General features: G+C 40.8%; 49 protein-coding genes and 1 tRNA gene (2 of these 50 cut by a window edge). 30 read left to right on the forward strand and 20 right to left on the reverse strand.

Annotated elements, in window-relative coordinates:
- From F2B13_RS01820 to F2B13_RS01835, 4 genes are all read right to left on the reverse strand, one after another.
- On the reverse strand, positions 1–531 hold the 5' portion of the coding sequence (locus tag F2B13_RS01820; RefSeq protein ID WP_149275534.1) for a septum formation inhibitor Maf. The gene continues 417 nt to the left of window position 1, outside the view; only the first 531 of its 948 coding nucleotides appear in the window; the start codon lies at positions 529–531; its stop codon lies off the left edge, out of view.
- A gap of 123 nt (positions 532–654) precedes the next feature.
- Positions 655–1,242 (reverse strand): Maf family nucleotide pyrophosphatase, encoded by a 588-nt coding sequence (locus F2B13_RS01825; RefSeq protein ID WP_149275535.1) that lies wholly within the window; start codon positions 1,240–1,242, stop codon positions 655–657.
- A gap of 3 nt (positions 1,243–1,245) precedes the next feature.
- On the reverse strand, positions 1,246–1,773 hold the full coding sequence (locus F2B13_RS01830) for a KdsC family phosphatase (RefSeq protein WP_149275536.1): 528 nt from the start codon (positions 1,771–1,773) through the stop codon (positions 1,246–1,248).
- On the reverse strand, positions 1,757–2,521 hold the full coding sequence (locus tag F2B13_RS01835; protein WP_149302918.1) for a Rossmann-like and DUF2520 domain-containing protein: 765 nt from the start codon (positions 2,519–2,521) through the stop codon (positions 1,757–1,759). The genes F2B13_RS01830 and F2B13_RS01835 overlap by 17 nt, the downstream gene beginning before the upstream one ends.
- A 287-nt stretch (positions 2,522–2,808) precedes the next feature.
- Here F2B13_RS01835 and F2B13_RS01840 point away from each other — a divergent pair, with 287 nt between their 5' ends.
- From F2B13_RS01840 to F2B13_RS01850, 3 genes are all read left to right on the forward strand, one after another.
- Positions 2,809–3,981 (forward strand): alpha/beta hydrolase family protein, encoded by a 1,173-nt coding sequence (locus tag F2B13_RS01840; protein WP_198440067.1) that lies wholly within the window; start codon positions 2,809–2,811, stop codon positions 3,979–3,981.
- A gap of 141 nt (positions 3,982–4,122) precedes the next feature.
- Positions 4,123–7,302, forward strand: coding sequence for a cytochrome c biogenesis protein CcsA (gene ccsA, locus F2B13_RS01845; protein ID WP_149302920.1), 3,180 nt, complete (start codon positions 4,123–4,125; stop codon positions 7,300–7,302).
- A gap of 70 nt (positions 7,303–7,372) precedes the next feature.
- Positions 7,373–9,898 (forward strand): alkaline phosphatase D family protein, encoded by a 2,526-nt coding sequence (locus tag F2B13_RS01850; RefSeq protein WP_149275539.1) that lies wholly within the window; start codon positions 7,373–7,375, stop codon positions 9,896–9,898.
- Positions 9,899–9,999: 101 nt separating this feature from the next.
- On the opposite strand, the gene F2B13_RS01855 is transcribed toward F2B13_RS01850, so the two are convergent.
- Complete coding sequence (locus tag F2B13_RS01855) at positions 10,000–10,290, reverse strand: hypothetical protein (RefSeq protein WP_149275540.1); 291 nt, start codon at positions 10,288–10,290, stop codon at positions 10,000–10,002.
- A 225-nt stretch (positions 10,291–10,515) separates the two neighbouring features.
- Between F2B13_RS01855 and F2B13_RS01860 the strand changes: the two genes are divergently transcribed.
- Together F2B13_RS01860 and bshB1 are read left to right on the forward strand one after the other, a co-directional pair.
- Positions 10,516–11,925, forward strand: coding sequence for an MATE family efflux transporter (locus F2B13_RS01860; protein WP_149275541.1), 1,410 nt, complete (start codon positions 10,516–10,518; stop codon positions 11,923–11,925).
- A 77-nt stretch (positions 11,926–12,002) separates the two neighbouring features.
- Positions 12,003–12,725 carry a bacillithiol biosynthesis deacetylase BshB1 gene (gene bshB1 / locus F2B13_RS01865; RefSeq protein WP_149275542.1) on the forward strand — a complete coding sequence of 241 codons (723 nt, stop codon included), beginning with the start codon at positions 12,003–12,005 and terminating at the stop codon, positions 12,723–12,725.
- On the opposite strand, the gene F2B13_RS01870 is transcribed toward bshB1, so the two are convergent.
- Positions 12,722–14,812, reverse strand: coding sequence for a tetratricopeptide repeat-containing sensor histidine kinase (locus F2B13_RS01870; RefSeq protein WP_149275543.1), 2,091 nt, complete (start codon positions 14,810–14,812; stop codon positions 12,722–12,724). The genes bshB1 and F2B13_RS01870 overlap by 4 nt on opposite strands.
- A 252-nt stretch (positions 14,813–15,064) precedes the next feature.
- Here F2B13_RS01870 and F2B13_RS01875 point away from each other — a divergent pair.
- Positions 15,065–15,140, forward strand: a tRNA-His gene (locus F2B13_RS01875).
- Positions 15,141–15,258: 118 nt separating this feature from the next.
- On the opposite strand, the gene F2B13_RS01880 is transcribed toward F2B13_RS01875, so the two are convergent.
- Both F2B13_RS01880 and F2B13_RS01885 read right to left on the reverse strand, forming a co-directional pair.
- Positions 15,259–16,830, reverse strand: a complete 1,572-nt coding sequence (locus F2B13_RS01880; RefSeq protein ID WP_149276400.1) for a M28 family peptidase — start codon at positions 16,828–16,830, stop codon at positions 15,259–15,261.
- Positions 16,831–17,039: 209 nt separating this feature from the next.
- On the reverse strand, positions 17,040–17,897 hold the full coding sequence (locus F2B13_RS01885) for an AraC family transcriptional regulator (protein WP_149275544.1): 858 nt from the start codon (positions 17,895–17,897) through the stop codon (positions 17,040–17,042).
- Positions 17,898–18,040: 143 nt separating this feature from the next.
- Here F2B13_RS01885 and F2B13_RS01890 point away from each other — a divergent pair, with 143 nt between their 5' ends.
- The 4 genes from F2B13_RS01890 to F2B13_RS01905 all read left to right on the forward strand — a co-directional run bounded on the left by F2B13_RS01890 (position 18,041) and on the right by F2B13_RS01905 (position 23,081).
- A complete protein-coding gene (locus tag F2B13_RS01890; RefSeq protein WP_149275545.1) occupies positions 18,041–18,979 on the forward strand; it encodes a dihydrodipicolinate synthase family protein in 939 nt (312 codons plus the stop codon).
- Between the two features lie 149 nt (positions 18,980–19,128).
- Positions 19,129–20,712, forward strand: coding sequence for an aldehyde dehydrogenase (NADP(+)) (locus F2B13_RS01895; RefSeq protein WP_149302922.1), 1,584 nt, complete (start codon positions 19,129–19,131; stop codon positions 20,710–20,712).
- Between the two features lie 95 nt (positions 20,713–20,807).
- Positions 20,808–21,815, forward strand: coding sequence for a 4-hydroxyproline epimerase (locus tag F2B13_RS01900; protein ID WP_149275547.1), 1,008 nt, complete (start codon positions 20,808–20,810; stop codon positions 21,813–21,815).
- Between the two features lie 15 nt (positions 21,816–21,830).
- Positions 21,831–23,081, forward strand: a complete 1,251-nt coding sequence (locus tag F2B13_RS01905) for an NAD(P)/FAD-dependent oxidoreductase (RefSeq protein WP_149275548.1) — start codon at positions 21,831–21,833, stop codon at positions 23,079–23,081.
- Between the two features lie 38 nt (positions 23,082–23,119).
- Here the strand turns inward: F2B13_RS01905 and F2B13_RS01910 are convergent, their stop codons facing one another.
- Entirely contained in the window at positions 23,120–23,767 is a 648-nt protein-coding gene (locus F2B13_RS01910) for an alpha/beta hydrolase (RefSeq protein WP_149275549.1), read from the reverse strand.
- Between the two features lie 68 nt (positions 23,768–23,835).
- Between F2B13_RS01910 and F2B13_RS01915 the strand changes: the two genes are divergently transcribed.
- From F2B13_RS01915 to F2B13_RS01980, 14 genes are all read left to right on the forward strand, one after another.
- Positions 23,836–24,258, forward strand: a complete 423-nt coding sequence (locus F2B13_RS01915) for a PaaI family thioesterase (protein ID WP_149275550.1) — start codon at positions 23,836–23,838, stop codon at positions 24,256–24,258.
- Positions 24,259–24,264: 6 nt separating this feature from the next.
- Complete coding sequence (locus F2B13_RS01920) at positions 24,265–25,368, forward strand: chorismate-binding protein (RefSeq protein WP_149275551.1); 1,104 nt, start codon at positions 24,265–24,267, stop codon at positions 25,366–25,368.
- Between the two features lie 55 nt (positions 25,369–25,423).
- Positions 25,424–27,190: a 2-succinyl-5-enolpyruvyl-6-hydroxy-3-cyclohexene-1-carboxylic-acid synthase gene (gene menD, locus F2B13_RS01925; RefSeq protein ID WP_149302923.1), complete on the forward strand. Its 1,767-nt coding sequence runs from the start codon at positions 25,424–25,426 to the stop codon at positions 27,188–27,190.
- 28 nt (positions 27,191–27,218) lie between these two features.
- Positions 27,219–27,563 carry a DUF2853 family protein gene (locus tag F2B13_RS01930; protein WP_149275553.1) on the forward strand — a complete coding sequence of 115 codons (345 nt, stop codon included), beginning with the start codon at positions 27,219–27,221 and terminating at the stop codon, positions 27,561–27,563.
- A 93-nt stretch (positions 27,564–27,656) separates the two neighbouring features.
- A complete protein-coding gene (locus F2B13_RS01935) occupies positions 27,657–28,487 on the forward strand; it encodes a CvfB family protein (RefSeq protein WP_149275554.1) in 831 nt (276 codons plus the stop codon).
- 230 nt (positions 28,488–28,717) lie between these two features.
- Positions 28,718–29,317 carry an SPOR domain-containing protein gene (locus F2B13_RS01940; RefSeq protein WP_149275555.1) on the forward strand — a complete coding sequence of 200 codons (600 nt, stop codon included), beginning with the start codon at positions 28,718–28,720 and terminating at the stop codon, positions 29,315–29,317.
- Between the two features lie 38 nt (positions 29,318–29,355).
- A complete protein-coding gene (gene menA / locus F2B13_RS01945; RefSeq protein WP_232625179.1) occupies positions 29,356–30,228 on the forward strand; it encodes a 1,4-dihydroxy-2-naphthoate octaprenyltransferase in 873 nt (290 codons plus the stop codon).
- 34 nt (positions 30,229–30,262) lie between these two features.
- Entirely contained in the window at positions 30,263–31,012 is a 750-nt protein-coding gene (locus F2B13_RS01950; RefSeq protein WP_149275557.1) for a LytR/AlgR family response regulator transcription factor, read from the forward strand.
- A gap of 457 nt (positions 31,013–31,469) precedes the next feature.
- Complete coding sequence (locus tag F2B13_RS01955; RefSeq protein WP_149302927.1) at positions 31,470–33,446, forward strand: sensor histidine kinase; 1,977 nt, start codon at positions 31,470–31,472, stop codon at positions 33,444–33,446.
- 63 nt (positions 33,447–33,509) lie between these two features.
- Entirely contained in the window at positions 33,510–34,190 is a 681-nt protein-coding gene (locus F2B13_RS01960; protein ID WP_149275559.1) for a metal-dependent hydrolase, read from the forward strand.
- Positions 34,191–34,506: 316 nt separating this feature from the next.
- Positions 34,507–35,559, forward strand: coding sequence for an o-succinylbenzoate synthase (locus F2B13_RS01965; protein WP_149275560.1), 1,053 nt, complete (start codon positions 34,507–34,509; stop codon positions 35,557–35,559).
- Positions 35,550–36,482: a CPBP family intramembrane glutamic endopeptidase gene (locus tag F2B13_RS01970; RefSeq protein WP_149275561.1), complete on the forward strand. Its 933-nt coding sequence runs from the start codon at positions 35,550–35,552 to the stop codon at positions 36,480–36,482. The genes F2B13_RS01965 and F2B13_RS01970 overlap by 10 nt, the downstream gene beginning before the upstream one ends.
- Positions 36,466–37,542: an AMP-binding protein gene (locus F2B13_RS01975; protein ID WP_149302929.1), complete on the forward strand. Its 1,077-nt coding sequence runs from the start codon at positions 36,466–36,468 to the stop codon at positions 37,540–37,542. The genes F2B13_RS01970 and F2B13_RS01975 overlap by 17 nt, the downstream gene beginning before the upstream one ends.
- A gap of 93 nt (positions 37,543–37,635) precedes the next feature.
- Positions 37,636–39,381, forward strand: coding sequence for a carboxypeptidase-like regulatory domain-containing protein (locus F2B13_RS01980; RefSeq protein ID WP_149302931.1), 1,746 nt, complete (start codon positions 37,636–37,638; stop codon positions 39,379–39,381).
- Here the strand turns inward: F2B13_RS01980 and F2B13_RS01985 are convergent.
- Positions 39,378–41,006 carry an acyl-CoA carboxylase subunit beta gene (locus F2B13_RS01985; protein WP_149275564.1) on the reverse strand — a complete coding sequence of 543 codons (1,629 nt, stop codon included), beginning with the start codon at positions 41,004–41,006 and terminating at the stop codon, positions 39,378–39,380. The two genes, F2B13_RS01980 and F2B13_RS01985, sit on opposite strands and share 4 nt — an antisense overlap.
- 51 nt (positions 41,007–41,057) lie before the next feature.
- Between F2B13_RS01985 and F2B13_RS01990 the strand changes: the two genes are divergently transcribed.
- The 3 genes from F2B13_RS01990 to ettA all read left to right on the forward strand — a co-directional run bounded on the left by F2B13_RS01990 (position 41,058) and on the right by ettA (position 44,131).
- Positions 41,058–42,059, forward strand: a complete 1,002-nt coding sequence (locus F2B13_RS01990) for a Gfo/Idh/MocA family protein (protein WP_317131630.1) — start codon at positions 41,058–41,060, stop codon at positions 42,057–42,059.
- A gap of 80 nt (positions 42,060–42,139) precedes the next feature.
- Positions 42,140–42,322: a CAL67264 family membrane protein gene (locus F2B13_RS01995; RefSeq protein WP_026809274.1), complete on the forward strand. Its 183-nt coding sequence runs from the start codon at positions 42,140–42,142 to the stop codon at positions 42,320–42,322.
- 117 nt (positions 42,323–42,439) lie between these two features.
- On the forward strand, positions 42,440–44,131 hold the full coding sequence (ettA, locus tag F2B13_RS02000) for an energy-dependent translational throttle protein EttA (protein WP_149275565.1): 1,692 nt from the start codon (positions 42,440–42,442) through the stop codon (positions 44,129–44,131).
- 70 nt (positions 44,132–44,201) lie between these two features.
- On the opposite strand, the gene F2B13_RS02005 is transcribed toward ettA, so the two are convergent.
- Positions 44,202–45,014, reverse strand: coding sequence for an MBL fold metallo-hydrolase (locus F2B13_RS02005; protein ID WP_149302933.1), 813 nt, complete (start codon positions 45,012–45,014; stop codon positions 44,202–44,204).
- 35 nt (positions 45,015–45,049) lie between these two features.
- Positions 45,050–45,511, reverse strand: a complete 462-nt coding sequence (locus F2B13_RS02010) for a GNAT family N-acetyltransferase (RefSeq protein WP_149275567.1) — start codon at positions 45,509–45,511, stop codon at positions 45,050–45,052.
- A 158-nt stretch (positions 45,512–45,669) separates the two neighbouring features.
- Between F2B13_RS02010 and F2B13_RS02015 the strand changes: the two genes are divergently transcribed.
- Positions 45,670–46,557 carry a hypothetical protein gene (locus F2B13_RS02015; RefSeq protein ID WP_149275568.1) on the forward strand — a complete coding sequence of 296 codons (888 nt, stop codon included), beginning with the start codon at positions 45,670–45,672 and terminating at the stop codon, positions 46,555–46,557.
- An 81-nt stretch (positions 46,558–46,638) separates the two neighbouring features.
- On the opposite strand, the gene fumC is transcribed toward F2B13_RS02015, so the two are convergent.
- Positions 46,639–48,036 (reverse strand): class II fumarate hydratase, encoded by a 1,398-nt coding sequence (gene fumC, locus F2B13_RS02020; RefSeq protein ID WP_149275569.1) that lies wholly within the window; start codon positions 48,034–48,036, stop codon positions 46,639–46,641.
- Positions 48,037–48,199: 163 nt separating this feature from the next.
- On the opposite strand from fumC, the gene F2B13_RS02025 reads away from it, so the two are divergent.
- Positions 48,200–48,379: a hypothetical protein gene (locus tag F2B13_RS02025; protein ID WP_149275570.1), complete on the forward strand. Its 180-nt coding sequence runs from the start codon at positions 48,200–48,202 to the stop codon at positions 48,377–48,379.
- A gap of 78 nt (positions 48,380–48,457) precedes the next feature.
- Here the strand turns inward: F2B13_RS02025 and F2B13_RS02030 are convergent, their stop codons facing one another.
- The 7 genes from F2B13_RS02030 to F2B13_RS02060 form a co-directional block, all read right to left on the reverse strand.
- Positions 48,458–50,953, reverse strand: coding sequence for a TonB-dependent receptor domain-containing protein (locus F2B13_RS02030; RefSeq protein ID WP_149275571.1), 2,496 nt, complete (start codon positions 50,951–50,953; stop codon positions 48,458–48,460).
- A 2-nt stretch (positions 50,954–50,955) separates the two neighbouring features.
- Positions 50,956–51,471 carry a hypothetical protein gene (locus F2B13_RS02035; protein WP_149275572.1) on the reverse strand — a complete coding sequence of 172 codons (516 nt, stop codon included), beginning with the start codon at positions 51,469–51,471 and terminating at the stop codon, positions 50,956–50,958.
- 194 nt (positions 51,472–51,665) lie between these two features.
- The gene (gene arsC / locus F2B13_RS02040; protein ID WP_149275573.1) at positions 51,666–52,010 is read right to left on the reverse strand and encodes an arsenate reductase (glutaredoxin); all 345 of its coding nucleotides are present in this window, start codon (positions 52,008–52,010) and stop codon (positions 51,666–51,668) included.
- Between the two features lie 88 nt (positions 52,011–52,098).
- Positions 52,099–53,200, reverse strand: a protein-coding gene (prfB, locus tag F2B13_RS02045; RefSeq protein ID WP_149275574.1) for a peptide chain release factor 2 whose coding sequence is annotated in 2 segments (ribosomal slippage) — positions 52,099–53,133 and positions 53,135–53,200 — 1,101 coding nt in all. Because the reading frame shifts where the segments join, the coding sequence is not laid out codon by codon here.
- A gap of 130 nt (positions 53,201–53,330) precedes the next feature.
- Positions 53,331–54,185, reverse strand: a complete 855-nt coding sequence (locus F2B13_RS02050) for a transglutaminase-like domain-containing protein (protein ID WP_149275575.1) — start codon at positions 54,183–54,185, stop codon at positions 53,331–53,333.
- 45 nt (positions 54,186–54,230) lie between these two features.
- Entirely contained in the window at positions 54,231–55,178 is a 948-nt protein-coding gene (locus tag F2B13_RS02055; RefSeq protein ID WP_149275576.1) for an alpha-E domain-containing protein, read from the reverse strand.
- Positions 55,179–55,303: 125 nt separating this feature from the next.
- Positions 55,304–56,767 carry a circularly permuted type 2 ATP-grasp protein gene (locus F2B13_RS02060; RefSeq protein ID WP_149302935.1) on the reverse strand — a complete coding sequence of 488 codons (1,464 nt, stop codon included), beginning with the start codon at positions 56,765–56,767 and terminating at the stop codon, positions 55,304–55,306.
- 191 nt (positions 56,768–56,958) lie between these two features.
- On the opposite strand from F2B13_RS02060, the gene F2B13_RS02065 reads away from it, so the two are divergent.
- On the forward strand, positions 56,959–57,671 hold the 5' end (the start) of the coding sequence (locus F2B13_RS02065; protein ID WP_149302937.1) for a zinc-dependent metalloprotease. It continues 1,681 nt past the right edge of the window; 713 of the gene's 2,394 nt are visible here — the first part of the coding sequence; the start codon lies at positions 56,959–56,961; its stop codon lies off the right edge, out of view.

Below are 57,671 nucleotides of genomic sequence, written 5' to 3' on the forward strand. Positions count from 1 at the left end.
GGCTTCCGTTTCAAAATAGGAATGGCTCGTAACATCGAAATTTTCCCTGTTGTTCAATTGGGCATATACCTGCCCGCACCACTCTTGGGAAGAAAATGATATTTTGATGGCGTGCTGGTCGTCATAAACGGGGTAAAACGAACTGGTCATAATGGAATATGGATAAATACCGGTCAGGTAATTTTTGGTCGAGTTCAATTTGAGCACTGACACATTATCAGGATGGCTTTCATCGGCCTTTACCTGTTTACCGGCCAAAAAAGGTTCCGTTACATAAATTAAAACGGCTTGTCCATCCCTCATTTCCCCATAACGTGCCTGTTCGAGCTGATATGAGGTTATTTCGGCTTCTCCATTATACCAGTATTTTTTGAAAGTCTCGGATAGTTGCGCTCGAGAGGTCTTAGTCTCTTGGCGGTTCAGGGTCGTTTCCTCTTTCTTATCTGCCGTTTTTTCTCCGCAGGCCTCGAAAAGAAGTATTGGTAGGGATATATAAAATAATATGAAGATTTTGATTATGTTTTTTTTCATAGGTTCGGTTTTATAGGCGGGGTAAGTTCAGAAAAATGCACGGGCCCCATTCTTAAGATTTAATTTAAATGGCGTTAATTCTTAGGTTAACCGGTCTTCCTTATAAATGTACGCAAAACCGACCTATCCGATCAAACTGAGCAGCGTTTTGTATACTAAATGAGTGGGCAAACCGACCACATTGGTATAGGAGCCCCTGATTTCTTCGATACCAATCAAACCTATCCATTCTTGTATGCCATAAGCTCCTGCTTTGTCGTAGGGCTTAAAATTTTCAATATAAAAATGAATCTCTTGGTCACTTAGCATTTTGAATTTGACATGGGTAGTTTGGTTTACCACGATTTGGGTATCCGTTGTTGTAAAGCAAACGGATGTTATTACTTCATGCCAATCACCAGAGAGTAGTTTTAACATGTGAGTAGCTTCTTTTTCGTTTTTTGCTTTGGCCAATGATTTTTGATGGTGCCATACAACGGTATCCGACGTCATCAAAATTTCATTTCTCTTTAGGTCTTTGCTGAAAGGCATCGCTTTCGCCTTCGCCAAGTAATCTGAAATATCGCTTCCTTCTAAATGGGAAGGATAAACTTCGTCTATAGGATTTAGACGAATTTCGAAATCCACGTTCAGTTCTCTGAGAAATTGTTGCCTCCTTGGCGATCCGGAGGCTAAAATCAAATGATAATTCTTCAAAATTTTGTTGCCCATGAACTAGCTATTTGTGGCTTTGTATTCATGAGTCCAGTCTCCTTTCACTTTTAATACCTGTTCAATAACATCCCTGGCACATCCATCACCCCCATTTTTGTGAGATACATACTTTGAAATCGCTTTTACTTCGGGAACGGCATTTTGAGGGCAGGTAGGGAGGGCGACCTTTTGCATTGGAGGTATATCGGGAATGTCATCTCCCATATAGAGTACCGATTCGGGCTTGATTTCATAAATATCCAGATACTCTTCGAAGGCATCCATTTTATATGTCGTACCCAAGAAGATATCGGTAACGCCCAAAGCCTTCAGACGATTGCGCACCCCTTCATTGGTGCCTCCTGAAATCACACAAATATTATACCCCCTACGAAGGGCCGTTTGGATCGCATAGCCATCTTTGACGCTCATTCTTCTAAGGGTTTCACCTTGGGTCGTAATCATAATCGTACTGTCGGTGAGTACACCATCTACGTCGAAAACGAAAGTGTCAATATCTTTTAAGTACTCCTTATAACTCTTTTCCATAGATATTCTGAATCGATTTACTTAACACGGAATATATCGCTTTGTAATCGGAATTGTCAAGTTGATCTAAATGAGCCGCAATCGTGCCTTGGTCACCACGACGAGCCGGTCCGGTCTGGGCTTCATTAGGAGAAACCGAATCGATTTTTTGGCTCGTTTCACGAATTAGTGGAATGAGCATTTCAAAATCTAGATTATTTTCCTGGCAAATTCGATAGCCGATATGATAGAGATGGTTTGTAAAATTGTTGACGAAAACTGCGGCGAGGTGAAGCTTGCCCCGCTGCTCTGAATCTACCTTGTATACATGGTTCGAAATAGACGTAGCCAATACTTCAAGTTGTTGCAGTGCCATTGATGTATTGGCCTCCAAACAGATTGGTGTCTCCCGCAAGTTGACCTCCCTATTTTCACTAAGCGTTTGCAACGGATAAAAAACCCCAAAATATTCATGGTTCGATAGCAAGTTCATAGGCATACTTCCCGAAGTATGAACGACAATTGCATTTTTACTTGAGATGGATTCCGAAACAGCTTGTATCGAATCGTCATTGACGGCTATAATATAAATATCGGCTTCGGCCATTTGATGTAAGTCGGTAGTGACGGCCACTTTTTTTGCAAAGGGCTTTAAAGTATCAGGGTTTCTTCCTGCTACTTGAAGGACCACCACAAGCTCATTGGTATAGAATTCATTGAATAAGTGCTGGGCCACATTCCCAGAACCTATAATCACCACTTTTATCATGGTGTAAAATTAAACATATATTTTCGTTCCGTAGCTTCTGTAATTTGCAATTGGTCCTATCCTAATTTTAGAATCCTATGGTGCTATACATCTTTTGATTATTTTTAGAAAAGGAGAAGAGACGAGTATGTATTGAGGCACTGATTTGTATGGCTGGTAAAAAACCACAAAAAGATTCAAGAAGAGGATTTGTAAAAAAGGCTATGCTGGCAAGTTCAGCGGTTCCTTTCTTAAACAATCCGTTTTTTGGGCCTTATGTTCGAACAACAACTACTAAAAGTAAGATTATGGCGCAAGACCTACCTGAAAAAAGTCTTATGGGTGCCTATGGTAACTGGGCAAGTGAAATGATAGCTGATTTAGGCACCATGTCGTTTCGGAACACTACGTTTGCCGATGTTGACAATTGGAAACCTAAAGCCACTTCAAAAGCACTTCAATTTTTAGCACTGCCGGATATTCAACAAACTTCGGCCATTACGGTACACAAAAAATACAGTTATGATGGTTTGTCCATAGAGGAAATTTCATGGCCATTGTCGAACGGAGGAGGTGCTGTCGAAGCCATTGTAATGAAACCAGAGCAGGCCAAAGGTACTTTGCCCGCCATATTAGCACTGCACGATCATGGTGGAAATAAGTATTTTGGCAAACGCAAAATTGTTCAATGCTCCGAAGATAGACACCCTTTAATCGAACAACATCAGCAAGTCTACTATGAGGGATTGGCCTGGGCCAATGAGGTCGCCAAGAGAGGTTATGTAGTGATGGTGCACGATGTTTTTGCTTTTGGAAGCCGAAGGGTATTTCCAGAGGATGTAGACGAGGTGCTTTTAAGAGAACATACGTTAAAAGATTTTTCAAGCGAAGAATGGGAACGCCCCGATATAATTTCAGAATATAATAAATGGGCCTCAGATCATGAACACGTGTTGTCAAAGTCGTTGTTTTGTGCAGGTACGACCTGGCCCGGCGTGGTTTTGGCCGAAGACCAAATCGCATTAAATATTCTTTGCGAGAGAAAGGATGTCGATGCTTCTCGGATTGGGTGTGCCGGCCTTTCCGGAGGCGGTTTGCGAACGGTATATTTAGGAGGTCTTGATCATCGTATCAGCTGTGCGGTCAGTGTCGGCTTTATGAGTACATGGAAAGATTTTATGCTGTATAAAGCCTATACCCATACCTGGATGTTGTATGCGCCCTTGTTACCTCGTTTTTTGGAGTTTCCTGAAATTTTGGGTTTAAGGGTGCCCTTGCCTACGATGGTTCAGAATAATATCGATGACCAACTTTTCACCTTGAGTGAGATGAAAATGGCAGATTCTATTTTAACAGAAGTCTATAAAAAGGCCAAAGCACCGGACAAGTACTCGGGTAAATTCTATGAGGGACTTCATAAGTTCGATGCCGCAATGCAGGTCGATGCTTTTGACTGGTTTGATAGATGGTTGAAGGGGTAGTAGGTGAACATCCAAAATGAGAACCCAAACCCAGACTTTCACGAAGAATTAACAGTTTGGCTATGGGATTAAGATGGTGGTAACAGCCAGAAATGGTAAAAAGACTGTATTTTTGTGCTCTGAATATCAATTCGGCATTTAATGACAACTTTGCTCAAGAAGTTTTTTTTCTCTACCCGCTTAATGGCCATCCTTTTTATCACTTTTGCTACCGCCATGGCCTTTGGAACTTTCATCGAAAGTAAATATAGCACGGAAACGGCACGAATTTGGATTTATAATGCCTGGTGGTTCGAAGCGATCATGGTGTTTTTCGTAATTAACTTTATCGGAAATATGTTTCGATATCGTTTATTGCGATGGGAGAAATGGCCGGTATTGACTTTACACCTCTCATGGATTTTAATTATCCTCGGAGCTTTTATTACGCGATACATCAGTTTTGAAGGTATGATGCCTATCCGCGAGGGGCAGGCCGAAAACGTTTTTTATTCCGACAAGACCTTTCTCACGGCTTTTGTAGATGGTGAAATTAATGGAGAGCCCAAAAGAAAGACCCTCCAGGAAGATCTCATTGTAACTGCCGAGGCCATAAAATCGAACTTGCCATGGCGATCCGATTTTAATGGCCAACCTTTTACGATATCCTATGTCGATTTTATCGACGGCGCCAAAGAGGGGCTGGTCACCGATGAAAATGGTAGTGAGTATTTGAAAATAGTTGAAGCCGGTGATGGTCAAAGACACGAGCATTTTCTTGAAAGCGGAACGGTGTCAAGTATTCATGGGGTACTTTTCGCTCTAAATAAACCTACAGAGGGTGCAATTAATATCAAGTTTTCCGAAGATTCATACCAAATTACTTCCCCCTTTGAAGGGCGGTTTATGAGAATGGCCGATCAATTTCAAGGAGAGGTGACCAAAGACAGTTTGCAACCATTACAACTGCGTTCTTTGTATTCTATGGCGGGAATGCAATTTGTAATTCCTGAACCTATAGTGAAAGGTACATACGGCATCGTAAAAGTACCCAAGGAAGAAATGAACGAGGCGACCCTCGATGCTTTAGTCGTTGAGGTGTCGGCCAACGGGGAATCGGTGCGTAAAGAACTGTTGGGGGGCAGGGGAACTGCTTCCTTTACCGAGAAATTCAACGTGGGAGGCCTCGATTTTATGCTAAGCTATGGGTCGAAAGTTTATGAACTACCGTTTAGTATTAAGCTCAACGATTTTATAGCAGAAAAATATCCGGGTACTGAAAAGGGATATAAATCCTTTATGAGCAAGGTCACTATTGAAGACGACCGGCCTTTTGATTACGATATTTTTATGAATCACATTCTTGATCACGAAGGATATCGCTTCTTTCAGTCCAGTTTTCATCCAGATGAGAAAGGGACCATTTTGTCAGTAAATCATGATCGTTGGGGCACATGGATTACGTATTTAGGCTATTTTCTACTGTACATCGGTCTCATGGGAATTATGTTTTTCGGTAAAACCCGCTTTAAAGACCTTGGAACAACCTTGAACAAATTAAAGGCGAAAAAAGCTACATTAACGGTAATCTTGATATTTGGCTCGTTTTTGAGCATGGCAGGGCAAGAACATACGGTTGACGATGGGCACGACCATTCTAATATGCCTACCCCGTATCAAATTGACTCCATTATAAAGTCTACGATTGTTTCAAAGGAACACGCGGAAAAATTCGGAAAATTGGTGATACAGGATGAAGGTGGGCGCATGAAGCCTATCAATACGTTTTCTTCCGAGTTGCTGAGAAAGTTAAGCCTTACCGATAAATATGAAGATATGAACGCCGATCAGGTTTTCCTATCTATGATGATGATTCCCCAGGCTTGGTATAACGCCGAGTTCATTGCCATTGATAAAAAGGGGCTAAACGATAGTATTCGTCGGGTCATAGGAGTGCCCGAGGATCAGGAATATGCCAAGGCGACCGATTTTTTTGATCAACAGGGCAATTACAAATTGGCCCCTTTTTTAATGGAGGCGACGGGGACGAACATTCCAAATCAGTTTGAAAAAGATTTTAAAGAGGCTAATATCCGTCTAAGTCTTCTGGATGAGGCATTAAGTGGTAGAATCGTAAAAATATTCCCCTTGTTGAACGATGAGAACAACAAATGGATTTCAGCTGTGGAATATCGCGGGGGGCAATATCAAGTTAGTGATTCGCTATATGCCAATTTCGTCAAGAATTCGATTCCCTACTATTTGATGACCTTGCGAAACGCAAAAGAAACTGGAGACTATTCGGAGGCGAACAAACTTTTAGAAGCCTTCAAACAAAATCAAAGAAACCATGGAAGTGAGGTACTACCTTCCGAAAATAAAATCAATACCGAAGTAATCTATAATAAACTGGATATCTTCAACCATTTATACCGCCTTTACGCCGTAGTCGGACTATTGATGTTTTTTGTGCTAGTTTTTCAAATATTCAAAGATCGATCCATTTGGCGCATATCGACCTACTTTTTTAAAGGAACCATTATAATTCTTTTCCTTTGGCATACGGCAGGCTTGATTTTACGGTGGTACATATCGGGTCATGCACCTTGGAGCGATGCGTATGAAAGTATTCTTTATGTGTCTTGGGCAACGATGGGAATGGGCTTGTTATTTGCCCGAAAAAGCGATATGACCATTGCTGCTACTGCTTTTGTGACCTCCATGCTCATGTGGATTGCCCATCAGAACTGGGTGGACCCTGCCATCGGTAATTTGGTACCTGTTTTAGATAGCTACTGGCTTATGGTTCATGTAGCGGTAATTGTTGCGAGTTATGGGCCTTTAACGGTGGCCATGATTTTGGGGGTTGTCTCGCTCATATTGATGATTTTCACCAACAAGGACAATAAAGCACATATGGATCTCAATATTAAGGAATTGACGGTGATCAATGAATTGGCCATGACCGTTGGACTTGTGATGTTAACCATTGGTAACTTTTTGGGGGGTCAATGGGCCAATGAAAGTTGGGGGCGATATTGGGGGTGGGACCCCAAGGAAACTTGGGCCCTTATTTCGATAATGGTCTATGCCTTTGTCATTCATACTCGTTTGGTACCTGGTCTTAGGGGCAGATGGACTCTTAACTTTTTGAGCGTTATAGCCTTTGGTAGTATAATGATGACGTATTTAGGGGTGAATTACTATCTCGTCGGTCTGCACAGCTACGGCCAAAGTGGCTCTGCGGCCATTACACCTGATTACGTATGGTATATTGCTTTAGGGGCCTTGATTTTAGGAGCCATCAGTTATTGGAGATATCGGGTCAATTACGTCAAATAGTTCGAAATAGTTGCAATTTTTACTATGTTTGATCTACCAGTGAATGGGCGAAATGAATGTCCAGTGAACCATGAAGATTAAAAGAAGAAAATTTCTGCAGAACCTTGGACTCGCCGTTCCTTTTTTGGCGAGTTCATTTGATCCCACCTCCGCAAAGAATACTCCAGATACTACAGTAAGACCTAGATCGAAGCCTGCTTCGTTTTATCAGTCCTTTAATGATATAAATAACCGAATATGGATCGGTAAAGATTTTTGGGCGGTGCCCATGGAGGATTGGAAGATAAAAAATGGACATCTTTTATTTTCAGGGGTTAAAAAGAACGCGCGATTACATGTGCTCACCCAGGTGTTAAAAAAGGGAAAAGGAAACTTTGTAGTAGAAGGTGAGTTGGGTTTGAAAGACACATACATAGGCGTCACCACCACAGGTTTTGCCTTAGGAATTAAGGATACCACCGATCCGGACAGTGTGAAGGCGGCCTGCTATTTCGGGAAAGGTGTCTCTATAGGAATTTCTACGGACGGAACTCTCTTTATTGATGAAAAAACTACGACGCTACCAAAAGGTTTTAATAGGAAGGGATTTTCGTTAAAGGTACTGGGTTCGAGTGACGGAAGCACCACGCAATTGAAGCTTGTCGCCACGGACAAAAAAGGGCAAAGTGTAAGTTTGGATCATGTGGTCGCAGATGTCTGTGAAGGCCTTGTTGCTATAGAAAATCGAACAAGTGCTAAGAGCGATATGCCCTTTTTTTGGGAATGGATTGAGATTTCTGGCGAAAAAACGGAGCACAGGCCCGAGAACAGTTTTGGCCCTATACTCTTGGCCATGTATACGCTATCTGAATCAAGGCTGCGCATGACCGCCCAATTGCCTCCAATGGGTCAAAAAGATTCAGACGAAGTGAAACTTCAATTCCAGAAGGGTGGTCAATGGCGTACTGAAGCTAGTGTAGAAATTGACCCGGTATCATTTACCGGTATTTTTACCATTGATGAGTATCAAGCCATTGAGGATGTAAAATACCGATTGGTCTACGAGCTAGACGGTAAGGAACATTATTATGAAGGCACCATAAGAAAAGAACCATTGGATAGGCCATTACTTTTTGGAGGGTTGACCTGTCAAGAATGGGGAGGATACCCATACCGTCCTTTAGTTGAAAATCTTGAAAAATCTAATCCCGATATGCTCTATTTCTCAGGCGACCAACTCTATGAAGGTAATGGGGGATATCCTATTAAGCGTGCACCTGAAGACGATGCTATTCTAAATTATTTAGGAAAATGGTTTATGTTCGGATGGGCTTTTGGCCACTTGCTTCGAGATCGGCCCAGTATATGTACCCCAGACGATCACGATGTATATCAAGGTAATCTTTGGGGCGAGGCGGGGGAACGAATAACGATCGAAGCGTGGGAGAAAGTGAAGGACGCCCATGGCGGGTTGGTACAAACGGCAAAAATGGTCAATGTGGTGAACCGTACCCAATGCGGTCACTTGCCCGAAGCTTTTGACACCACACTTTTGAAATCGGGAATGACTACCTGGTATACCCATTTGGTATATGGCAAGGTCAGTTTTGCTATTATAAGTGATCGGTTGTTTAAATCCGGTCCCGAGAGAATTAGGAAAGGTACAGGAAGAATCGACCATCTTATCGAACCTACGGACCCAAATGATTTAGATGCCAAAGAATTGACATTGGTAGGAAATCGTCAACTTGATTTTTTGAACGTATGGGTAAGCGATTGGGAGGGGGCGAATATGAAGGTACTGCTCAGTCAGACACTTTTTGCGAATGTGGCCACCCATCACGGCCCGCAAAAAGAATTCTTATTCGGTGACCTGGATTCCGGCGGGTGGCCGAAATCCAAAAGAGATCATGTAATCGATGTGGTGAGAAAAGCTGCGGTATTTCATATTAATGGAGATCAGCATCTACCTTTCTTGGTTAAATATGGAATCGAAGCTGAAAAGGATGGGATTTGGGCCTTCTGTACGCCAGCAATATCTACCGGTTATCCGAGATGGGCTGAACCTGACAAGATGAACATGCCGTTTACTGATCGTCCTTCACATCAATTGCCGAATACTGGGAATTATCGTGATGGTTTTGGTAATACAAACTTCGTGTATGCCGTGGGAAATCCTACAGATGACTTTCATGATGAGCAGAATAGGTATGTCAAAGCCCATAAAAAAGCCTCGGGCTATGGGCTTGTTACTTTCGATACAAAAGCTAGAACGATAAAAATGGAAGCGATTAGATTTTTGGCGAATGCATCCGAAGAGCCAGAAATCAACACCTATCCAGGATGGCCGCTAACCATTAAGCAAGTTGACAATGATGGGAGAAGACCTTTGGGTTATCTACCTCGCTTGCAAATTCTTAAGTCCGATCAATTGGTACAAGTGTACAAGGAAGATGACAATACGTTAGTGAGCGCAATACGGGTAAAAGGCACCTCATATACTCCTTCTGTTTATGAAATGGGTACATATACCGTAGTCGTAGGTGAGAAGAATCGGCAAACCATCAAAAATGTACAAATAACCAGAGATCCTGAGGCAGTTATCAGGTTGGATTAGCCCCTAAAAGACATATAAGCAACTGCTGTAAGATATTGGTCTTATCTCGCAACAATGCCGAACTGGATTCAATTTTCAAAAAACAGGCGTTCAACACTGTGCTATTCGATATCAATATCTTCAAAACTGGAAATAGTGATATCTACCGGTTTTGATGTTTTAGGTTCCTTTATTTGAAATTTGAGGGTATCGGCATGTACCCTGTTTTGAGAATCGATGGTGGGCTTGTCCTGCCATTTTAGGTTCGTAGATGTAGCGGGTTTTTCCTTGTTATCCTTTTCCGAGGCCACTGAACTTGAAAATTCTTTTTCTTCACCTGATAGCGAAATGGCTAAGATCAGAATAATAAAAAGAACGTGCATGGCAATTTTTTTCAAGGGGGAACGAATCATGGCCTACAGGTTAAGTAGAAGAGGAACGTATTTTTAGGTGCTTTTAGTATCTTTTCTAATTTCCATTTTTCCAATTCACAATTTTTTCGCACTTTTATGCCATCATGAAGTACTAAGAATTATGTTTTTCTATCATGTCGCTTGGGTCAATCCCAATAAATAATCGATTTACTTCTTTCGATTCCTTTCGACATTTTTCCACGTTGTACAACATAATTAACTATCATGAGAAATTATACAAGAATTTCCTTTAAGAGACTTTTTCAGCATTTTGTGGTCGCCGTGACGGGCAAGGACACTGAATTTACCACCGGAAGTATTCGCAAAGCTATTTTTATGCTCTCCATTCCGATGATATTAGAGATGATGATGGAATCTATCTTTGCTATAGTTGACATTGCCTACGTCTCCAAGGTCAGTGTCAATGCCGTAGCAACAATTGGGCTGACCGAATCGGTAATTACTTTGGTATATGCACTTGCAATTGGCCTGAGTATGGCCGCGACCGCAATAGTAGCCAGAAGAATCGGAGAGAAAAATAGTCAAGGTGCCAGGGAAGCGGCGGTACAGGCTATTTTTCTAGGTGTCGCCATTTCGCTTTTAATCGGGTTCTTTGGCTACTTCTTTGCCCAAGATATCCTGGCCCTTATGGGGGCGAAACAAGATTTGATCGACGAGGGCTTTGGCTATACCCAATGGCTTATAGGAGGTAATATTACCATAGTACTCCTATTTTTGATCAACGCTATTTTCAGGGGTGCCGGAGATGCATCGATTGCTATGTGGACCTTGATTCTTTCCAATGGATTGAATATTATTTTAGATCCCCTGTTTATATTCGGTTGGGGGCCCATTCCTGAATTCGGGGTCATGGGGGCCGCTATCGCAACGAATATTGGACGGGGATCTGCAGTGATTTTTCAGCTGATCGTTTTGTTCTATGGATGGAGTCGAATTAAATTGAGTCTCGCTAATTTAGGCGTAAATATCAGCATGATGTTTAACCTAATTAAAGTTTCTTTGGGAGGAATTGCACAATTTCTCATCGGCACTTCCAGTTGGGTTTTCTTAATGCGCTTAATGTCGGAATTTGGCAGTGAAGTGCTTGCCGGTTACACTATAGCCATACGGGTGATGATGTTTACTTTAATGCCATCTTGGGGAATGAGCAATGCAGCGGCAACCTTGGTCGGTCAGAACTTGGGTGCGCAACGGCCAGACCGTGCTGAAACATCGGTCTGGAAAACAGGAAAATACAATGCTGTATTTATGGGCCTGGTTTCCTTATTTTATCTTTTTTATGCCCATGAAATCATAGCGTGGTTTAATGAAAACCCCGTCGTAATCAATAACGGAGGGCTTTGCTTGCAAGTTATAGCGGCCGGTTACATTTTTTATGCGTATGGAATGGTGGTAACACAAGCCTTTAACGGTGCAGGTGATACAGGAACACCTACTAAGATCAATCTTTTCGCTTTTTGGTTTTTTCAGCTTCCCTTGGCTTATTTGGGTGCCATTACCTTTGAGTTGGGGGCTCTGGGGGTTTTTCTGGCCATTACAATGGCAGAAGTACTTTTAACCGTCATATCGATTTTTTGGTTCAGAAAAGGCAATTGGAAAAAAGTACAGGTGTAAACCCCTATTTTCATAACTTTAGCATCAACATTTTTTTAGACGATATTCTAAAATTTTTACCAGTAAATTCGAATTAAATGAAATTAGACATTTTAGCTTTTGGTGCACACCCAGATGATGTAGAGTTAGGTGCAGGCGCTACTATTGCAAAAGAGGTTGCCAATGGCAAGAAAGTTGGGATTGTAGACTTGACCCGTGGCGAATTAGGAACAAGGGGCTCGGCCGAAATTAGGCATGCTGAGGCATCTAAATCCGCCGATATTTTGGGGGTACAGGTTCGTGAAAACTTATGTTTTGATGATGGTTTTTTCGTGAACGACAAAGAGCACCAGCTGCAGGTGATTCGACTTTTACGAAAATATCGGCCAGATATCGTTTTGTGCAATGCAATTTACGATCGCCATATCGATCATGGAAAGGGGAGTGACCTAGTGAGTGATGCCTGCTTTTTAAGCGGACTGGTTAAAATTGATACGAAGGCCGAAGGTGACGATCAATGGCAAGATCCTTGGCGCCCAAAGTCCGTTTACCATTTTATTCAATGGAAAAATATCGAACCCGATTTCGTGGTTGATGTTTCAGATTTCATAGATAAAAAGATGGAAGCTATTTTGGCATATTCTTCGCAGTTTTATGACCCGAAAAGTAACGAACCTGATACGCCCATCAGCAGTAAGAATTTTGTAGACAGCATCAAATACAGGGCTAGAGACCTAGGGCGTCTGACCGGGGTAGAGTATGGGGAAGGATTTACGACGGAAAGGTATCTTGCCGTGAAACATTTAGACGATCTTATTTAACCGGCTTGCTGATACTTCTTTTTTGCCTTAGGAATCGTAAAATGAAAGGTACTACCTTTTCTAATATGAGATTCTACCCAAATATCACCTCCATTTTTTTCTACCATTTCTTTACATAATGAAAGACCAAGCCCTGTTCCTTTTTCATTATTAGTCCCGTAGGTAGTGACATTCGACTTTTTTCTGAATAATTTTTGAATAATTTCTTGATCGATACCTACCCCGGTGTCTCGAACCGAGATTTGCCAGAAATGTGACATCTCGTTCGAAGAAATGGTCACCATTCCATTGTTTGGGGTAAATTTTAGAGCATTGCTCATTAAATTTCGAATTACAATGTCAATTTGGTCACTATCTGACCAAGCTACCGTATTTGAGGATAGTTGACTTGAAAGTTTTATGGACTTTTTTTCTGCAATCTCGGATAAGAGATGCATGTTCTCCTTCACGATGGATTCTACATTGACCAGTGAGGGCCTTGTCACAGAACCGTTCATTTGAGTTTGCCCCCACGACAATAGGTTGTTCAAGGTAAATGAGATGTGATCGATATCATGCCTTAATTTGGGCACGAATTCCATAAATTCACTTTGGCCTACTTCGCCTTCCTTTAATAGTTTTAAAAGTCCTTGAAATGCCCCAATGGGCCCCCGCAAATCATGGCCTATTATCGAAAACAATTTATCCTTGGTCTCATTGATCTCACGTAATTCGTTTTGTTTGAGCTCTAAATCTTCCGTTTTTTGTTTGAGCTCGATATTTAGCTTTTTTTGAATTTTATCGCTGCGGTGTACCAAAAAGCTGACCACGATGAAAATAAGAAGAAAACCCAAGGACGCGTACATGTAGTTCCTTTGTTGGGATAGCTGTTTTTTGTTTTCTTTTATAAGGTCTTCTTTCTGTTTCTCATGCTCCATTTTTGTTTTGAGCATGGTCAAGCTCTTTCTGTTCTCACTACGTGTAAGGGTGTCCGATAGGGTTTGGTAAATTTCGTGATATTTAAGGGCCGTGCTGAAATCGTTCTTGTTCTTATTGACCTTATACAAAGTTTCTGCACATTGTTGCTTCCCTTTCAAAAATTTAAGGCGTTCTGAGATTCCGAAGGCCTTTAAGGCATAGACTTCGGCAAGACTGTCTTTTTTCAAACCAAAATACGCTTTTGCCATTCCGTTGAGCAAGTCAATCTCTCCTCGAAAGTCCTCAAGATTTTGGTGTAGCATTTCACTTTGTTTATACCAATGTAATGCCCATTTGTATTTTTGGCCCTTGAGATAGGTCTTACCTTTAATTTCATAGGCATAGGCGAGCCAATCCATAACTTGGTGCTTCTCAAACACGGTGATACTACTGTTGGCATTGAACATGGCATAGTCAAGCTTGTTCATATCCGCATAAATAGAGGCTATGTTACTCATGGTTTCGGCTGAGAACACTTCATTGCCGATTTCTTCGTTGAATTTTTTTACCTTTTTATAGAATATTAGAGCCTGTGCATAATCTTTCTGGGCGGCGTAAAGATTGGCAACATTCTCATTCATAATAGAAAGCATTTTTTTATCTCCGAATTCAGTTGCCATATCGATACCTTCCAAATAATGCGACAATGCCTTAGCATAATCGCCCCTATAGCTATATTCGCCCGCTAAATTATCTTTAGATTCCAGGATTAAATCTTTATTTTGGGTCTTTGTGCTTAATGACAGTGCACTGTTATAGTATAAAAGGGCCTTTTTATGTTTTCCATTATCGGAGTAATAATCTCCCAAGCCCATAAGTGCCCTACACTCGCCGGTATTGTAGCCACTTGCCTTACTATGGTTGAGTGCATCTTGTGATAGGAGCAAAAGGCTATCGACCTTGTAAAACCTCAATTCTTGGGCTAGGTCATTGAGCATTTTGATATGAAGGGTGTCTTTATAACTGAAATTTTGGGAAGACCGTAATTTGTTGATTTGAACGAGTAGGCTATCCTTTCTGTTTTCCTGTGCATAGTTACGAGGATGCAAAAGGAAAAACAGTCCCAAAACAAAAAGACATTTAGTAAGGGAACATCCCTGGGTCAAAAAATAGCCTCTGACCTTGTTCATAGTTAACCAATTAATGGGATAAAAGTAGCCGATGATCATGATGACAGCTAAAGAATGTTGTGAAACCACTGATTTTGTGTGTTTTGTGCCATAGAAAGTGTATTTTATCGGATTTTGTAAGAATAGCTTTATGGTTTTATATTGAAACGGATGGAGAAATCTTCACTGCTTTTGGCAACCGCCAAAAAAATAACGTATGTTTTCTTTTGAAGAATCGCTCAAAAAAAATTACCTTTGCCACCGCTTATAAATGGTGGTTGTAGCTCAGCTGGTTAGAGCGCTTGATTGTGGTTCAAGAGGTCGCCGGTTCGAACCCGGTCTTCCACCCAAAGCAAAGAGTCCCATAATTTTATGGGACTCTTTTTTTTGGTATTTTCCAATTTTAATTAGCTTGGAGAACAGAAAATTTTGCTTAGAAAGGGCTTATGTCTGCTTCTTTCCTTTATCTATTTCGCCGGAATCTTATCGACCATCAATCGTTCATCTCTATTCGCGATTTCCCAAGCCGTATAAAAAATTAGCCTCGTGCGATTTTCAAGAAGATCATAATTGATTTTATCAGGGGTATCACCTGGCCTGTGATAATCTTCGTGCGTGCCGTTGAAATAGAAAATTATGGGGATATTGTTTTTTGCAAAATTATAGTGATCGCTTCTATAATAAAACCGGTTTGGATCATTCTCGTCGTTGAAGCTATAATCAAGTTCGATAAGTGTATGCTCGTCGTTTACACTTTCTGAAATTTGATGCAGGTCCGTACTTAGTTTATCTGATCCAATAAGATAGATGTAGTTACGTTCACCTGTTCTCTTGGGATCAATACGTCCGATCATATCAATATTGAGGTTGGCCACTGTTTTCTCTAACGGAAAAATGGGATCGATATCAGTATAATAGCGAGAGCCTAAAAGGCCTTTCTCTTCCCCGGTAACATGAAGAAAAACAATTGATCTCTTAGGTCTTTGGCCGGCTTCGACCGCTTTTTGAAATGCTTCTGCAATCTCCAAAACTGCTACCGTACCCGAACCATCATCGTCTGCTCCATTGTTAATTTCACCATCTGCCGTAATACCTATATGGTCAAGGTGAGAAGAAATTACGAGGTATTCATCTGGTTTTACGGAGCCTTTTATAAAGGCCACAACGTTTTCAGATTCTATTTTTTTGTTCTCGCTTTTGATATTTATTGCAATTGGTACGGATAACTCCCTGGATTCGGAGTCAGTATCTATTTGTGGCAGGATAATGTGTGCCAGTGTGTTATCTATAATAAAATTGAAAAAGGAACCATTATCATCGGCCGCCAATTGCATGCGCCCACTATCATTGGTTTTCATATACTGGAACCTATTATTGAAGCGGGCAAAATTGCCCTCATCATAATACAATACGCCTTTTGCACCTTTATTTAATGCAATTTCAACTTTTTTACCTAAAGCTTCCGACATATTGCTCCATGACGATTTTACAATCGAACCGGATAGGGTGTAGGTACCATCCGCATTCATAGGCTCGCCAGATTTGATCAAGACCAACTTGTCTGAAACGTCTAATCCCTCATAATCTGAATAGTTGTCCGTTTCGATTCCGTATGCTGCGTATATTATATTATCAAACGTACCTTCTGCTTTTGCAAAAGTTAAAAAATGCTCACCAAGCACATATTCCTTTCCGTTAATATTCATACTACCACTGGGAACCTGACTAATTTCGAGGGGAACCTCTTGAAAGTAGTCACCGTCGCTCTGAGCGGCTGGAACCCCTATTGATTCATACTCGGACTTCAGGTATTCGATGGCCTTTTTTTGACCGGGTTGTCCTGTTTCCCGACCTTCGAATTCATCCGAAGCATAGGTATACAAATGTTCCTTTAAATCGGATTCTATAATACTTTCGGCAAAGGGGGTAGGAATATACTCTACAACCTTGGGCGCATTTTTTGCCACTTCTGAACCTGTGTTTTGAGAAGTATGGCAGGCCGTTGCAAGTCCTAAGGACAGAACCAATAATTTTTTCATGAATATGTCGCTCATTTTTTTTTAGATAAAAATCCACCAAAAATAGTGAAAACTAACCGAACCGAGTTAATTAGGGTTTATTCAGCTTATTTTTTTCGATGTAAGGCATTTTGGTCGAAGAGAAACAAAAACCATTCCCAATTCGTATTGGAATTTTACCCTTCATGCAATTTGAAGGAGTCGAACAATGGACATACCCTTGGTATACCTCAGGTACCATCGGGGCGGGATTCTGAGATGTATTGTGACGGTACGCAGCCTTTGTGTTTTTTGAATTGCCGGTTGAAATTAGAGATGGACTTGAAACCGGACTGCTCTGAGATTTCTAGAATGGAAAGGCCATGGCGATTCTTTTGTAGCAGTTGACAGGCGTGTTCTATTCTCAGCTCTATTAAAAACTGGAAAAAGGTTTTATTCGTGTGCTGTTTAAAAAATCGACAGAAGGCGTTCGGGGTCATATGAACAATTTCGGAAGCGGAAACCAAATCAATCTCATTCTGAAAATTTCTAACGGTATACTCAATTATCTTTTGCATTCGACTTCCTTTGGAACTGCCAATTTCCTTTGGATAAACAAATTTCGTCAAGGGTCTTTGATCCACCGCACATAATTCTTTTAGTAAATTCAAAAAGCCGATAAATCGGGATACTCCATCGGATTCAAGAATATCGAAAACTAACTTTGATATCAAAGAATGGTCAGAACACAGTTGAAAGCCACTTTGGGCCAATGTGAAAAAGAGGCGGAGTTCTTGGAGTTCCTGAAGCTCAAAAAAAGCTTCGCCAAAGGTAGATTCGGTGAAAAACAGGGATACCATTTGAATACCAGTATGGTCATATTCATTGGTGAATAGATGTGGACTATGTGATGCAATGACAAAGAAATCCCCAGATGAAAACCGGTGAACACTATCTCCCACTATTAACTTGCCTCTTCCCTTGACGACAAGGCTTAATTGTACTTCTTTATGTTGGTGCAATTGACCATAAAAATTGGGCAAATGATCTTCTTGAACTATCAGGTTCTGATGTAAAGGTTTGGCTATTTTGAATGGATATACCTTCATAACTTAAATTGAGCAAATATATTGATATTTAGGGTCTTTATACTTCTATTGTAGTTAATATAGTCTCATTTTCGGATAAGATTAGGTTAAAAACTTGTCTTCGTTAGCTGTATTTTTGTAGCCATAATAATAAATATATTGGTATGAAATTCGAGTGGAAAGGGGTCATGCCCGCGGTAACAACAAAGTTTTCAGAAAATGACACACTTGACTTGGACATGTTTGCCAAAAATATCGAGGCACAGGTGGAAGCTGGTGTACACGGTATCGTGTTAGGTGGTTCGTTAGGGGAGGCCAGTACATTGAACTCCGACGAGAAAAAGGTTTTAATAAGAGAAACCAAGTCCATAGTCGAAGGCAAAATCCCCGTGGTAATGACCATCGCGGAGCAAGCAACAAAAATAGCCATCGACGAGGTGAAAAATGCCGAAATGAGCGGTGCCGATGCATTGATGATACTTCCGCCTATGCGGTATAAATCGACCGATTTTGAAACGGTTACCTATTTTAAAGAGATTGCAGGAAGTACCGAGCTCCCGATCATGATATACAATAATCCAGTCGATTATAAAATCGAGGTTACAGTGGATATGTTCGAAGAATTAATAGAGTTGGACAATATTGGAGCCGTTAAAGAATCGACACGTGATATCATCAACATTGGAAGGTTGCGCAATAGATTCGGCAATCGTTTGAGCATATTGACCGGGGTAGACCCGCTGGCCTTGGAAAGCCTTTTGATCGGCGCCGATGGCTGGGTTGCAGGCCTTGTTTGCGCTTTTCCCGCGGAAACCGTTGCTATTTATGAATTGGCAAAAGCCGGATATACTAAAGAGGCCACTGAAATCTATCGTTGGTTTCTGCCCCTATTGGAACTTGATATCAGCCCACAATTAGTGCAAAATATAAAATTGGCGGAGGTTGCAACAGGTATCGGAACCGAGTATGTCAGAAAACCTCGACTTCCCTTGCAGGGCGCAGAAAGGGATCGCGTTTTAAACGTTATTCAAACCGGTATGGATACCAGACCTACGTTGCCAAACTATAAGGGCATAAGTGCCAAAGCAAAGGTCAACTCTTAAGATACCAAAGGTTACATTTGCCCTGAAACTTTAGGTGAGCGAAAGAATAAATAATTAAGCTTTTCTTTTGATCATTGACTTGGTTGTTAGGATCAAAAATCCTAGATTCATCATCATTAATTTGAAGAATCAAAAAAAGAATACCTTTTATGATAACAGGAAAGAATTATATTGGAAATGAACTTTCGGCGAAGGGCAATACCACATACCATACTTTTGACCCTAAACTCAACCTTAATACGGAGTGGACTTTTTACGAGGCAACCGAGGAAGAAATAGACAGTGCGGTACAAAAAGCCTATGAAGCATTTCAATCGTACAAGAATTTTTCAGGAAATAAAAAAGCGGAATTTTTAGATGCGATCGCGGAAGAAATCGAGGCTCTCGGAGATATTTTGATCGAAACCTATATGAAAGAATCCGGTCTACCCGAAGGACGTGCAAGGGGAGAACGTGGTAGAACCATGGGGCAATTAAGGGCTTTTTCCAATTTGCTAAGGGAAGGTTCCTGGGTAGAAGCTACCATAGACAGGGCTCAGCCGGATCGTGAACCGCTTCCTAAAATTGATATACGCAAAATGCTTTTTCCTGTAGGCCCTATTGCCGTCTTCGGAAGTAGTAATTTTCCTTTGGCATTTTCGACCGCCGGCGGAGATACGGCCAGTGCTCTTGCTGCGGGCTGCCCGGTAATTGTAAAGAGCCATCCAATGCACTCCGGTACCGGGGAATTGGTTTCGTCCGCCGTTATAAAGGCCGCCGAAAAAACAGGAATGCCCGATGGCCTATTTTCTAATTTAAACAGCAGTGGTATTGAGGTAGGTCAACAATTGGTATTCCATCCAAAAATCAAAGGTGTTGGGTTTACCGGTAGTATCAAAGGTGGTACGGCCTTGTATAAATTGGCAAACGACCGAAAAGAACCGATACCTGTATTCGCTGAAATGGGAAGTATCAACCCTGTCGTAGCCTTACCCTCAGCCCTAAATGAAAAAGGGGAAGAATGGGCAGAGAAATATGCCGGTTCAATTATGCTAGGGGCAGGGCAGTTCTGTACTAATCCAGGATTGATTTTAGGAATAAAGAGTACCTCACTGGATAGGTTTCTTGATTCCTTGGGCAAGGCCATTGAGAAATTAGAGCCTAGCTGCATGCTGCATCCGAACATACACGCCAACTATGAAAAAGGGAAACAAGAGGTTTCCGGCCAGGGAGGGGCAACCGTAATAGCAGATTATAGTGCTTCCGTTGCCGATAACTATGGACAACAGAAAGTATTGACCGTAAATGGGGCGAACTTCTTAAAAAACCCAAAGCTACACCAAGAGGTTTTCGGACCGTTCTCCATCGTGGTACGTTGTTCGGATGCTGCTGAACTTACAGAAGTCTTACATAAATTGGAAGGTCAGCTAACTGGTACTGTATTGGGCAGTGCAGGCGAGATAGAGAGTTACACAAAGGTAGTCGACGCCCTTACAAGTAGGGTGGGGCGTATTATATTCAACGGAGTACCTACCGGGGTAGAGGTATGCCCATCTATGCAACATGGCGGGCCATTTCCCGCAAGTACCGATAGCCGCTTTACCTCAGTGGGTACTTCGGCAATAAAGCGCTGGGTTAGGCCGATTTCTTTTCAAAACTGGCCTCAAGAGGCCTTGCCTGAAGAATTGAAAGATGACAACCCATTAGGGATAATGCGTATTCTTGATAGCGAACATTCCAAAGACCAAGTTTGATCATGCGAAGTCAATGATCGTTCGTATGTAGTAAATTGTAACACTTTTTGATAAAGATTAAGGACTTTCTGATACTTCATTAATTGGTTTTTTAAATGTCTCGATCAGTTTTTACTTGTATTGACGGCCACACTTGTGGTAACCCTGTAAGAGTGGTCGCCAAAGGCGGGCCCGAACTTATGGGTACTACCATGAGTGATAAACGCCAACATTTTCTAAAGGAATATGATTGGATTCGAAAGGGATTGATGTTCGAACCAAGAGGCCATGATATGATGAGTGGTAGTATCTTTTACCCACCCTCGGACCCGGCCAACGATTTGGGAATATTGTTCATCGAAACCAGCGGTTGTTTACCGATGTGTGGCCATGGAACCATAGGCTCGATAACCATTGGTGTTCAAGAAGGCTTGATAGTGCCCAAAATTCCAGGGAAAATCCGAATGGAAGCTCCTGCTGGACTCGTCGAAATCGAATATCATCAAATCGGGGATAAGGTTGATTGGGTCAAATTGACCAATGTGAAGTCTTATTTGGCCGCGGCCGATTTAAGGGTACAAAGCACCGAGTTGGGTGAGATTATCTTCGATGTGGCCTATGGGGGGAATTTTTATGCCATCATAGATCCACAACCCAATTTTATGGGGATTCAAGAATATTCAGCGGACGCCCTGATTCGTTTTAGTCAAGAACTTAGGGCGAGTATCAACGAAAAATATCCTGACTTGTTTATTCATCCTGAAGATTCAACCATAAGGGATGTAAGTCATATGCTATGGGCCGGGAGTACTATTTCGCCCTCGGCTACTGCCCGAAATGCAGTTTTTTATGGTGATAAAGCCATTGACCGATCCCCCTGTGGCACAGGAACTTCGGCTCGAATGGCCCAATGGTTCGCCAAGGGACTTCTAAAAGTTGGGGAAGATTTTGTCCACGAAAGTTTTATAGGCTCGCAGTTTATAGGCAGGGTGGTTGAAGAAACTAGATTGAAAGACAAAAAGGCCATTGTGCCGAGTATTCAAGGGTGGGCCAAAGTATATGGGCATAACGTAATCAGTATTGACGATGAAGATCCCTACGCTTATGGATTTCAGGTCATTTAAAATAATTTTTAGGAATTGACTAAAAAAATAATAATCATTGGTGGTGGTATAGTCGGCCTGAGTGCAGCTTATTTTCTACAAAAGGAAGGGCATGAGGTGACGGTAATCGATAAGTCCGACCTTACTTCAGGTGCCTCCTTCGTGAATGCGGGGTATATAACACCAAGCCATATTATTCCTTTGGCGGCACCTGGTATGATTGCCCAAGGAATAAAGATGATGTTCAATTCGGCCAGCCCGTTTTATATGAAGCCCCGTTGGGATATGGATTTTTTCAAGTGGGCATGGTATTTCAATAAATCTTCGACAAAAGAAAAGGTAGCGCGTGCGATTCCGGTTATAAAAGATATCAATATTTTAAGTCGCAATCTTTTTGAAGAAATAAAGGAATCTGGAGATTTAGGAGATTTTCAGCTCGAGCGGAAAGGCTTATTAATGCTCTATCAATCAGATACATCCCGTCAACATGAAATAGAAGTGGCGCGAAAGGCTAGTTTTCTTGGATTGGAGGTATCGGAGCTTGATCAAAAACAACTACAATCGATCGAACCCGAAATTGCGATTAAGGCCAAGGGAGCAATACATTACGAATGTGATGCACATACTACCCCTACTGAAATTATGCCCAAAATGATGGATTTTTTAAATAAGGTTGGGGTTAAAATCGAAAGGAACGTAGAAGTGATAGATGTGGTTGCCGATAAAAAGATGATTAAACAGGTTATTACCTCAAAAGGAAGCCATACGGCTGATGAGATTGTTATGGCTGCTGGAACTTGGAGCCATGGTCTCGCAAAAAAAATGAACATGAAGTTGCCTTTGCAAGGAGGAAAGGGGTATAGCATAAATGTGAAGAGGCACACCGGAATTTCAATACCTGCCATCTTGATGGAATCAAAAATGGCCGTTACTCCCATGAAAGGTTTTACTCGGTTTGCCGGAACCATGGAATTTTCAGGTATCAATGATACCATAAGACAAGAAAGGGTGAAGGCGATTGCCGAAGGAGCGAAGAAATACTATCCTGATATTTCGATTACGGAAGAAGAAATGAAAGCGGCCAAAACAGGTCTTCGCCCCGTTTCCCCTGATGGGCTCCCTTATATTGGGAAACCCGAGGAATATCAGAATCTTACCATCGCCACCGGACATGCGATGATGGGATGGAGTTTGGGCCCTGCCACGGGTAAATTGGTTTCTGAGATTATTTCGGGAAGCAAAACCTCAATGGATATTTCGGCGTTCTCTCCAGATAGAAGATTTTGAAATAGGTGTTTTTTTGGAGGAAACGTTAACGATTTGGCCTAGGATATGAGCTGTTCAAGGATTTCCTTTTTTATCTCATGACCGCCGTCAAAAGTTAATCGTTCTGCCCGGCCCTTAAAAAGTTCGTGAAGTATACTGGCTTCACTGGCTTGTCTTTCTCTGGTAAGATATTCGTCCTTGTCCCCTACAATAGAGGTAATCTTGGTTTTATGGGCAAGCAAGAAGTCAAAATCCGATGGCTTTAGTTCCTTAGGAATACCTCCTGCATACAGCACCAAATGGTGACAATTCAATTGGGATTTTGCCAGCCATCTCATAGCAACTGAGACTCCTTGTGAGAATCCTAGAACAATTAAATTATTTGCAGATTCTAAATTTTCCTCCTCTTTTAATGCATCTAGATAAGCGATAACATTTTGAGTTTCCAACACCGTATTTTCTTTTGTTAACCAGCTGGCACCAACATTTCGATAATCTTTGCCGAGATAATATTTTGAAGGTGCTTGGGGGGCAATAATATAGTTTTCGTTGGTAGGTAATTCATCAAAATGGCGTAAAAAATAACGGCTGAGGTAACCAATTCCATGAAGAACGACCCAGATGTTTTTGGTTTCTTTAGTAAAGGAATTTAAGGTGGCATAGGTATTAGTGGTTTTATAGGTGACTTTCTTTTCAAAATATTCCATACTCAATCTTCGTAAATGAATGCTTTCTATTGGTCGTGTATTGTTTAATTTTACTAAAAATAAACGATATGGACGGTTACAGGGAGAAAATTTTGAAAGTTTGTAATACTTCCTCCAAGAATACTTTAATGGAGACTTTGAATATTGAGTATATCGATGTGGGTGAAAACTTTTTGGTCGCAAAAATGCCTGTGAATACAAAGGTGCATCAGCCGGATGGCGTTTTGCACGGGGGCGCTATGGTTGCTTTGGCCGAAAGCGTGGGCAGTATGGCTTCCTACATTTTTCTCGATGCTCAAAAATTTTATGTCAGGGGCATAGAGATATCCGCCAATCATGTGAAGAGCGTCCGGGACGGAGAGGTTTTTGCAAAGGCACTCGTTGTACACAAAGGACGCACCACCCAATTGTGGGACATCAAAATTACCGATGCCGACAATAATTTGGTTTCGATATGCAAACTGACAACTATCGCACTTCCCAAAAAATAGAGATTCTTGGACTTTTACGAAAAAATTGAAAAGCATATTGCGGCAAAGCTACCCCTGGTAGTATATCGCAAACCAAGTGAAAGGTTAATTCATGCAATCTTACAGAAAGACGATGAATTAAAGTATCTCAATGACTTTACCGAAAGTGGATTCATATTTGCTCCCTTTGATAGTGAAAAGCGAATCGTGTTGATGCGTTCCGATGAAAATTTTCGGTTTGAACCCTCCATTAATGCTGACCACAGGGGTTTTGTCATCTCATCGCCAGTCGAAGTGAATACCGATCAAAAAGATTTTCACATCGGGATGGTTAAAGAGGGTATCGCAAAAATCGATGAAGGAGTACTGCAGAAAGTGGTGTTGTCAAGACGTTTTACTGTAGACGTCAATTCTCGCCCGGTCGAATTATTTAAAAGGCTCTCGGCCACTTATCCGAACGCCTTTTGCTATCTATGGTATCATCCGAAGGTAGGTTTATGGCTTGGGGCAACCCCAGAAATATTAATGACGCTCGAGAACACCAGGTTTACAACCACTTCTTTAGCAGGTACCCAGCCCTATAATGATTCTAAAGCCCCTTCGTGGGGTAAGAAAGAAATTGAAGAACAAGCCCTCGTCACAGATTATATTTTAGGGTCTCTAAAGGACAAGGTTACAGACCTTGTGCAGTCGGAAACGGAATCTGTTCGTGCAGGTAAGCTATGGCATCTAAGAACCAAGATAACAGGGGTTTTAGCACATGAAAATCTGGAAAACATTATAAAGGCTTTACATCCGACGCCGGCCGTATGTGGTCTTCCCAAACTAACGGCCAAAGAATTTATCACGAATCATGAGGGGTATGATCGTGAATTTTACACCGGTTTTCTGGGGGAATTGAACTTTAGTTTTAATAGCTCAAAAAAAGGGGATAGGGCCGATTTCGATAGGGTACCTCATATTCGTGGCACGAAGTCCTCATTGTACGTCAATCTCCGTTGTACGAAAATAACGAATAAAAGCGCATTTGTTTATGTGGGAGGGGGTATTACCCGAAGTTCCGAACCTGAAGATGAATGGGAAGAAACAATAGCTAAAAGCAAAACGGTGCTACAGGCCTTGCAAAATTAAGAGTATCGTATTGACGATTGGTTTTAGAAGTTCTTACGTTGTATTTTTGTATTCCATGAAATACTCCAGCATACCTTTGGCCCAATTAGTGGTGAAACATTGTAAGGCGAAAGAAGTTAAAAACATTGTAATTTCACCAGGGTCTAGAAATGCTCCACTTATTATCGGCTTTACCGAAGACCCTTATTTTTCATGTTTTAGTATTGTTGACGAGCGAAGTGCAGCTTTTTTTGCCTTGGGTATTGCGCAAAAGACCAAAGAACCAGTGGCGGTGGTTTGTACTTCGGGAAGCGCCCTCTTAAACTATTATCCTGCAGTAGCGGAAGCGTTCTATAGCGAAATACCACTAGTCGTACTTTCCGCAGATAGGCCACCTTATAAAATAGATGTGGGAGATGGCCAAACTATACGCCAAGATCACGTTTTTCACAGACACATTGGGTATTCCGCAAATTTGAAACAAGATGTTTCCCATGCGCCGGAAAAAATTTATGAATACGCGCCCCAATGGTTATCGACCACTACCTTAGATTTGGCTCAGAAAAAAATACAAGGGTTTAATGACAACGAATTGAATGTCGCTTTGAACGTAGCCAAGGGCAGTAAATTGCCTGTACATATTAATATTCCATTTGAAGAGCCTCTTTACGACACGGTTTTAGAGCCTTCAATAAATGCGGTTATTGACCCTATTGCTATAGAAAAATATACAAATGTTCCCAATATTAAAAAATACGCGGATATTTGGAATAGCTCTCTGCGAAAAATGGTGTTGGTGGGTGTCAACGAACCTAATTCGCTTGATCAGCGTTTTTTAGATCAGCTTGCGGAAGACCCTTCGGTAATCGTTTTAACCGAAACTACTTCCAATTTGCATCATCCTAATTTTTTTAGCAGTATCGATAGTCTAATAGCTCCTGTGGAGAGGTCTGCAAACAGTGAAATGTTCTTTAAAGAATTAAGACCTGATATCTTACTGACTTTTGGTGGTTTGATCGTCTCAAAAAAAATAAAGGCATTCTTACGTAAATATAAGCCTGCACATCATTGGCATATCAATGAAATAAGAGCCTATGATACGTTCTACTCTTTAACGTACCACTTTAAGATTGATCCCAATCGCTTTTTTACTTTGTTTACCCCGCATATTTCAAGAAGTGAAGACGGTTATTATACTTTTTGGAATACGAAACGAGAGCAGTATGAGCAGGAAAGGGAAAAGTATCTTAAGCAGATAGGTTTTTCGGATATGCAAGCTTTTCATGTAATTGTGAAGAACATACCAAAGGGATATCAGGTACATTTGGCGAACAGTTCTACGGTTCGCTATGCACAATTATTCGACTTAGATGCATCTTTAAAAGTGTATTGCAATAGGGGAACGAGTGGTATCGATGGGAGTACCTCTACAGCAGTGGGAGCTGCATATTATGCGAAAGACTCCACCTTATTAATAACGGGAGACCTCAGTTTTTTTTATGATAGTAACGGGTTATGGAATAATTATTTGCGCCACGATTTTAGAATTATCCTACTCAATAATAATGGTGGGGGTATTTTTAGGATTCTTCCTGGCCATGAAGAAAGCGAGAACTTTAGTACCTATTTTGAAACAGCACATCAACACAACGCGGAACACCTTAGCCTTCAGTATGGTTTGCATTATAGCCTAGTAGCCGATGAATCGAGATTATATGATGCTTTAAAAGAATTCTACAAACCTGGAAAAGCCCCTAAAATACTTGAAATCAAGACGCCGCGATTAACGAACGATAAAATTTTGCTTGGTTATTTTGATTTTATATCTTCGGCTCATTATTAACCATTAACATATTTTAACACTAACTATTATGAGCAGTAAAAGAGACGAATTAATCGCAAAGTATGCGGAAGACATCAAAGAAAAATTTGGCCAGAGTGTGGACATGGATCTTCTGACCAAGGTAACCATAGGCCTTGGGCCCGCTATCTACAATTTAGATGCCTCTAAGGTATCGGGTGGCGATGAGAAGGAACTTCAGACCGTAAAGAACAATTATCTGATCAAAAAATTAGGGATGAAGGATGATCCCAAATTGATGGATGCCATTAAGACTGTCGTTGAAAAATACGGTTCTGCTAATAAAAATAAACACCGTGCCGTAGTTTATTATATGCTCTGCAAGCATTTTGACAAGGCTTCTGCCTATAACTAATAGTTAAGGTAAATTATTATTTATCCGTCCGCCTACTGGCGGACGGTTTTTTTTTACCCAAAATTTAAAGATTACTTTGATTACTTTTGCCAGATGATCGAATTGGGAAATTATAACGAACTCGAGGTATTGAGAGATACTAGCGTAGGTCTTTTTTTAGGAAGCAAGACCGGAACAGAAATACTCCTACCCAACAAGTATGTGCCAAAATCTGCAGAAATCGGAGATAGATTAAATGTTTTTTGTTATTTAGACCATGAAGAGCGACCTATAGCTACTACCCTTGAACCAACAGTGATCCGAAACCACTTTGGGTTTTTAAAAGTAGTGGAGGTCAATAGAATAGGGGCCTTTATGGATTGGGGCCTTGAAAAGCACTTGTTGGTTCCCTTCAGTGAGCAAAGGGATAAGATGAAGGAGGGACAATGGTATGTCATTCGATGCTATATGGACGATGTATCGTTTCGATTGGTGGGGTCGAATAAGATTTATAAATTTTTGACGAATGAGAAACTCACCGTTAAAGAACGCGAGGAAGTAGACCTGCTGTTCACCCGTATGACCGATTTGGGTTGGGAGGTCATTATTAACGATTTGCATAAAGGGCTCGTATATGCTGATGAGATATTTCGAAAAGTGGCCGTTGGTAAACGCACCAAAGGATTCATAAAAAAAATACGTCCCGACAATAAAATCGATGTTTCCCTACAACCTTTGGGGGAGAAAATCTTAGAACCCACCGCCCGAGCTATCTACGAGAGGTTAAAAAGTTCAGATGGCTTTCTTCCGCTACATGATAAGAGTGATCCGATGGTGATCAAGACTGAAATGCAGATGAGCAAAAAGACCTTTAAGAAAGGAATTGGTATATTATATAAGGATAGAAAAATAGAGATTAAGGAAGATGGAATTTACCTCGTTTGAAGCCCGGATTGGAAGTCTGTAACGTTCCCTGAAACCCAATAGGCCATATTTTAATCAAAAACAGTATTAAATCGGTAAGAATTTGAAAATCAATACCGTAGGCCTTATACCACACTTGAGTAATGATATACCACATAAAATGATGATTTTACAACATTCTAAAGATGTAGTTCATCGATCTTAGAGGTATTTTAGTAACTTTAGCGTCAAAACCCCGAAAACCTATTTGTATGCCCTTTATTGAAGAAAGTGATCTTTTAGAGTTGCATAAAGATATTGACAAAGCCCAAATAATAAACGAACGCCTGCTCGACCAAATAAAATTCAAGAACAAGGAAATACGGAAAAGAAAATTACAACGTAACGTCCTTGCTGGTATTACAGGACTTTTTCTTATTGGTGCCTTGGTCGTTTTCTCTTTTTCAGCGGGCCGAACCGTTTCAAGAAGTTATGAGACCTCAAGTAACCTTTTGGTTTCTATCGACAGCCTTGATGCAATCAAATCGAGAATTGATAATCTCCGACAGCAAAACGAAGAACTGAGCTTGGTCAAGGAATTTTACCTTGCCAAAGAATTTTTAGAGAAAGAGAAGATCTATTCTGTTCAGATAAAATCTTTTGTCGACAATAATATGACCTTGGCCTCAGAAGCGTTGACCAACACACTCTTTGTAAAAACAAATCCTTTTTACTCGTACTCTTTGGGAACGTTTGAAACCTTGGAAGAAGCTCAGCGGTTTCGGGAGCAATTGGTGGGCCTTGGTTTTCAAGATGCCTTTGTAGCCTCTTATAAAGATGGAAAACGAATTAAAATAGAAGATCCTTTTTAATTTTGACTAAACTAATTTCCTGGCTAAAAGCTGCTAGGTTGAGAACACTACCACTATCCGTATCGGGTGTAGTTATCGGTACGGCATTGGCAAACTACTATGGTACTAATAACCTTTTGATATTTATATCTGCATTGATGACGACTATCGGCTTTCAAGTTACCTCTAATTTCGCGAATGATTATGGAGATGGTCTCAAGGGAACAGACGGTACAAATAGAATTGGTCCGAAAAGGGCTTTGCAGAGCGGCATGCTTTCTAAAAAAGAACTGAAAATGGGCATTGTCATTTCCATTTTGATGGATATCCTTTTGGTATTCGTAACGATTTATCTCTCTTTCGGTTTGAACAACCTCTTTTATCCCTTGGTGTTTTTAATGTTGGGCGGAGCAAGCATCTGGGCGGCCATAAAGTATACGGTGGGTGATAGGGCCTATGGATACCGTGGTTTGGGCGATATTTTTGTTTTTGTTTTTTTCGGACTTTTAGGAGTTCTAGGAACCCTTTTCCTTTTTACCAAAACACTGACATTTGTGGCTCTCTTACCAGCATGCACTATCGGTTTTCTTAGTGTAGGCGTATTGAACCTTAACAATCTTAGAGATTATAGATCGGACAAGGAGTCAGGAAAGAATACGCTTATCGTAAAAATGGGTTTTAAATGGGGGAGGGCATACCACTTGACGTTATTGATTATGGCATTTGCCAGTATATCAGTTTTTTCAATACTATGTTTCTCCGGTTGGTACCAATTTTTGTATCTCATTGCTTTCGTGCCTATAGCCGTTCATTTTCGAAAAATATATCTAATACAAAACGCAGATTTAATTGACCCTGAGCTAAAAAAATTGGCTATTAGCACCTTTTTTTTGGCCGTACTGATTTACATCAGTTGTAATAATTTTTTGTAATTTTAAACCTTAAACCTACTAAATACTACCAGCTTTGGAACAACCAATTAAAATTCTTATCGTAGAGGACAATGTGATTATTGCCGATGACATGCAGTCGATGCTTGAAGAAATCGGATACGAAATAGTTGATAATGTTATTGTATATGAACAGGCCGAAGAAGTGCTTAGAACCCAGCAGGTCGACCTTGTTTTAATCGACATAATTCTTGCATCTGATAAAACGGGAATCGATCTGGGCAAGCACATTCGTGAAAATTACGATATACCTTTTATCTTTGTAACATCGAACTCCGATAGGGCGACCGTAGAAAATGCAAAAACCGTTAAGCCAAACGGTTATTTGGTCAAGCCGTTCGAACAGCAAGACCTGTATACCTCAATTGAAATAGCACTTTCAAATTTCAGTTACTCTGGTAAATCTGGAGGTCCAAGTTATAGTCAGGAAGAAGCACCCATGTCAAATGCGGTCTTGAAAGATTCGATTTTTGTAAAAAAGCAACATTTGTATTACCGAATTCAGTTTAGTGACATTCGGTTCATTAAGGCCGATAATGTTTACCTTGAAGTGAACACGGTCGATAAGAAATTTTTAGTGAGGTCTCCTCTAAAAGATTATTTGGAAAAGCTTCCTAAGAACAAATTTTATAGGGCACATAAGTCCTACATTGTCAATGTTGATCATATAGATGCCATTAATTCGAAAGATATTATGATCAAAGATACGCTGATTCCAATTTCCAAAGATTTTAAAGAATTCATCATTTCGGCGATGAATTCTTAATACTTAGACCTATGCGGAATAGGATGCTGACGATATCCCCATAGTTGATATCTGTCTGGCCGTAGTGTATATGCGTTATGGCATTCGGGCCCTAATTATCTAAATAACTTCAAAGGGAACGTACACCACAAAAAATAGCTGTTACACAACATTCCTACCCCTCCCTTATACACAAATTATATCTTTGATGGAGTGGGGCAAATCTGGACAAAACCAAGATTTTGATTAGCAATGAACGTTGTATCTAGTTCTGAAAAGAAATCCCTAGTAGTAGTTACAGTTTTATAATAGTTACATTTTGTAGTATAAAATCAGGGGCAAAAAGATTTTACCATAAACGGTACTATTGCAAACAACTTTTTTAAGGTAATTCGATTGAGCTTATTATGAGGCTTACCAAGAAAATTTAGTGAAGCAATAACACTAGACTAGTTTCGGTATTGTTCCCCAAACAGTTATGAAAAAACTTTGCGAGAACATTTTATTGCTTTTTTTTGGTCTTTTCACCATAGGTTTTTCCTTTGCCCAAGAAGGGAACCAACCCGAAAAGAATCCATTTGAACAGTTCCAGGATCTGAATAATGCCGATGAGCAGTTAAATTATTTTTTCAATTCCCAAAACCTGTATCGCGAGACCTCTACCTACGATTGGCTGGATTTAGTAACCATTCGATATCTGAACCCTGCCAAACAAGACGAGGACACAGAAAATATCGAGAAATACCGGCTGATCCAATCAAAGATATTTTATGATCTAGGGGACTACGATAAAAGTCTTGCCATTTCTAAAGATCTCTATGCCGTTAAGGACAGTTTGAATATCTATATTAAGTCAAAACTTCTTGATTTAATGGACGATAATTACGGCCAATTAAAAATGTACCCGCAGCAGATCGATGTACGTAAAGAAAAACGGGAGCTCGGAATCACCGACAATGTAGCCTTCTACGACATCTATTCCAATTTGGGTTTGCACAGAACGGCCATGAACGATTATATAGCTAAGGTGAAGAAGACCCTTGAAGAAAGTGACTTTTATGCCCAAGCCGAGTATTACAACGCTGTGGGCGATTTTCTTAGGTTGGACGAATCCGTACCAACGGCATTGAGTAATTATAAAAAGGCCAAAGGTTTTATCGACGTATTCTTGAGCGATATCACCCGAAAAAAAACGGAGAAAGCCACCCAGGATGCCTTGTTTCTAAAAGGAATCATTGACGGGAACATTGGTAAAACCCACTTGCAATTAAAGCAATACGAAGAGGCCATACCCTATCTGGAAAGTGCAATCAAGGAACTCAAAGAAAATGGAATTGCCCGATCGGCAACCTCAGAGAATATTACAGAGAACAGCTTGGCTATTTCCGAATGCTACCTTCAACTTAATGATTACGCTAATGCCACCGACTATCTGAGCGATAATTTACAAGCTTCGACCACAGAAAATATCTTGCACAAAAATCGTTTATTGGCATTGTATTACGACAAAACAGGAGACTATAAGAATGAGACCCTGTACCTCAGAAAGAATATCCGGATACAAGATTCAATTAGCGAGAACGAGTCGGAATTGCGAAAGCAGCAATTGGCAACAGTAATGGGTCAGGAAATGGAACTTTCAAAAGCGCTTTTAGCAGATCAGAAAATAGCGTTGGAGAAATCAAGAAGCGATATTTTAGAAAAAGATCGTAGCATTAACTTAGTACGTATCTCATTACTCTTTACACTGCTTGGTTTTGCAGGACTAGTCTATGCTTACCTAAAAAGTATCAAGAACCAACGTTTGATCGCCGAACAGAAGTACATCATAGAAAACTCCTTAGTTGAAAAAGATTCACTCTTAAAAGAAATTCACCATAGGGTAAAGAACAACCTCCAGATGGTATCTAGTTTATTAAGCCTTCAAACCAAGAACACGCGAAGTAAAGCTGCTATTGAGGCACTCGAAGAAGGCAAGAGCAGGGTAAAGGCCATGGCTCTTATCCACCAAAAACTATATCAGAATGAAGATCTTTCCGTAATTGAAATGCAGAGCTATATAGAGAGTTTGATAAACAGTGTGCAGTCAGTATACAAGAAAGGTGGGCATAATATCAATATTACTATTGATGCCGAGGGCGTTGAATTGGATATTGATAGGGCCATACCTTTTGGCCTAATGCTGAATGAATTGGTGTCTAACTCTTTTAAATATGCTTTTCCCGATGATGATGAGAACGGAAAAATTTATATACATATCAGAAAAAATGGAGAAAATGAAGGATATTTCGAGTACTCCGATAATGGTATAGGCCTACCGGAAGACTCCGAGGAAAGAGCCAAATCTTCAATGGGAATACGTCTTATGAACCGTTTGGCTAATCAATTACAAACTACATTGAATATTGATAGAAGTTCCGATGATGGGGTGCGCTATTGGTTCAATTTTAAGTAGGAATTTGTCAAAAGTATGCAGTGACTTACTTAAATTTGAAGTGAACCTATAACATCTCAAGACATGAAAATCACCTTTCTTGGTCACGCTTCTTTTTATATTGAAACAGATAATCATAAATTACTGATAGACCCTTTCATTTCGGGTAATGAAAAGGCAAAGGGTATTATCGATATAAATACTTTAGACCCCGATTATATTTTGGTTACCCATGCCCATCAAGACCATATCCTTGATGTCGAAGAAATAGCGAAAAAATCAGGTGCTACGATCATTAGTAATTATGAGATTGCAACTCATTACGAGAATAAAGGGTTGAAAGCGCACCCAATGAACCACGGGGGCCGCCGAAAATTCGATTTCGGCACTCTTAAATATGTGAATGCCATTCATACTTCTTCCTTTCCCGACGGCTCCTACGGTGGGCAACCTGGGGGGTTCCTGATTTCAGTAGATGGCAAGAATATTTATGTCGCCGGCGATACAGCTTTGACTATGGACATGAAGCTTATTCCACTTAGCGTAACCCTAGATTTGGCAATTATGCCTATCGGGGATAATTTTACGATGGGAGTGGATGACGCCATAGTTGCCTCCGATTTTGTGGAGTGTAATAAAATTTTGGGATGCCATTACGACACTTTCGGATACATCGTAATAGATCATGACGAAGCCCTTGAAAAGTTCAAAAAAGCAGGAAAAACTCTTTTACTACCTAAAATTGGCGAATCCATCGAGGTATAGGGTGAAATTTGCGCCTAAATATTAATTCCGATCAAACGGTACTTTGACAACTCCGGTTGCATGAACCACAAAAGGAGTTTAGAATAAAAATCTGCAGGACAGGTCAACCAGGTACGGTATGTTTTGAATATATTTCGAAACACAATAGCTTTTGGATTGGGTTACAACGGCCTAAGCTTGGCTAGAGCCCAATCATTTTATTCCTTTTACTCAAGACAAACTTCTGGTATAGTTCCATTCGGTTTTAACCAGTGCTTCTAATTAATACTTACTACATTAAAGAGATTCAAAATATAGCTAAATTTGAACTTATCGTATGAAAGCCTTCTACAAAAAATATATTCTGAATTTTAAACGACCAAGCGGTACTTCGCGTGGTGTACTCACCGAAAAGGAAACTTGGTTTTTGATTTTAGAAGCGAATGGAAGGTACGGCATCGGAGAATGTGGTTTACTTCGAACATTGAGCATAGATGATGTGGAAAGTTACGAGGAGCAACTAAAATGGACGTGTAATCATATTGACCTTGGTAAGCATGAACTACTAAAACGACTAACTACCTATCCCAGCATACAGTTCGGTATTGAGCAGGCGTTTCTGTCTTTGGCCTCTCCCGATCCATTTGTACTGTTTCCGTCCGAATTTGTATCAGCTAACAGCCCTGTCTCTATTAATGGCTTGATTTGGATGGGAGATGAGGGTTTTATGCATCGTCAGATAATCCAAAAACTAAAGGAAGGTTTTAGATGTATTAAAATGAAGATAGGGGCTATCGATTTTGATACTGAAGTAGCCCTGCTGGCCTCCATCCGTAAAAAATATTCTGAAGATGAAATTGAATTGCGGGTCGATGCGAACGGAGCATTTGAACCTTCGAACGCCCTGGAGAAACTTAAAGTGCTTTCAAAATTTGGAATACATTCTATCGAACAACCTATTAAGTCTGGGCAAACCACTGAAATGGCAAAATTATGTAGAGTCTCGCCTTTGCCTATCGCCTTGGATGAGGAGCTTATTGGCGTTTTGGATGTTGCGAAAAAGCGAGCCCTATTACAAAATATAAGGCCTCATTATATAATTCTTAAGCCAAGTTTGATAGGAGGCTACAAGGGTAGTAGTGAGTGGATTCGGATTGCGGAAGAATTGAAGGTTAAATGGTGGGTAACCAGTGCTTTGGAGAGCAATATTGGCCTAAATGCCATTGCCCAGTGGACCTATACACTTCAAAGCGAAATGCCTCAGGGACTTGGGACAGGAGGTTTATATACGAATAATTTCAAGAGCCCCCTGACCGTCGCTGATGGGAAGCTATACTACAACGCTAAAAAGCATTGGAAAAATAAATTAATTGAAAACTTATGTACATAGAGCAAGGCTACAAAGGAGATATCGGCCTTTGGAAATACTTTTTAATACCACTTGGTTTTATCGGTTTAATGGTTCTTAACTACGCCGCTATTAAATTGTTGAATCTCGACGTGGAGGCCATTATGGAAGCAGAAATAAGTAAGAAAGGGGCTAACCGATTTTTAATCGAAATGTTGCTTCCCTTTGTCGTAGGTCTAGGCCTTCTTTTTCTTTGGGTAAAATTTGTGCACAAACAATCTTTAAGGTCACTGACCACGGCTAGAAAAAAAGTAGATTGGAAACGAATCTTATTCGCTTTCGGTCTTTGGTCACTGATTTCTATTTTTTTAACCGGTCTAGATGTACTTGTATTTTCACCGGACGATTATGTATTCAATTTTAATGGGGAACTTTTTATATACCTTTTCTTTATCGCGGTGCTTCTCATACCGATACAGACCAGCTTTGAAGAATATTTGTTCAGGGGTTACATGATGCAGGGTATTGGTATAATGGCAAAAAATAGGTGGGTACCTTTGGTGGTTACCTCCGTACTGTTCGGACTCATGCACTTAGGAAATCCGGAGGTCGAAAAACTAGGCCCTGGTATTATGGTCTATTATATCGGCACAGGTTTTTTCTTAGGAATTCTTACTTTAATGGATGAAGGTCTGGAACTCGCCCTCGGATTCCATGCTGCCAATAATTTAACCACAGCATTATTGGTGACCGCTGATGCGACTGCATTTCAGGTCGATGCTATTTTTAAGAATACGGCCGAGCTTACGTTGGGGTGGGATGTATTTGTACCGATATTTGTTATTTTTCCGATACTTCTGTTCATCTTTTCCAAGAAGTATAAGTGGAGAGGCTGGAAAGAGCGCTTGTCCGGTAAAATAGTTTCTAAAGAAACCTTCATCGCCCAACATGCTGAGACACCTTAAAATTCATAGGAATTTCAAGCTAAACGGTATTGATTATCGTAAGGATGATCTTAAGGAGGTGGCCTATAGTTTGATTAAGGAAGGAGAGGCCTATGAGAAATCAATTGGTGATTTTCTCTTACATTGGCTCGACGATTCTACAATAGTCGAGGTAAAGACTTCAGGGTCTACAGGAAAACCTAAGGTTATAATACTTCAAAAAGAACAAATGGTTAATTCGGCCTTGGCTACGGCCGATTTTTTTGGTTTGAGACCTGGCAATTCCGCTTTTTTGTGCTTGCCAGCTGAGTATATCGCAGGTAAAATGATGTTGGTAAGGGCAATGATGTTAGGACTTGCCCTTGATTTTGTCGAACCTGCGTCAAAACCTGATTTTAGAGAACAACATTATGATTTCTGTGCGATGGTACCCCTTCAGCTAAAGAATTCCCTAGATAGTCTTACACAATTTCGTAAAGTAATCGTCGGTGGGGCCGCAGTATCGGAAGACCTGAAAAGTGAGCTCTGGGAACTGGACGGGCACACCGAAGTTTTTGAAACTTACGGTATGACAGAGACCATTACGCACGTGGCCGTTAAACAGGTGAGTCCTGAGTCAGCATGCGGAACACATTTTAAAGCCGTTTCCGGAGTACGTTTTTCAATCGACAATAGAAATTGTTTGGTTATAGACGCGCCTCGTATTTGCAACCAGCGGGTAATCACCAATGATTTGGTGACCTTGTATTCGGATACGGAATTCAAGTGGTTGGGCAGATTTGACAATGTCGTGAATTCCGGAGGTGTAAAACTATCTCCTGAGACTATAGAAAAGAAATTGTCAACGCTAATCGGCTCTCGATTTTTTATTGCCGCATTGCCCGATAAGCGCCTGGGAGAAAAATTGATTCTTGTTCATGAAGGTTTTGCCGATACCGAAGTCCTTCTAAAAAAAATAAGTACCATTAAAACCCTTGATAAATTTGAAATTCCCAAAGCTGTATATTGCCTGCCGAGGTTTCGGGAAACGGCAAACGGTAAAATTAAAAGAAGTACGACGCTTCGAATGATAAAGCGCTGAAAAATGGACACTTTTTTCCTTATCTTTAATGTATACCTGATTCTAGGAGTGTTTGGATACACATACCCTAGCATTACAGGTAAAATTTGAAACATGGGGCTAAGGGCAAGAACAACAACTTTTATTCTGTTTATATTTTTAGGGTGCTGGCATGCCAATAGCCAAGAGTCGGATACCCTAATTTCAGGAACGGTTTTGGCCGATAGACGCCCCCTGGAAAATGCAAACGTGGTTTTGAAGGGAACGAACCAAGGTGTAAAAACGAATTACAAAGGTGAATTTTCAATTGCAGCAGGGAAAAATGACACTCTTTTGGTATCCTATATCGGAATGCGTACCACTGAAATGGTGGTCGATGGTGACGCTCCCTTGGAAATTATATTACTTCCAAAGATTGAACAGCTCGATGAGGTCAGGGTGAAGGGAAAGAAACGTTCGAGACGCAAAACCTTGCTGGCCGATTACCCTACGGACAAAAGTCTTATCAAAACCTCTAGGGGTATACTCGACCAAGACCAATCTTCCTCATTTTTTCGGGTCGTCGATGGAGAAGACCTGGTAGTAATAGGAGATATCTTGACGGCTATAAAGGTACATTTCCCGAACATGGTCGTAGATCGAACGACAAATCCTATGGATCCTACGGTCTATTTTCCGAGTTTAAGTGATACAGAGCGTGCGGTTATTTTCGATGTCGATGGTTTTATTTACGAAAAGGCACCGACCTATTTGGACATTAGCATGATAGATCGCATTGCAGTATTGAGAAGAAACGCGGCCTTTTCCAGATATGGTCCGCAAGGGGCCGGTGGGGTCATCGTGATAAACACCAAACATCAAACACGTATTGATGAGGCAGGAATTGACCGTAGGTACGACAATATGGGATTGATCGATAGTATCTATGGCCAATTGAATGCAAACGGATTGGCCACAGTACTACCTCCTTACATGATAAAAATTACGAATGCCGCTACCCAAAAGGAAGCTCTCAAAACTTTCGAAAGTCAAAAACAATACTATGGTGATTCGGTAAATTATTACCTTGATATGGCCGATTATTTTAGAAAAAAGTGGAACAATACCAAAAAGGCCCAAAAAATTCTGGAGGATACAGAACATATTTTTGGGCGTCAGGCACAGTCACTCAGGGCATTGGCTTATACATATGATCAACAAGGGGAGTGGGATAATGCGCTTCGTATTTACCTTAAAATACTTAAACTCGAGTCAAAAGCGGCCCAATCTTTTTTCGATGTAGCAGAAACATACGCGCGCTTAGGGAATTACCGAAAATCCTTGGCCGTGTACGCACGTTATGAATATGCCATTAGAAATTTAGACTCCATACCCTTTGAGGAACTAGGGGCCGATTACCTGATGACCACAGAATCAATTAATATCATCCGCTTAAAAGGGAAGGAGCTTTCCATTACTACTGACGCCGATGCCTTAACCGATGTTCGCAATACTAGATTAGTATTTGAGTGGAATACGGAACAAGCGGGGTTCGAACTTCAGTTGCAGGGCCCGAATGAAGACTACTACAGTTGGGAAAATACTCTTGATACCACCGATACCTTACTTTTGGCACAGCGGGAAAAGGGATATTTGAGCAAGCAGTTTTTTCTAAAGGATGAAGAGCGTGGCCCTTGGAAACTCTATGTGACCCATCTTGAAAAAAGCAAAAATATACCGGTTTATTTAAAAGTTACGTCTTATTTCGATTTTGGTACACCGAGGCAGACAAGTAAAATCAATGTATTCCAATTGGCCCCAAAGCAAATACCTAGATTTCTATTGACCATCGATACAAGCGAAAAAACAACACTCTATTAAACTTGCAGCACCCCTAAATTGAAGTCTTTTGTAATAGGTGCATGGTTGGCCGCTTCAATGCCCATCGATATCCATTTTCGGGTGTCCAGAGGATCGATAATCGCATCTGTCCATAATCTTGCCGCACCATAATAAGGTGATACCTGTTCATCATAGCGGTCCTTGACTTTTTTGAAAAGGGCTTTCTCTTTTTCAGCAGTGATGGTTTCTCCTTTCTTTTTTAAAGAGGCTTTTTCGATCTGCAAAAGAACCTTTGCCGCAGAATTACCGCTCATGACGGCGAGTTCAGCACTTGGCCAAGAAACGATAAGCCGGGGGTCATAGGCTTTTCCACACATAGCATAGTTGCCGGCACCATAGCTGTTTCCGATAACTACCGTGAATTTTGGTACTACGGAGTTGCTTACCGCATTGACCATTTTGGCCCCGTCCTTAATGATGCCACCTTGCTCACTCTTGCTGCCTACCATAAAACCCGTAACATCCTGTAGAAATACCAAGGGGATTTTTTTCTGGTTGCAATTGGCGATAAATCGCGTGGCCTTATCGGCCGAATCGGAATAAATAACCCCACCGAACTGCATTTCACCTTTTTTAGTTTTCACTACTTTTCTTTGGTTGGCCACGATGCCCACCGACCAGCCCTCAATGCGCCCATAGCCGGTGAGTATAGTTTTGCCATAACCTTCTTTATATTGTTCGAATTCAGAATTATCGACTAGCCGTCTTATGATTTCCAGCATGTCATACTGTTCGGTGCGCGAGTGGGGTAGGAGACCGTAAATATCATCAGGATTTTCCTTGGGTTTGCTAGGGCTTGCCCGATTGTAGCCGGCACGGTCAAAATCTCCTATTTTATCCATTATTTTTTTTATGGTACGCAGCGCATCTGAATCATCTTTGGCTTTATAGTCCGTTACGCCACTGATCTCGCAGTGCGTAGTGGCGCCTCCTAAGGTTTCGTTATCAATATCTTCCCCGATGGCAGCTTTGACCAAATAGCTTCCTGCTAAAAAAATGCTTCCGGTCTTGTCAACGATTAGCGCTTCATCGCTCATTATGGGCAAATAGGCGCCTCCGGCTACGCAGCTTCCCATGACAGCAGCTATTTGCGTAATTCCCATGCTGCTCATTATGGCGTTGTTCCTAAAAATACGTCCAAAATGTTCCTTGTCCGGAAATATTTCATCTTGCATGGGCAAGTAAACACCAGCACTATCGACCAAATATATTATGGGCAGGCGGTTTTCAATAGCTATTTCCTGGGCCCTGAGGTTCTTCTTTCCTGTGATCGGAAACCAAGCACCTGCTTTTACGGTCGCGTCATTAGCAACAACAATGCATTGCTTTTCGGAAACGTAACCTATTTTGACCACGACCCCCCCTGAGGGGCAGCCTCCGTGCCCTTCATACATGCCACCTCCTGCCAATGTTCCGATTTCAATACTTCTCTTATCCTTATCCAATAAAAAATCAATCCGCTCGCGAGCCGTCATCTTGCCTTGGGCATGTTGTTTTTCAATTCGTGCTTTTCCACCTCCCAATTTGGCTTTGGCAATTCTCTGCTTCAGTTCTGATAGAAGAAGTTTATTGTGGTCTTCGTTTTTGTTGAATTTTAAATCCATCGAAATTTGTGTCTTTGAGTCCCTAAAGATAAGCAGTAAAAATGTTTACATTTGGAAAAACCCAAAATTCATATGGTTCAGGAAATACGTTGGGGCATAGTAGGCCTCGGAAGAATTGCACATACTTTTGCACAAGATTTGGCATTGGTCAATGGCGGAAAATTGACGGGGGTGGCTTCAAGAAGTTTAGAAAAGGCACAGGTTTTCGCAAACCAGTACGGGGCAGAACATGCTTTTGGTAGCTATGAGTCTCTCTTTGAAAGCGATGCCGTGGATGTAATCTACATCGCTACACCCCACGATTCCCATGAAGCCCTTAGCATTATGGCTATGGAAAATGGCAAGCATGTGCTCTGTGAAAAGCCTTTGGGCGTGAATGTGACCCAAGTAGAACGAATGATTTCAGCTGCGAAAAAAAACAGGGTATTTTTAATGGAAGCCCTTTGGAGTCGTTTCAATCCTGCGATAAGAGCGGTCAAAAAACTAGTAAACGAAGGGAGCATTGGTCAACTTGCCTACTTGCATGTAGATTTTGCATTTTATGCCTTAGATCGTGGAGCCCACCACCGATTGTTGAATCCTGAATTGGCGGGCGGCTCTCTTCTTGATATCGGTATATATCCGGTATTTCTCAGCTACCTGCTATTAGGTAAGCCCCAAAACATTCTTGCCAGCTCAAAATTTTATGAAACGGGTGTAGAAATTCAGACTTCCATGATTTTTGAATACGAAAATGCCCAAGCACTATTGTATAGCGGGTTAAATTCAAAATCTGAAATGAAAGCGGAGATTACCGGTACGGAAGGCTCGATTTTCTTGCATCCAAAGTGGCATGAAGCCGAGGGATATACCATTGAAAGCGACGGAAAAACAACGAATTTCGAATTGCCTACTCCGGGTAACGGCTATACCTATGAAATTGAGGAAGTACATTCATGTTTGCAATCAGAAAAGCTACAAAGCGATTTGTGGAGTTTAAAGGACAGTTTGAATTTGGCAAGTATTCTTTTCGAAATTCGACGGAAGACGGGCATAACTTTTCCGTTCGAATAACAAAGTAATGAGATTGAGGCGATGATTTTCGTTTAATTTGCGATATTTGCCTTTACTGCGAACCAATCTGAAATAGAACTATGGGAATGAACAAAAATACTGTACTGGCATGGGCCACATTCATAATGATTATTGTAGGGTTAGCCCTAATCGCATTGGGAGCCTTTAGGTATGATGATGTAGCAGGATGGGGGTTTGCCTCGGTGGGTATCGGTTTTTTTGCAATTGCATGGGTTTTCAATGCGTTAAAAGGAAGGGTATGATGACCTATCTTCAAGTGTAGGGCACCCCTATTATATTCTTTTCATTTAGTGAGGGCCATCTGGACCTTACTTATATTATCCTTCATCATAAAGTAACGACAAAATTCTAATCAAAAAATGAGCGACGATAAAAAGGTCATCTTCTCGATGTCAGGAGTGACAAAAACGTTTAAAACGGCCAATACGCCTGTACTTAAGAATATTTATCTCAGTTTTTTTTACGGGGCTAAAATTGGAATTTTAGGCCTCAACGGATCTGGTAAATCGACCTTGTTGAAGATTATTGCAGGGGTAGATAAGAATTATCAAGGTGATGTGGTTTTCTCTCCTGGATATAAGGTGGGCTACCTTGAGCAAGAACCTCAACTCGACGAAAACAAAACCGTTTTAGAGGTAGTTAAGGAAGGCGTTGCAGAAACCGTGGCGGTCTTGGACGAATACAACAAAATAAACGATATGTTCGGTCTGCCAGAAGTCTATGAAGATGCAGATAAAATGCAAAAATTGATGGATAAGCAAGCCGAATTACAAGATAAAATTGATGCTTCCAATGCCTGGGAGCTTGATACCAAACTCGAAATTGCTATGGATGCCTTGCGTACTCCGGAACCCGATAAGAAAATTGCTGTACTTTCCGGAGGTGAACGAAGGCGTGTAGCCCTGTGTCGTCTGCTACTACAAGAACCCGAAATACTATTGCTCGATGAGCCCACCAACCATTTAGATGCAGAATCTGTGCATTGGTTGGAGCATCATTTAGCTCAATATAAAGGAACGGTGATTGCGGTGACCCATGACCGTTACTTTCTGGATAATGTTGCCGGTTGGATTTTGGAATTGGATAGGGGAGAGGGTATTCCCTGGAAAGGCAATTATTCCAGTTGGTTGGACCAAAAATCGAAACGATTGGCTCAAGAGAGCAAAACGGCCTCCAAAAGACAAAAGACTTTGGAGCGTGAGCTTGAATGGGTGCGGCAAGGTGCCAAGGGAAGACAGACCAAACAGAAGGCCCGTCTGAAGAACTATGATAAATTGATGAGTCAGGATCAAAAGCAGCTTGATGAAAAACTGGAGATTTATATTCCTAACGGTCCCCGTTTGGGAACAGATGTCTTGGAAGCCAAGGGAGTGAGTAAATCCTATGGCGATAAATTGCTCTATGAGGATTTGAATTTCAAATTGCCTCAAGCTGGTATTGTCGGTATTATAGGTCCGAACGGTGCTGGAAAAACTACTATTTTTAGAATGATAATGGGTGAGGAGACTCCTGATAAAGGCATTTTTGAGGTAGGTGAGACCGCAAAAATTGCCTACGTAGACCAGAGCCATTCCGATATTGATACTGAGAAGACTATTTGGCAGAATTTTAGCGACGAACAAGAATTGATTATGATGGGAGGCCGTCAGGTGAACTCCCGGGCTTATTTAAGCCGGTTCAATTTTTCTGGAAGTGAACAGAATAAGAAAGTAAGTATGCTTTCAGGTGGGGAACGCAATCGACTTCATTTGGCCATGACGTTAAAAGAAGAGGGCAATGTGTTACTTTTAGATGAGCCCACCAACGATTTAGATGTGAATACCTTACGTGCGTTAGAAGAAGGGCTCGAAAATTTTGCAGGTTGTGCGGTCGTCATTTCGCATGATCGATGGTTTTTAGACCGTGTCTGTACCCACATCTTGGCTTTTGAAGGAAACTCGGAGGTTTACTTTTTCGAGGGTTCTTTTTCGGAATACGAGGAGAACAAAAAGAAGCGTTTGGGTGCCGATATTATGCCAAAGCGTATCAAATACAAAAAACTTATTCGATAGCCATTTTAATTCGATGTAATGGAAAATCCATATGGAGGTCTATAGCTTTTTAAAAAAAGACCTTGTAGACTTAATAGCTCTCGTTGGGATACCAGTCTAACTGCACTACTTCGATATTTGAATTTCCGGAATTCACCAAGCTTTTAAATTCGTTGACATCGCTTACATCGGGTTTGCCACGATAATGATAGGGATAAACCTGATCGGGCTTAAATTCCAGAACAGCATCGGCAGCACTTTTGACCGTCATGGTATAGGGCAAGTTCATGCAGACAAAGGCTATGTCAATATTTTCTAGGTTTCTCATTTCGGGAATATCTTCAGTATCTCCTGAAAAATAAACGCGTTGGTCGCCCATATTTAGCACGTATCCGTTTCCACGTCCTTTTTCATGGAATTGTTTAGCTTCCTCCCGTAAATTATACATGGGTATAGCCTCTACAGTTATGCCGAACCGTTCTTTACTATCTCCATTGTCGAGTACATCGATTTGAGGGGCGAAGGTATCGGGCATCTTATCGGCCACCGCCTGTGGCACGATTATTTTTGCCTTTTTAGTGTTCAAGGCTTCTAAAGTTTCAAGATTAAAATGGTCTCCGTGTATATCGGTAATCAATATAAGATCGGGGTCGTTTTGACCCTCAAAGGCCTCTGCGCCCCCTACAGGGTCAACATATATGGTAAGGTCGTTCCATTCCAAGACGACCGTTGCGTGCTCTATGGGAGCAATCGATATCCCTTCTTCCTGTGCTTCAGGTGGATCGATGGTTGCACCATACTGGATTTCCGAATCTAGGGCGGGACTTTCTTGGTTCTTTTTGGTTTCCTTACATCCAACAACGGCAAGCGTTGCTAAGATTGCAATTATGTTTAATTTTTTCATAGTACAAATTGTTTTGTCATAGTATACGATAAAACCTAATACAATTCAAGTTCCATTTTAATATCGCTTCGTGCATAGACCGAGTTTTTTTCAATGGCCACTTCGTTAAATCCATATTTCTTATAGATGTGAAGAGCACTATGCAATTTACGGCTAGAATATAGAATTATCTTTTCCCAACCTTGTTTTTTGGCAAAAGCGATGGCAAAAGACAAAAGTTCTTGGCCAATTTTAAGGCCTTGAAAGCGATCGTCAACAGCCATTTTTCCTAATTCACACCCGTTTTCGTGAGGAATCAGGGCGAAACAGCCCACAATAGCTTTTTGGTATTTGGCGAAAAAAATGAACCCTCCAATATCGATAATAGATTGCTGACAATCATCCAGTAGAGCTATGTCCATCGGTTCCACAACGAAAAATTTCTCAATCCATTTTTGGTTGAGACTTTTGAATAGCCGGGCGTATCGGGGTTCAAAAGGTATTATCTCCAAAGTCATCGGGTAAGCGATTCAGAATTTGAAGATAGGGTGAAATCATCGATTTTTTTATAACGCTAAACATTTATTTTTTTTAGCCAAAAAATCTAAAAGGAAAATCTTATCGTATATACAGGGATACAAACAAACACATTCTTTAAGAAATTAATTTAAACATTATGACTGAAACAAAAAGTAATAACGGATTAAAAGTACTTGCGGGCTTGTTAGGTGTGGTGCTTTTAGGTACTATTATTTATACCGTGAGTCTTTATCAAGACAAGAAGAAGAACGAAGCGATACTTACACAGGAAAAAGAATTGGTCGTTGAAGACTTGAACAGCCTAAAGTCAGAATATGATAAGGCTATTTTAGAGAGCAATGCGACCAATGAAGAATTGGTTACGGCCAGGGACAATATCGCCAAGTATATCGATTCTGTTAAATCAATGAAAGCCGATATAGCTTCTTTATCGCGATACAGAAGGCAAGTGAGTGTTCTAAAGCAAGAAAGGGAGCAATTACTTAAGCAAGTTGACTCGCTACAGAAATCGAACACTTTAATTGCTATGCAGCGTGATAGCACATATTCTGAACTCGAAAAGCAGACTATCTTTAATGACTCTTTGGTAGTACAGAATACGCAATTGGCTGATGTGGTCGAAAAAGGTTCGGCCTTGAATCTTTCAAAATTCAATGTAGACGCCGTGAAAGAACGCAATAGTGGTAAAATGGTTTCTACCTCTAGGGCTAAAAGAACGGACAAGTTTAAAATTTGCTTTACAGTAGCTGACAATGTTATTGCCGAGGCGGGGGATAGGGAATTTTTTGTGGAAGTACTTGACCCACAGGGAAATGTGCTAGGCGAAAGCTATACCAAAACAAATGATTCAGGAGCTTCAATTACTTACAGCAAAGGAACTAGCTTTTATTATGAGAATAAAGCCTTAGACGTATGTGATTATATTAATAAGCCTGCTGGAGATTTCCAGGATGGTAACTATATGGTCAACGTTTATGATGACGGATTGAAATTGTTGGGAACTTCAAAATTCACTTTGAAATAATTCTGAAACACTATCCATTTTTATATAAAAAGGGGCGATCCAAATTTTGGATCGTCCCTTTTTTTAATGGTCTCTTTTTCTTTATTTAAGGCTTCCTACCATGTCTTCCGGCCTTACCCAATCATCATATTCTTCGCCGGTCACATAGCCTAAATTAATGGCTTCTTCCCTTAAGGTCGTACCATTTTTGTGAGCGGTATTCGCTATTTCAGCGGCTTTGTAATATCCAATTTTGGTATTTAAGGCAGTCACCAGCATTAAGGAATTATTGAGCAAATGTGTAATGACTTCATGATTGGGTTCTATACCGGCCGCACAATGAATATCAAAACTTACACAGGCATCACCTATTAGTTGGGCAGATTGTAGAATATTCGCTGCCATTAGTGGTTTAAAAACATTGAGTTCATAATGTCCTTGTGTCCCACCCACCGAAATAGCTATATCATTACCCATGACCTGTGCGCAAACCATGGTCATGGCCTCACATTGCGTCGGATTAACTTTTCCGGGCATAATTGAACTGCCAGGTTCGTTTGCAGGAATCGTAATTTCTCCAATTCCAGATCTTGGCCCTGAAGCCATCATGCGAATATCGTTTGCAATTTTATTAAGGGAAACAGCAAGCTGCTTCAAGGCTCCATGACTTTCAACTATAGCATCGTGCGCCGCTAAGGCCTCAAATTTATTTTCGGCGGTACGAAAGGGAAGCCCCGTAAACTCAGCGATATATTTTGCAACCAGTACGTCGTAACCTTCAGGGGTATTGAGGCCGGTTCCTACGGCGGTACCGCCCAACGCTAGTTCGGCCAAGTGGTCTAAAGTGTTGTTCAAGGCTCTCATACCGTGGTCAAGTTGCGAAACATAACCCGAAAACTCTTGACCCAAGGTCAACGGAGTTGCATCCATAAGGTGCGTTCTTCCTATTTTTACGACGTTTTTAAACTCCTTCGATTTTTTGTCGAGGGTATCACGTAACTGTTGGATACCTGGTAGGGTAGTTTCTACAATTTTCTTGTAGGCCGCAATATGCATTCCCGTAGGAAAGGTATCGTTCGACGATTGTGATTTGTTCACGTCATCATTGGGTTGAATGGTTTTCTCACCTTCGCCAATTTTTTTCCCGGTAAGTTCATGAGCCCGGTTCGCAATAACCTCATTGACGTTCATGTTACTTTGGGTGCCTGAACCGGTCTGCCAGATTACCAAAGGAAATTGGTCATCATGTTTGCCTTGCAGAATTTCTTCGCAAACCGTGGCGATCAAGTCTCTTTTTTCAACGGATAAAACCCCGAGTTCGTGGTTGGCATAAGCCGCGGCCTTTTTCAAATAGGCAAAACCATATACCACGGCCAAGGGCATAGAAGCCGAAGGCCCAATTTTAAAATTATTACGTGAACGTTCCGTTTGGGCACCCCAGTATTTATCGGCAGGCACTTGTACTTCGCCCATCGTATCCTTTTCTATTCTAAAGCTCATTGTATTACGATTTTCGTGTATAACAAAGGTAGGGTATAGCCCATTTATTTAGAAGATTGCACACTAAAATTTTAACAAACTCATAATCTTCCTTTTTTTTTACACTACAATTTGCAATTATCGTTGTTTTCAAAGTATCTTTATCCCATCAAAATAGTAAAGAATGGATTTTGAATTTGACCAGTATCTCGGATTTTTAGCCTTTTTGACCATCTTGACGATTGGCTTTTGGCTTATGATATTTTTATTAACCTTTGTAGTGCCTTACTGGCTAGGTGGAAACATCATGGAGTTGTACAAGGAGTGGAGAGATAAAAAGCGGGCAAAACGAAGCGAAAACTAAATAAAGCACATAAAAAAGGGGCGGTGATTTCACCGCCCCTTTTCATTTTCTTCGGCTCAACCCTATTTTATTTTAGGTCTACCCTTCCATTTCGCCGCCGCCATCGTCATCACCACCACCATTTCCTCCACGGCCTCGACCTCTTTCTTTAGGTTGGTTGAACCTATACATGAATGAAAAAGTGAAGGTTCTTTGGCGCCATTGAAATTCACTTCTTGAAGTAAAGAACTCGGTTTCGGTAAACGATTGCCTTTTTCTTGAATTGAAAACATCACTGACATTCAACGATATGGTACCGTTGTCTTTCAAAATATCTTTGCTAAAAGCTAGATTCAGTGAAAAAATACCTTTGCTCTCGGTCTGTGCATTTTGCCTAGGACCGCCATAAAAGGCATTGGTCTGCCACTCTATCTTTTCAGGAAGGGTAACCTTTGAACTAAATCGGGCAAACCAGCTTGTATTATCGACCCCATAATCGACCCCATTGAACGCCCCATCCTTTGAAAATTTGAAGATATTGAAGCTGCTGTTCAAACGAAGCCATTTTTTAGGATTATACAGGATGCCTGCCTCGGCCCCATAGCGGTTTTCAGTGGATAGGTTAATCGGTATAGATCTGATAATATCAATACCATCGATTGTCGTTTGACCGGTAGACTCCTGAACCCTTTCAAAAGCATCCGTCTCACGTTGATAATAAATCGACGAGGTGAGGGTCAATTTATCCCAACGTTTAAGATAACCTAAATCGAAGGTGTTTGAAAAAGCTGGATTAAGATCGGGGTTTCCTTGCCAAATATTCGTTCGGCTCGATCTAGAGGGGAAGGGATTGATAAACCAGCCTCGGGGCCTATTGATACGCCTATTGTATCCGAGGGAAACACTTTCCTTACCTTCTTCGGCTAGCTCATAGATTAAATTAAGTGTCGGGAAGAGCCCTAGATATCGTTTGTCAAAATTGATGTCAACGTCTACCCCGAAATCTTCTTCCAATTGGCTAGTGTCAAATTCAGAATCGATCTGGCCTTTTAGCTGTGTACTTTCTAACCTTAAGCCTAAAAGGAAGGAAAATTTTCCAAACTTATTACCGTATTGGGTATACAAGGCGTGTACGTTTTCGTCATAGGTGAATTTATTGGTCAGGTTTTCATTCACCTCAAATTGCCCTGTCGATTGGTTCAGGGAATCTAATTGATAATCGGTTATTTCTTGTTCAAAAGTACCTCTATATCCCGCCTCAAATTGGGCGTCTTCCATCGGAAGCACGTAATCGGCTTGTATTAAATACTCGTTCTGTATTTCATTCTCATATACGTTTTCCAAAGCCAGCAGGGCATTGTCAGGTAAGTTACGTGTTTCGTCGATGAGCGAGTTCTTAACTTCGTCTCCTTTGGAATATTGAAAGTCGGCCGTCAATTTATGACCGTCGTCGTCGAAATTATTGATGTAATTTAACGAGACTTGATAGCTTTGATCGTCTTCATTCTCGTCTTCTTCTCGAAATGTTCTACTACTGAGATCGGCCCCGTTAAATCTTTGAATAGTGTTCTCCGTTACATCATTGTCTTTAGAGGTACGGTAGAAAATACTTCCGGTCAAGGACGAGTTTTCGTTGAAAAAATATTCCATACCCAAATTAGTATTGAAGCCTTTATCTAGACGATTATAAAGACGGTCTTCGATAACCCTGTCGAAACTTCCGGAGTTATAGGTATTATCGTAAAATGCATTTCCTGGCGCATCGCGGTACCGATAGCCCGAAGTATTGAAAATGTTGAACTTATCTGTACGCAGATTGATGTTCGTTGTTATGCCACCATTGGTTGGATATCCTAAGTAAGTGTTGACAGAACCGTTGAAACCCAATGTTTTTTCCTTCTTTAAGATGATGTTCAGAATACCGGCGGTACCTTCTGCATCATAACGGGCGGAGGGACTTGTAATGACTTCGACTTTTTCTATGGCATCTGCGGGGAGTTGCCGCAAGGCATCGGTAGACCCAAATCCTGCCAAAGCGGATGGTTTTCCGTTAATAAGTATGCGCACGTTCTCATTACCCCTTAGGCTAATAGCCCCTTCAACATCAACATTTACAGAGGGTACATTGTTCAAGGCATCGCTAATCGTAGCGCCACTTGTAGTTAAATCCTTTCCGATGTTATAAATTTTCTTGTCTAAGCGCACCTCAACCGTAGTCTTTTCCCCAACAACTTCTACCCCCTCTAGTTCGGCGGCCGAAATGGCTAAGGAAACCGTACCTACATCTGTAGATTCGTTAAAGGTCTTTTGCTTGATTTTGAAGGTTCGATAACCAATGTACTCGATACTGGCGTTGTACTCGCCTGGAGGTGTTTCCACGGCAAACTTACCGTTCATATCGGTAATTCCACCATTTACTTTTGACGGGTCGCTAATGCTTTGCAGTACTAAGGTAGCATATTCCAAGGGTTGTCCGGTCTCCTTGTCTAAAACTGTTCCACTTATCGTTATGGGTTCGCTCGTTTGGCTTTGTGGTCTTTGGGCAACTATTTTTATTGAAAGTAATAAAAAGGCAATTAGGAACAGTTTTCTCATTATTAGTCTTTAGGTTTCTTTTGTTTTTTGCTTTTCCGTTTTTTTTCTTTCTTCTTTTCTTTTTGCGTTTTTTGAACACCTTTTTTCTGCATTTCTACAAAAGCTTCATACTTATCCAAAGGAAGGCCCGCTTTGAGTTCTTCGTCTTGTTGAAGGGTGATTTTCTCCATACCCTCTCGCATCTGCTCTGGCGTAAGCTCTAGTATTTGCATTTCAATGCGCTTCTGCAGATATTTTTTAAGAACCGAGCTCAATACAGCTGCCTCAAACTCATTAAGTTCTATAGCCTCCGTAATTTTTGGCATCTCTTCGTCGACAATTTGTTCGGCCGTTTTAGGTTCTGGCTCCTTGGGTGTGGATTGAACCTGTGGAATGGTATTTCTAGGTCTCCCATAACCACCACCATAGCCATAACCCCCACCACCATAACCATAGCCTCTGCCATATTGGGCTTGAATTTCAGCCATTGAAAATAGTACAGTACATAAAAGAAGAACGTAATTGATATAGTTTTTCATGACGATATCGGTTTATTTGATTTTAAAAGATACATAAGGTTTAATCGAGTTTGGTTAAAGCTTTGTTAAATCGATTTTGGGATGGAAATAACCATTTGCCAGAGCTCAAAATACAGCTAAGACTTAGCTTAAGGTCGTTGGTTTTTTTAGAGAAGACGATTAAAGATACGAACAAGAAGAAATCATTTTTTCATTTATTCCAGAATTTCTTTGACACGTTCGGTTGGTCTTCCTATTACGGCTTGGTTCCCCTTAATCACTATCGGCCGCTCTATTAATTTCGGATGGGCTACCATCGCATCTACGATTTCTTCACCTGACAAGAGCCGCCCTCTGTAATTTTCTTTCCAAACGGCTTCATTTTTACGAACTAGCATTTCTGGGGTAATGCCAAGGCACGAAATGATATTTCTCAGTTCAGCTTTAGAAGGAACCTCTTCCAAATATTTTATGATTTCATAGTCTTTGCCCGAGCTTTCAAGCAAGTTTAGAGCTTCTCTTGACTTTTTACATCTTGGGTTATGATAGATTTTGATCACTATACACAGAATTTATAAATTATTTTTTTTAATCGGCACCGACTCCTCTTGATTAATGCTCGGGAAACTGGCAATATATCATTAATCATCATTCTTCTTCCTTTTGCCCCATCATCATTAAAAATGCCTTTAAAAACGAATCGATGTCGCCATCCATAACGGCGTCAACGTTGCCGGTCTCTTGTCCCGTTCGCACATCTTTTACCAATTTGTAAGGATGCATCACATAGTTTCGGATCTGGGAACCCCATTCGATTTTCATTTTGGAGGATTCTATTTCCTCCCTGGCTTCCATTTTCTTCCGTAGTTCAATTTCATAAAGTTGCGATTTCAACATTTTTAATGCGGTCGCCCTATTGTCATGCTGGCTTCGTGAATCGGAACATGATATTTGGATACCAGTAGGATGGTGTACAAGTTGCACCTTCGTTTCCACCTTGTTCACATTTTGCCCGCCGGCACCACTTGACCGAGCCGTTGTAACCGTGATATCTGCTGGGTTGATATCGATTTCAATACTGTCATCGACAAGAGGATATACATAAACGGAAACAAAAGAGGTATGTCTTTTCGCATTACTATCGAAAGGAGATATTCGAACCAAACGATGCACACCATTTTCTCCTTTCAGCCATCCAAAGGCAAATTCACCATCAATTTCGAGTGTCACGGTCTTTATGCCCGCAACATCGCCTTCTTGATAATTGAGTTCTTTTACCTTATAACCATTCTTTTCTGCCCACATGAGATACATACGCATCAGCATTGAAGCCCAGTCACAGCTTTCTGTGCCACCTGCACCAGCAGTAATCTGGAGAACGGCCGGTAGTTCATCGCCCTCTTCGGACAACATATTCTTGAACTCTAAATTTTCAATTCGCTGTAACGCTTTATCGTATTGAACCTCGACTTCTTCTTCATCTACCTCGCCTTCTTCCTGAAACTCCAAAAGAACCTCCAGATCGCCCACCAGGGTTTTGGCAGCATTGTAGTCATCGACCCATTGTTTTTTGGATTGAATAAACTTCATATGTGCTTGAGCAGTTTGGGGATCGTCCCAGAAGTCGGGAGCAAGGGTTTTCTCTTGCTCGTTCTCTATTTCTATAAGTTTCGCATCGATGTCAAAGATACCTCCTTAACGCACCAAGGCGATCTTGAAGACCTTTAAACAGATCTGTTGTGATTGTCATTCTTTATAAATTTTGGCAAAAATAATATTCTTTTTTGGGAATAATCTTTTTCTACAGCACTGAATATTTGAGTTTTATCGCAGGGCCTTTTATCAGGCTATCCTTTTGCCGTTTCAAATTTGTGAATTGTTTATTGATCGGTACTTTGAACCTCCACAGAGTGTCTGGTTTTGTTGGTTCCTATGGAATATACGATGCCTTTCAGGGCGGAACAGTCCTTGAAGTCTTTTCCATGGGCTACCTTAATATGATTGCTATTGGCCAATATATTATTCGTAGGGTCGAAACCTACCCAACCAATTTTGGGAATATAGGCCTCCGCCCAAGCATGCATTTGAGAATCACCGAAATAACCGTTACCCTGGTGTAGATACCCTGAAATATACCTGGTAGGGATGCCATTTAGCCTTGCCAACGCGCAAAATAGATGAGTGAAATCTTGGCAAACCCCTTGACGTTTTTGAAGAACCTCGTCCAAAGTCGAGTAGACATCGGTAACGTCCGTTTTAAATAGTAGATGCTCTGAGGTCCATCGGTTCAAGTGCTGAAGGTTTTCAAAAATAGAATATTCCTTGTTAAAGGTGTATAGATTCAATTTTTTCGACGGAACGGCAGTAAATGGTGTGGTTTTTAGAAAAATGGCGTGATTTACCCTAAATTCGAGTGCTTCGATAGTTTTGTAGGCTGCCTCATGATCTTGTTCAGGCTCAAAATCGAAAGGGTTAATATCTTTTTTAAGCAATTTAAAACGAGCAATAAAAGAAATAGACTTGAATTTTTTTTTGGGGTGTATCCGAATGGTTTGAAACCCGTAACCATTAATGGAGTGTTCGTTAATAGCATTTATCGAATTTCTGAAATCGACTTCAACAAATTCTTGACTTCTATTAAGTTGAGGGATTATTAAAAATTGCCAGTACGCATCATGTACCCAGTTTTCATATGTATTTTCGGCCTTGTAGGTAATAGAATATTCTAACGACATGTAAACTCAAAATCTAACCCTAAAGGTACTGCTTCTCGCCGTCTTTCAATAATTAAAAAACTCCTTTTCCATTTTCTCACTTATCTCCGATAGACTTTTAAGTATGTTTTCGATAAAGGTTTGTATATCCTGTTCGATTTCCCTGATAAATTTGTATTCATACTCAGCTCGCACCTTGCCCACCAAGAATGCCGTCGATTCTTTATTATATTTTTTACTAGGGTCTAAGACTTTGATATGTTTATATACCTGGTTAAGACTATTCATTACTGATCTCGGGCAATTTGGGTTTAAGATCAAAAACTCCAAAGTCGAAATGCTGGTAGGGGTTTTTTTATAAAATCTACGCATCATATCGTAAGATTCGGCACATTTGAGAAGGGTAGTCCATTCAAAGCTATTGCCGAAGGTATCCCCATAACTACCTTGCGCCTCTAGTGCATCGTTGTATTTGGCGTTTATAATACGTATGATTTGCATGGCTCTTTCGATATTGAGGCCCATCATAATGATGGCGTAAATCTCATCATGCAACAATGTTCCGCGCATTTTTCCACGTAAAATTGCGGTCATTTCGGTAACATTGACCGTGAAGTCATAAAGCCCACTTTTTTTGTAGGTTTCTACATTGTAGTTACAAACAAAATGATAGAATTTGTTGATGGACTCATAAAGTTCGGTTGAAATCAAATCTCGTGCGCTATTGGCGTTTTCGCGTGCAGCTTTGACATTGTTTAATATTGAGAATGAATAATCGGGGTCAAGTCCAATTTTATAGAGAATTTCTCCTTCGTTCAGGTTAACGGAGCTATCGTTCTCTGGGTCGCCTATCATAAAGAGCATGGACCGCAAAACAAACTGCCTAGACTGCGACAATTCGTTGGGTGCGTCAAGTGATGAAAAATAATTCACGTTGAGGTATCGTGCTATGTGTTCGGAGCGTTCAATATAACGCCCCATCCAAAAAAGATTATTGGCTACCCTTGCAAGCATATGTTCAATTTATATTAATTATTTATGTTCTTTTCTTAAAAACAAATCAGAAAGTGGTGGTAGTTAGCGTTTCGATGCTGCTCTAAAGACCATGGTGTAATATCAAATCCATGGTAACGAAAAACCTATTCCTTCAAGACCCATGTATCTTTCGAACCTCCACCTTGGGAAGAGTTTACCACCAAATTTCCTTTTTTTAGGGCAACCCTTGTTAATCCTCCTTTTAGTACAAACTCCCTGTCCTTTCCTAAAATGGTAAATGTTCTAAGATCTATATGGCGTTGTTCAAACGACTCACTGTCATCGATATACGTCGGGTGCACCGACAACGACATAATGGGTTGTGCTACGTATTTCCTCGGATTTTCCTTAACCTGTTTCCTCACGGTTTCAATCTCATCCCGAGTGAGTCGGTTTCCAATAGAAATACCATAACCTCCAGCTTCGTCAACAGGTTTAATGACCAGCTTTTCAACATTTTCTACAACGTATTTCAACTCGTCCGGTCTGCTACAATGGTAGGTGTGAACATTATTCAAAATTGGTTCCTCATCGAGGTAATACTTTATGATTTCAGGCATATAGGTGTATACCGCTTTGTCATCGGCAACGCCCGTACCTGGCGCATTGGCCAAGGTGACGTTTCCTTTTTTGTAAGCGGAGAAGAGGCCAGGTACGCCCAATGCCGAATCCGCTCTAAATTCCAAGGGGTCTATAAAGGCATCGTCGATCCTTCGATAGATAACATCTACTTTTTCAGGCCCACGAATGGTTTTCATATACACAAAATCGTTTTCTACGAAGAGATCTCTACCCTCTACCAATTCAACCCCCATAGTTTTTGCGAGATAAGAGTGTTCATAAAATGCGGAATTATACATTCCGGGAGTTATTACCACCACGTTCGGTGAATCAACACCTTTTGGTTTTACCGTCTCCAAAAGTTCGAGAAGATTTTCGGCGTAATTTGTTACGGTATGGGTCTGATAATGATTAAAAACTCCGAAAAGAGCCCTTTTCAATGCAGTTCTATTGCAAATTACATAACTTACTCCAGAAGGGCATCTTATATTGTCTTCCAATACATAATATTGACCATCATTGTGTTTGATAATATCGGTACCCGAAATATGGTTATAAATACCGCCAGGAGGATCGACCCCGATCATTTGATCGAGATAATTGACCGAAGAATTTATAAGATCGATAGGAACAATGCCCTGTTTTAGTATTTTTTTATCGTGATAAATGTCCCACAAAAAACTATTAAGTGCTTTACTACGCTGAATTGAGCCGTTCTCAATTACTTTCCATTCCTGTGGGTCGATAATTCTCGGAAACAAATCAAAGGGAAAAATCTTTTCTTTAGTTTCGTTCTCCCCATACACTTGAAATGTAATTCCTTGATTAAAAAAAGATGCCTTGGCCTTATCGTTCAATTTGACATAGTCATTGATCGAATGCTCACCGTAAAGTTTAAAAAGTTTAGCATACACATCTTTTACTTCACCACCTTGGTCGAAAATTTCATCGAATAATAGGGGGTTTCTCTGGTACGATGAAAAGATTTGATTTTCGATATTTTCCATACAAATTCGTTTCCCTTAATATACTTGATTTCATTTTATTTGAAGAGAGAATTTCAAAATAATCTTAACTCGGTTTTATCATTTCTATAAAAATGGAAGGCAATTATTACTGATTTTAATTTTTGCTTTTAATCGGGTGGATAGGAGATGAATAAGGTGTTTTTGTCTAAATTTAAATCCAAAATCGGCCTATGAAAAAGTTGGTAGTATTATTTTCTGCACTGTATTTTGTTCAAACCGTGCCCGCACAATTTGAAAAGGAAAGCGTGAACTTTTTAAAGTATGAAGGCTTTTTAGACTTTCAATATGATGAAAGCACCGATAAAATCTATCTTGAAATCGATGAATTGGAAAAAGAATTTTTATACGTCTATTCGCTTAGTAGCGGTATCGGAAGTAACGATATAGGTCTTGATAGGGGCCAGTTGGGTAACGAACAAATTGTGTATTTCGAGAAGGCCGGTAATAAGCTGCTTTTGGTGCAGCCCAACTTGAAATTCAGAGCCGTTTCCGACAACGCTTTGGAGCGTGCCTCTATTAAGGAAGCTTTTGCCCGCTCTGTTCTAGGTGGATTCGAAATTAAGTCCGAGCAAAATGGAACTTATATTATAGATATCACCGAATTTCTTCTTCGGGATGCCCATGAAGTAAGTAAACGTTTAAAAACAGCTGAACAGGGCAATTATAGTCTTGATAAAAATAGGAGTGCCATGAACCTAAATCGAACGAAGGCCTTTCCTAAAAATATTGAGTTCGATGTAACCCTTACTTTTTCGGGAGAGTCAAAAGGGGCTTGGATTAAATCTGTGGTACCCAATCCAGATATAGTAACCGTAAACCAGCACCATTCATTTGTAGCTCTACCTGACGAAAATTACCGAAAAAGGGTTTTCGACCCGAGATG

Source organism: Pareuzebyella sediminis (genome assembly GCF_008367235.1).
In the GTDB taxonomy this organism is placed as follows: Bacteria; Bacteroidota; Bacteroidia; order Flavobacteriales; family Flavobacteriaceae; genus Pareuzebyella; species Pareuzebyella sediminis.

Bases quoted from the DNA above. Each gene is read 5' to 3' on its own strand.
- F2B13_RS01825 (WP_149275535.1), bottom strand. From the start codon at position 1,242: ATGGGCAACAAAATTTTGAAGAATTATCATTTGATTTTAGCCTCCGGA.
- F2B13_RS01830 (WP_149275536.1), bottom strand. From the start codon at position 1,773: ATGGAAAAGAGTTATAAGGAGTACTTAAAAGATATTGACACTTTCGTT.
- F2B13_RS01835 (WP_149302918.1), bottom strand. From the start codon at position 2,521: ATGATAAAAGTGGTGATTATAGGTTCTGGGAATGTGGCCCAGCACTTA.
- F2B13_RS01840 (WP_198440067.1), top strand. From the start codon at position 2,809: ATGGCGCAAGACCTACCTGAAAAAAGTCTTATGGGTGCCTATGGTAAC.
- ccsA (WP_149302920.1), top strand. From the start codon at position 4,123: ATGACAACTTTGCTCAAGAAGTTTTTTTTCTCTACCCGCTTAATGGCC.
- F2B13_RS01850 (WP_149275539.1), top strand. From the start codon at position 7,373: ATGAAGATTAAAAGAAGAAAATTTCTGCAGAACCTTGGACTCGCCGTT.
- F2B13_RS01855 (WP_149275540.1), bottom strand. From the start codon at position 10,290: ATGATTCGTTCCCCCTTGAAAAAAATTGCCATGCACGTTCTTTTTATT.
- F2B13_RS01860 (WP_149275541.1), top strand. From the start codon at position 10,516: ATGAGAAATTATACAAGAATTTCCTTTAAGAGACTTTTTCAGCATTTT.
- bshB1 (WP_149275542.1), top strand. From the start codon at position 12,003: ATGAAATTAGACATTTTAGCTTTTGGTGCACACCCAGATGATGTAGAG.
- F2B13_RS01870 (WP_149275543.1), bottom strand. From the start codon at position 14,812: ATGAACAAGGTCAGAGGCTATTTTTTGACCCAGGGATGTTCCCTTACT.
- F2B13_RS01880 (WP_149276400.1), bottom strand. From the start codon at position 16,830: ATGAAAAAATTATTGGTTCTGTCCTTAGGACTTGCAACGGCCTGCCAT.
- F2B13_RS01885 (WP_149275544.1), bottom strand. From the start codon at position 17,897: ATGAAGGTATATCCATTCAAAATAGCCAAACCTTTACATCAGAACCTG.
- F2B13_RS01890 (WP_149275545.1), top strand. From the start codon at position 18,041: ATGAAATTCGAGTGGAAAGGGGTCATGCCCGCGGTAACAACAAAGTTT.
- F2B13_RS01895 (WP_149302922.1), top strand. From the start codon at position 19,129: ATGATAACAGGAAAGAATTATATTGGAAATGAACTTTCGGCGAAGGGC.
- F2B13_RS01900 (WP_149275547.1), top strand. From the start codon at position 20,808: ATGTCTCGATCAGTTTTTACTTGTATTGACGGCCACACTTGTGGTAAC.
- F2B13_RS01910 (WP_149275549.1), bottom strand. From the start codon at position 23,767: ATGGAATATTTTGAAAAGAAAGTCACCTATAAAACCACTAATACCTAT.
- F2B13_RS01915 (WP_149275550.1), top strand. From the start codon at position 23,836: ATGGACGGTTACAGGGAGAAAATTTTGAAAGTTTGTAATACTTCCTCC.
- menD (WP_149302923.1), top strand. From the start codon at position 25,424: ATGAAATACTCCAGCATACCTTTGGCCCAATTAGTGGTGAAACATTGT.
- F2B13_RS01930 (WP_149275553.1), top strand. From the start codon at position 27,219: ATGAGCAGTAAAAGAGACGAATTAATCGCAAAGTATGCGGAAGACATC.
- F2B13_RS01935 (WP_149275554.1), top strand. From the start codon at position 27,657: ATGATCGAATTGGGAAATTATAACGAACTCGAGGTATTGAGAGATACT.
- F2B13_RS01940 (WP_149275555.1), top strand. From the start codon at position 28,718: ATGCCCTTTATTGAAGAAAGTGATCTTTTAGAGTTGCATAAAGATATT.
- F2B13_RS01955 (WP_149302927.1), top strand. From the start codon at position 31,470: ATGAAAAAACTTTGCGAGAACATTTTATTGCTTTTTTTTGGTCTTTTC.
- F2B13_RS01960 (WP_149275559.1), top strand. From the start codon at position 33,510: ATGAAAATCACCTTTCTTGGTCACGCTTCTTTTTATATTGAAACAGAT.
- F2B13_RS01965 (WP_149275560.1), top strand. From the start codon at position 34,507: ATGAAAGCCTTCTACAAAAAATATATTCTGAATTTTAAACGACCAAGC.
- F2B13_RS01970 (WP_149275561.1), top strand. From the start codon at position 35,550: ATGTACATAGAGCAAGGCTACAAAGGAGATATCGGCCTTTGGAAATAC.
- F2B13_RS01975 (WP_149302929.1), top strand. From the start codon at position 36,466: ATGCTGAGACACCTTAAAATTCATAGGAATTTCAAGCTAAACGGTATT.
- F2B13_RS01980 (WP_149302931.1), top strand. From the start codon at position 37,636: ATGGGGCTAAGGGCAAGAACAACAACTTTTATTCTGTTTATATTTTTA.
- F2B13_RS01985 (WP_149275564.1), bottom strand. From the start codon at position 41,006: ATGGATTTAAAATTCAACAAAAACGAAGACCACAATAAACTTCTTCTA.
- F2B13_RS01995 (WP_026809274.1), top strand. From the start codon at position 42,140: ATGGGAATGAACAAAAATACTGTACTGGCATGGGCCACATTCATAATG.
- ettA (WP_149275565.1), top strand. From the start codon at position 42,440: ATGAGCGACGATAAAAAGGTCATCTTCTCGATGTCAGGAGTGACAAAA.
- F2B13_RS02005 (WP_149302933.1), bottom strand. From the start codon at position 45,014: ATGAAAAAATTAAACATAATTGCAATCTTAGCAACGCTTGCCGTTGTT.
- F2B13_RS02010 (WP_149275567.1), bottom strand. From the start codon at position 45,511: ATGACTTTGGAGATAATACCTTTTGAACCCCGATACGCCCGGCTATTC.
- F2B13_RS02015 (WP_149275568.1), top strand. From the start codon at position 45,670: ATGACTGAAACAAAAAGTAATAACGGATTAAAAGTACTTGCGGGCTTG.
- fumC (WP_149275569.1), bottom strand. From the start codon at position 48,036: ATGAGCTTTAGAATAGAAAAGGATACGATGGGCGAAGTACAAGTGCCT.
- F2B13_RS02025 (WP_149275570.1), top strand. From the start codon at position 48,200: ATGGATTTTGAATTTGACCAGTATCTCGGATTTTTAGCCTTTTTGACC.
- F2B13_RS02030 (WP_149275571.1), bottom strand. From the start codon at position 50,953: ATGAGAAAACTGTTCCTAATTGCCTTTTTATTACTTTCAATAAAAATA.
- F2B13_RS02035 (WP_149275572.1), bottom strand. From the start codon at position 51,471: ATGAAAAACTATATCAATTACGTTCTTCTTTTATGTACTGTACTATTT.
- F2B13_RS02050 (WP_149275575.1), bottom strand. From the start codon at position 54,185: ATGTCGTTAGAATATTCTATTACCTACAAGGCCGAAAATACATATGAA.
- F2B13_RS02055 (WP_149275576.1), bottom strand. From the start codon at position 55,178: ATGCTTGCAAGGGTAGCCAATAATCTTTTTTGGATGGGGCGTTATATT.
- F2B13_RS02060 (WP_149302935.1), bottom strand. From the start codon at position 56,767: ATGGAAAATATCGAAAATCAAATCTTTTCATCGTACCAGAGAAACCCC.